Genomic DNA, 55,925 nt, shown 5'->3' with positions numbered 1-55,925 from the left:
AGTTCCAGGATCAGCCGTTCCAGCACGAGCCGCCCCGCCGGTGTCGCCGTGAGCCGCGTGCCGTTCCGGACGAGCAACCCTTCGGCGGCGAGTGCGTCGATGCGGGTCTCGTCGAGCGGCTCGCCGGCGAAATCTTCAAAGCGGGACACATCCATGCCCTCGGCCAGCCGCAAGGCCATCAACAGATACTCTTCGGCCGCTTCACGCGCGCTGAGCGGCTCGTCGCTGACAAGGCCGTGCCCGCGCGCCTCGACTTGCCCGAGCCAGTCTTCGGGGAGCCGCAACGTGGAGAGCGCCCGTTTCGTGCCGTCCGCCGTGATGCGCGCATGGGCGCCCGCGCCGACGCCTGCATAGTCGTGCCCGCGCCAATAGACGAGGTTGTGACGGGATTCGGCCCCCGGCACGGCGTGATTGCTAACCTCGTAGGCGGGCAGCCCCGCCGCTTCGCAAAGCTCCTGGGTCGCCAGATACATCGCCCGCGCCGTCTCGCCCTCGGGCACGTGCAAACGACCCGCCTCGTGCAGCGCGGCGAACGGCGTCCCGTCCTCGATGGTCAGTTGATAAAGCGAGAGATGATCGGCGGCGAAGGTCAGCGCGCGCGACAGTTCCTCCCGCCAAGCATCGAGAGACTGCCCTTCGCGCGCATAGATGAGATCGAACGAGATCCGGTCGAAACATTCCCGCGCCAGTGCGAAGGCGGCGAGCGCCTCCTCGGCCGTGTGCATGCGGCCGAGAGACTTCAGACTGGCATCGTCCAGCGCCTGGACGCCCAGCGACAACCGGTTGACGCCGGCGGCCGCGTAACCCCGGAAGTTCTCCGCCTCGACGCTCGTGGGATTGGCCTCGAGCGTGATCTCCGCGGCCTCGTCCAGCGTCCAGTACTTGGCGATGGCGTCCAGGATGGCGCCGGTGACGCGCGGCGCCATGAGCGAGGGCGTGCCGCCGCCGAAGAATATGCTCGTCACCGTGCGTCCCGGTGCGAGCGCAGCGAAATGCGCCAGCTCCTTGAGATAGGCGGCGAGGAAACGATCCTGATCGATGCCGCCGTGGCGGACATGGGAGTTGAAGTCGCAATAGGGGCACTTGGCCGCGCAGAACGGCCAGTGCACGTAGACGCCGAACGGCTCGCCGTATTTGGCGTCAGACTGCGTTTTCGTCGTCGGCTTTAGCATAGGTCGCCTCGATCAGCTGTTCGAAGGCGCGCATACGGTGAGACAGGTCGTTCTTGAGGGATGGATCCATCTCGCCGAACGTCTCCTTGTAGTCCTCAGGCACGAAGATGGGATCATAGCCGAAGCCCCGCTCCCCACGCGGAGGCCATTGGATATGCCCGAAGACCTTACCCGTGAAAACGGCTTCTTCGCCGTTGGGGGCCGCGAGCGCCAGAGCGCAGGTGAAGTTGGCGTGGCTGAAGGCACCGCCGGTGGCTTCCAACGCCTCGTGCACCTTCCGCATGGCAAGCGCGAAATCCTTGTTCGGGCCGCCCCATCGCGCCGAGTGAATACCGGGATCGCCGCCGAGCGCGTCGACTTCGAGCCCGGAATCGTCTGCCAGCGCTATCATGCCGGACCCGCGTGCCGCCGCATGGGCCTTGAGCAGCGCGTTGGCCTCGAACGTGTCGCCGGTCTCCTCCGGCTCCGGCAGACCGAGACTGCCCGCCGAGATGCACGTGATGCCGAGCGGTTCGAACAGCTCGCCGAGCTCGCGCACCTTGCCCTCGTTGTGGCTGGCGACCACGATTTTTGAGCCGGGATGGAGGACGCCGGGACTGAGCACATTTGCCTCCTCAGGCAATCGTCATCTTCTGGAGTTCGACGAGGTCGGCGATGCCGGCGCGCGCAAGGCCCATCAGCGCATCGAACTGTTCTTGGCTGAACGGTTCGGTCTCGGCCGTTCCCTGCACCTCGACGATTCCGCCTTTGCCGGTGATGACGAAGTTCGCGTCCGCATCGGCTTCGGAGTCCTCGGCGTAGTCGAGATCGAGCACGGGTTCGCCGCCATAGAGGCCGCAGGAGACGGCCGCCACGTGATCGCGCAGGACGCCGCTCTTGATCATGCTGCGCGCCTCCATCCAGGCGAGCGCGTCATGGAGCGCGACCCAGGCCCCCGTGATGGAGGCAGTGCGCGTGCCGCCGTCGGCCTGCAGCACATCGCAGTCGACCACGATCTGCTTGTCCGGCATCCCGGCCAGATTGGTCACCGCCCGCAAGGAGCGACCGATCAGCCGCTGAATTTCCTGGGTCCGCCCGGACTGCTTGCCGGCGGCCGCCTCGCGGCGGGTGCGGTCGTGAGTAGAGCGCGGCAGCATGCCGTACTCGGCCGTGACCCAGCCTCGCCCGGACCCCTTGAGCCACGGGGGAACCGATTCGGCGACCGAGGCGGTGCATAAGACATGAGTCTCGCCGAAACGGACGAGGCAGGAGCCCTCGGCGTGGCGCGAGGCCGCGCGTTCGAGGCTCACGGGGCGCAACGTGTCGGGTGCGCGTTTGGACGGGCGAATGATGGCAGCTCTCCTCGGAAATAGCGGTGAGGCCGCGCACCCTAGAGGACGCGGTGAGGCGCGGGAAGCCCTTTCCCCCACTGTCCTCCCCAACTGTCATGGGGCGCGCCCTTGTGCGCCCGACGGTGAGAAGCTAGGACGCTTTGATGGCCTGGTGCGACGAAATTTTGGGGTTCTGCGACCCCTCGGGCGCCGCGCTCGATCCCGTGCCCGCCTACTACGAGGTCGCCGCGCGGATCGACGCGATGCCCATGACCGACTGGGTCCGTGCCTGGCGTGAGGTCTGCACGACGAAGTTCCGGGATCGAACACCCGGCGTCTATGCGTTCTTCACCCATTTCGACCGCCTGTCGCACGACGACCCCGAGCAGGGAGTCGCGTTCATCGAGGCGGCGCTGCAACACGAGCCGGACGAGGAGGTGCTCAATCTGATCGCCAAGGGCAAGCCGCTCGGTCAGCTTCTTGTCTTCCGCGCCTCGGTGGCGACGCCTCTCCTGCAAGAGCTTGCGCTGCGGCAGCCGCGTCTGCGGTGGCTGATGGGCCGCCAGGCGGCGTCCATAAGGAACGGCAAGGTGGACGATCCGGATTTGGCGCGGCGTCTCCTGCCGATCTGCGACGAGCCCGCCTATCGCGCCTGGGAAGAGGCAGCGTATCCCAAGTCCGAGCCGGTCGCGTTCGAGGCGCTGCCGCTCCCGGAACTTGCCACGAAATGGGTAGAGATCATGTCGCGCTCCAATATCGAGATCGAGCGCGACCATCAGTGGTACGACCTCTACGATTACCAGCACACCCTGACCGGAAGCGAGCCGTTGAAGGCCTTGGCCTTGGTGAAAGCCATTCTCGAGATCGAAGACAACCCGAACCTGCTCGGCATCCTTTCCGCCGGGATGCTGGAGGACCTGATACCCTATGACGACGGCCCGGTCGTCGATGCGGTGGTGGCCGAGGCCGCGGACAATCCGGAGTTCCAGGATCTGTTGTGCGGCGTGTGGTTCGATCAGTTGAGCGCGCAGGTGGTCGCGCGACTCAAATGGGCATGCGGTCAGAGACGGCCATGAAGACAGACGCGGAAACAGGCACGATGATCGGCGGTACGAAAGAGCCGTTCCGCGCGCCCGAAGGCGTCACGCCGATGATGGCGCAGTACCTCGAAATCAAAGCCGCCAACGCCGACAGCCTCCTCTTCTATCGCATGGGCGATTTCTACGAGATGTTCTTCGAGGACGCCTCGGTTGCCTCGCGCGCGCTCGGGATCGCGCTCACCAAGCGCGGCAAACACCTCGGCGAGGACATTCCCATGTGCGGCGTACCCGTCCATGCCGCCGATGACTATCTGCAGAAGCTCATCGCGCTGGGTCACCGCGTCGCCGTGTGCGAGCAAACCGAAGACCCGGCCGAGGCCAAGAAGCGGGGCGCGAAGGCGGTCGTCCGCCGCGACGTCGTGCGCCTGGTGACGCCCGGAACGCTGACCGAGGAGTCGCTGCTGGATGCGCGCGCCCACAACTTCCTCACGGCCCTGTTCCGCGAGCCGCAAGGCGACGGCGCCGAGCCGCGTCTGGCGCTCGCCTCGATCGATATCTCGACGGGCGAGTTGATCGCGGCGACCTGCAAACTCACGGACATACCGGGCGAGCTGGCGCGCATCCGCCCCGGTGAGGTCCTCGTCGGCGAGGATCTCGCGAGCGATGCCGACATCCGTGCGCGCATCGATGAAGCCGGGGCTGCGCTCACGCCCTGCCCGCGCGCCCATTTCGATTCGGCTCGCGGCGAGCGCGCGCTGAAAGAGCGTCTCGGCGTAGCGACGCTCGACGCGTTCGGCGATTTCTCGCGGGCGGAACTCGCGGCGCTTGCCGGTCTCCTCACCTATGTGGAGCTCACCCAGGTCGGCCGCATGCCGCTCTTGCGTCCGCCGCGCCGGGAATCGGCGGACCGGCTGCTGCTGATCGATGCGGCGACGCGCACCAATCTCGAACTCGTCCGGTCGAACCAAGGGACGCGGGCGGGCAGTCTTCTGGCGGCGATCGACCGGACCGTCACGGCGGCCGGCGCGCGCGAACTGGCCAGCCGCATCTCCAGCCCCCTCACGGACGTTGCCCTGGTCAACGCCCGGCTCGACGCCGTGGGCTATCTCGCCGACGAGCCGCGCCTGCGTCAGGACCTGCGGGATGCCTTGAAAGCCGCGCCGGACCTCGCCCGTTCGCTTTCACGCCTCGCGTTCGGCCGCGGTACGCCGCGCGATCTCGGCGCTGTGGGCGCTGCAATCGGGGCGGCGCACGCGCTCGCGGCCCGGCTCCTCAGCGCCGGCGACGCGCTGGGCCTGCCGCGCGAACTGATGGGGATCGCCGAACGCCTGGCGCAAGCGCCGGCGGACGTGGCGACGTCGTTGTCTGCCGCCCTTGCCGAAGAGTTGCCCGTCAATGCGCGGGATGGAGGCTTCGTGCAGCCCGGATACGATGCCGGTCTCGATGAGCTGCGCGCCTTGCGCGATGGCAGCCGCAAAGTCATCGCCGGCTTGCAGGCGACGTATGCCGAGGCCACCGGCATCAAGTCGCTCAAGGTCCGGCACAACAACGTGCTCGGCTATTTCGTCGAGGTTACCGCGCTCCATGCGCCGACGCTCACGGCGCCGCCGCATGCGGAAACCTTCATTCACCGCCAGACCATGGCGAACGCGGTGCGATTCTCGACGACCGAACTCTCGGATCTTGAGTCCAAGATCACATCCGCCGCCGACCGGGCGCTGGCGCTGGAACTCGAGATCTTCGCCAAGCTCACGGCCGAGGTCATGGCCGCGGAGCGGCAACTGTCGGCGGCCAGCGCCGCGCTGGCCGAACTCGATCACTATGCGGGGCTCGCGGAGCTCGCGGTCGAATTGCGCTATGTGCGCCCCCGCGTTGACGACAGCGCCGTGTTTGCGATCGAGGAGGGCCGTCACCCGATGGTGGAGCAGACCTTGCGGCGCGAGCAGGCCGGCGACTTCATCGGCAACGATTGCCGGCTATGCGGCGGTGAGGGCGACCGCAACGAGGCTCCGAGTGCGCTCGTGGTCACAGGCCCCAACATGGGCGGCAAATCGACGTTTCTGCGCCAGAACGCACTGATCGTGGTGTTGGCGCAAGCGGGCGCATTCGTACCGGCGAAGTCCGCCCATATCGGCCTTGTCGACAGGCTCTTCAGCCGCGTCGGCGCCGCGGATGATCTTGCGCGCGGTCGCTCCACTTTCATGGTCGAAATGGTCGAGACCGCCGCGATTCTGAACCAGGCGACGCCCCGGTCCTTCGTGGTGCTCGACGAAATCGGACGCGGCACGGCGACCTTCGACGGGTTGTCGATTGCGTGGGCCGCGCTCGAATATCTTCATGAGGTCAACAAGTCGCGCGTGCTGTTCGCGACCCACTATCACGAACTGACGGCGCTTGCGGACAGGCTCCCGCATGCCGCCAACGCGACCGTCGAGGTCAAGGAATGGCGTGAGGAGATCGTCTTCCTGTACCGGGTGAAAATGGGTGCCGCCGACCGGTCCTATGGTATCCATGTGGCCAAGCTGGCGGGGCTGCCAGCGCCGGTATTGAAGCGCGCGGGCGCGGTCCTCGCCGAGCTGGAAAAGGCCGACGGCCGTCCCAAACCCACCGATCTTGCCGGCGATCTGCCGCTGTTTCAGGCGGCCGCGGCGCAAGAAGCGGCTTCGTCGCCGTCCAGGCTGGAAGAGGCGCTGCGGGGCTTCAATCCGGACGCCATGACGCCGAAAGAGGCCATCGAGGCGCTGTATCGCCTGCGGGCGCTGTTGGAAGACGATGCCTAGCGTGGTTATGCTAAAGTCTGCCTCTATGGACCAAGCCGTTATCAAAAGATCTCCTTATTTCGATTTCGACCTGTTGCGCGAAGAAGCAGATGCCGTAGCGCGCAAGCATGCCGGCCAAGACATGCAGATGCGTGCGGCGCTGGTCGAGTTCCTCAAGCCACGGGTGGAAGAGGCCCGCGCATTGGCGAAGGCCCAGCTGGACGACGACGGGGACGGCCGCGCCTGCGCCGCGGGCCTGTCCGCCTTTCAGGACGAGTTGATCCGGCTGGCTTACGACTTCACCACGCGCCACGTCTACCGGGCCGAAAACCCGTCCAAGTCGGAGCGCATGGCCGTGGTCGCACAAGGCGGTTACGGGCGTGGCCTGCTCGCGCCGGGGTCCGACATCGACCTGCTGTTCCTGCTCCCCTACAAGCAGACCGCCTGGGGTGAGAGCGTCGCGGAATACATTCTGTATCTGCTGTGGGACCTCGGCTTCACGGTGGGACATGCAGCGCGCACGATCAGCCAATGTGTGCGGCTCAGCATGGCCGATATGACGATCCGCACGGCGCTGCTCGATGCGCGATTGATCCTCGGCGACGAGAAGCTCTTCGCCGAGTTTCTGCACCGCTATCGCCGCGAAGTGCTCGATGTGGATGCGCGCGCGTTCGTCGAGGCGAAGCTCGCCGAGCAGCACGCGCGCCATTCGCGCTCGGGTGCGTCCCGTTACCTCGTCGAACCGAACATCAAGGAAGGTACGGGCGGCCTGCGCGATCTGCACACGCTGCATTGGCTGGCCAAGCACATTTATCCCGATCAGGCCGAGGAGGAGTTCGTCGAGGCCGGCGTTTTCACGCATGCCGAATATGCCAGCTTTCGCCGCTGCGAGTTCTTTCTGTGGACGGTCCGCTGTCACCTGCACTTTCTGACGGACCGGGAAGAAGACCGGCTGAGCTTCGATCTGCAGCGCGCGATGGCCGAAAGGCTCGGCTATCGGGATCACGCGGGCCTCAGTGGTGTCGAGCGCTTCATGAAGCACTACTTTATGATCGCGCTGGAGGTGGGCCAGTTAACGCGCATCGTGTGTACGGCGCTCGAGCTCAAACAGCTGAAGTCGGTCCCCTCGCTCGATGCGCTCCTGGCGCCGTTCGATTGGCGCCGCCGCGCCAAGCTGCGTCGGACGTCCGACTTCCGAATCGACAACGGCCGGATCTCCGCGGTCGCCAAGGACGCCTTCAAGACCGACCCGGTGAACTTCATCCGGCTCTTCGTAGTGGCGGACGAGAGCCAGGCCGCGCTGTCGCCCGAAGTGCTGCGCCAGATCCGCGCGAACTTTCGTTACATCGACGAAGACCTGCGCCAGGACCCGACCGCCAACAAGTTGTTCCTGAAGCTGCTGACATCGGCCCGCGATCCGGAAGTCGCCTTGCGCAAGATGACCGAAGCCGGCGTGCTCGGCCGCTTTCTGCCCGAGTGGGGGCGGGTCGTGTCGATGATGCAGTTCAACATGTATCACCACTTCACGGTCAACGAGCATCTGGTCCGTACGGTCGGCTATCTCGATGCCATCGAGCGTGGAAAACTGGCCGCAGAGCACCCGCTCGCGAGTGAGATCATCAAGACCATCGATAACCGCCGCGCGCTCTATGTTGCGGCGCTGCTCCACGACGTGGCCAAAGGGCGCGACGAGGACCATTCCATCGCCGGGGCGCGCATAGCCCGCGAATTGTGCCCGCGCTTGGGGTTAACGCCATCGGAGACCGAGACGGTGTCCTGGCTCGTCGAGCAGCACCTCACCATGAGCCTGTTCGCACAGAGCCGCGACCTCAACGATCCGAAGACGATCAGCGATTTCGTCGCGATCGTGCAGAGCCGGGAGCGGCTCAAACTGCTTCTTATTCTGACGGTTTGCGACATCTGCGCCGTCGGGCCCGGGACCTGGACGGGCTGGAAAGGGCAGCTCTTGCGGACACTCTATTACGAGGTTGAGCCGATCCTCGGCGGGGGGCACACGGAGCTTACGCGGTCGCAGCGGCTGCAGCGGACGCAAGGAGCTTTGCGCGAGAGACTCGCCGACTGGCCTCGAGAGGAGCTGGACCGCTTCGTCGACCGGCACTATCCGGCCTACTGGCTCCGGACCGATCTCGACGTCATCGTGGAGCACGCCGAACTCATGCGCTCGGCGGAGCAGCAGAACAGCGTGATTGCGACGCACATTGCGACGGATGCGTTCCGCGGGGTCACGCAGCTTACCCTGCTTGCGCCGAACCATCCCTGGCTGCTTGCCATGGTGGCCGGTGCTTGTACGGGCGCCGGCGCCAACATCGCCGATGCGCAGATCTCGACGACGCGCGACGGCATGGCCCTCGACACCATCCATCTCCAGCGCGAGTTCGATCACGCCGAGGACGAGGAGCGGCGCGCCCGGAAGATCGCGAACTCCATCGAGCGCATGCTCATGGGCGAAACCGACGTGGTCGATGTCATCAAGGCGAAGGTGCTGAGCACCTCGCGCCTGTCCGCCTTCTCCGTCGAGCCGCAAGTGATTATCGACAACACGCTGTCCGATGCGCTGACGGTGATCGAGATCAACGGGCTCGACCGTCCCGGCCTGCTGTACGAGATCACGCGCGAAATATCGAACCTCAATCTCGACATTGCGTCGGCGCATATCGCGACCTTCGGCGAGAAGGCCGTGGACGTGTTTTATGTGACGGACCTGACCGGCAAGAAGATCAGGAGTTCGAGCCGCGAGTCCCTCATCCGCGAGCGCCTGACCCGCGTGCTTGTAGAAACCCAAGAGCCGGAGCTGGAGGTATTGTGACCCCTGGCCCCGATTACTCCTAAGTCCCGCGTGCAGATGGCGCAGCATCCATGACGCTCTATCGCGGGTTCGCAACCGTCGGCGGCATGACCGTCATCAGCCGCCTGCTCGGTTTCGTGCGGGATATTCTGATCGCCGCCGTTCTCGGCGCCTCGGCCATCTCGGATGCGTTCTTCGTCGCGCTGCGCGTGCCGAACATGTTCCGCCGCATTTTTGCCGAGGGCGCCTTCAACGCGGCCTTCATTCCGCTCTACACGAAGAAGCTCCATGAGGCCGGGAAAGAGGCCGCCAAGGACTACGCCGCCAAGGCGCTGGCCGGGCTGACGGCCGTTTTGGTCTTGGTCGTGCTCTTGGCGGAGATCGCTGCACCTTGGCTCGTCCTGCTTCTCGCACCCGGCTTTGCGGAGGATCCGGACAAGTTCCGCCTAACCGTTCTGCTGGTGCGGATCGCGATGCCGTACCTTCTCTTCATGTCCTGGGTCGCGCTGTACACGGGCCTACTCAATACGCTTGGCAAGTTCGCCGCCGCCGCTTTCGCGCCGAGCATCTTGAACTTCGTCCTGATCTCCGTGCTGCTCGGCCTCATCGCGACGGGATATGGTCAAGATACGGTCGCGGGCGTCGCGCTTGCTTGGGGTGTGGCCGTCTCGGGCCTGCTGCAGGTCGCCATAGTCGTCTTCGCCGCCTTCCGCACGGGGTTGCGGCTGAAGCTCGAGCGGCCGCAATGGTCCGACGACATGAAGCGGCTCGTGCACCTCGCCATCCCCGGCATCATTGCCGGCGGCATGGCGCAGATCTCGATTGTGATTGCAACCATCGTGGCCAGTCTCGAAGGCCGTGTCGTGTCGTGGCTGTATTACGCGGATCGCATCTTCCAACTGCCGCTCGGTCTTATCGGGGTCGCGGTCGGCGTCGTGCTGCTCCCGGATCTCAGCCACAAGCTGCGGTCGGGTGATCATGACGCCGTTGTGGACAGCGAGAACAGGGCGCTGGAGTTTTCGCTGCTGCTGACGGTGCCGGCGGCCGTTGCCATGTTCGTGTGCGCCGAGCCCATCATCCGCGTGCTGTTCGAGCGCGGCGCCTTCACCGCGACCGATGCCCAAGCGTCGGCGGGGATGCTGGCGATGCTGTCGCTGGGGCTGCCGGCCTATGTGATCGTAAAGGCCCTGCAGCCGAGCTTCTTCGCTCGCGAGAACACCAAGACGCCGATGATCTATTCGGGGATCGCCATGACGCTGGGGGCCGTGCTCTCCGTCGTGCTGTTCTACGTGCTCGGGCCATCCGGTATCCCACTCGCCACGAGCCTGTCGGGCTGGATCAACGTGGTTTTGCTCGCCGGGGCCTTGAGGAAACGGGGCGAGTTCATTCTGGACCAGCGCTTTCGCTCGGCTTTTCTCGGCATCGTCCTTGCCAGTACCGCCATGGGGCTTGGCCTGTGGTGGGCGGCCTCCGCGCTCCAGCCCTATTTCGATCCGGGTTACGGACTCCTTCTGCAGATTGTTGCCCTGACCGCGCTCATCGCTTTTGGGCTCGCGCTCTATTTCGCCATCGGCACGCTCACGGGCGCCGTGAAGCCCCGGACCTTCGTCAAGGACCTCCTAGGGCGCTGAATTAGACCAAGGAACGGCCTCTCCCCCTGTTGCGCCGCGGCTATGTTGCAGTGCAATATATCCGCGCAATCACTTGGGGGAACTCGAATGGCAGGTCGTCCGCGCCGCAGCGTGCTCTATATGCCCGGCTCCAACGCCAGGGCCCTGGAAAAAGCCAAGACGATCCCGGCCGATGCGCTGATCTTCGATCTGGAAGACGCCGTCGCGCCCGACGACAAGGTCATGGCCCGGGAGCAGGTCTGCGCCGCCGTTGCCGATGGCGGCTATGGCGGCCGCGAGGTCGTGATCCGCGTGAATGCGCTCGAGACTCCCTGGGGCGCGGCGGACATCATGGCTGCCTGCGTGGCCGCGCCGGACGCCATCCTCATCCCGAAAGTCATCCACTCCGGCGACATCATCTCCGCCGCGAAGCTGCTGCAAAGCGTGCATGCGCCCAAGAAGGTGCGGCTCTGGGCCATGATGGAAACGCCCATGGCGATCCTCAACGCCCGCACCATTGCCGCCAGAGCCGTCTACGACGACAACCGGCTCGACTGCCTCGTGATGGGCACCAACGACCTCATCAAGGAGAGCCGCGCCCGCGCGCTGCATGACCGCTTCGCCGTGGTGCCCTGGCTCGCCATGACCCTCGCTGCTGCGCGCGCCTACCGGCTCGACATCATCGACGGCGTCTACAACGACTTCCGCGACATGGAAGGGTTCCGCGACGAGTGCGAGAAGGGCCGCATTCTCGGTATGGACGGCAAAACGCTGATCCACCCGACGCAAGTCGGCCCGTGCAACGAGATCTTCTCGCCGAGCACCGAAGAGGTCGAATGGTCGCGCAAGGTCATCGACGCGTTCGGCCGGCCGGAGAACGAGAAGAAAGGCGTCATCGTGGTTGAAGGCCACATGGTCGAACGGCTGCATTTCTCCATGGCCCAACGCGTGGTGGAAATCGCCGATCAGATCAGAGAGTTGGAAGCGTCACTCGGCTAGCCGGGCCGGTCAGTACGGACAAGACAGGCCTCCTGAGCAGAGCGGTCTTGCGTGCGCGCCTGCCCCACGCCATAACCCGGCGTGGTTTAGGGCGAGAATATGCAAGACACACCGACACATAAGACGCGCATCTTTTCCGGGGTGCAGCCGACCGGCAATCTCCATCTCGGCAACTATCTCGGCGCGATCAAACGCTTCGTGGAGATGCAGGCGGACTACGAGTGCCTGTACTGCGTGGTGGACCTGCACGCCATCACCGTGTTCCAGGACCCGGACGAACTGACCCACAACACGCGCGAGGTCACGGCCGCTTATATCGCCGCTGGGATCGACCCGAAGCAGAGCACGATCTTCAATCAGAGCCAGGTTTCGGGCCATGCCGAACTTGCCTGGATCCTGAACTGCGTCGCCCGGATCGGCTGGCTCAACCGCATGACCCAATTCAAGGAGAAGGCGGGCAAGGATCGCGAGAAGGCCTCCGCCGGGCTCTATATCTATCCCAACCTGATGGCGGCCGACGTGCTGCTCTATCACGCGACCCATGTCCCGGTGGGCGAGGACCAGAAGCAGCATATCGAGCTCGCCCGCGACATCGCTCAGAAGTTCAACAACGACTTCGCCGAGACGATTGCGCGCGCCGGCTATCCCGGCGGCTTCTTCCCGCTGCCCGAGCCCGTCATCGCGGGCGCGGCCACGCGCGTGATGAGCTTCCGCGACGGCACCAAGAAGATGTCGAAGTCCGATCCGTCCGATCTCAGCCGGATCAACATGACCGACGATCAGGACACGATCGCCAAGAAGATCAGGAAGGCGAAGACCGATCCCGAGCCGCTGCCGTCCGAGGTGGCCGGCCTCAAAGAGCGCCCCGAGGCCGACAATCTCGTCGGCATCTACGCGGCGCTGGCCGGGACGGACAAGGGCGCCGTGCTCACGGACTTTGGCGGCGGGGAGTTCTCGGCCTTCAAGAAGGCGCTGGTGGAACTGGCGACGGACAAGCTCACGCCCATCGGCGATGAGATGCGCCGGCTGCTGTCAGACCCGGTGGAGATCGATCGCATTCTCGCCGACGGCGCGGCCCGCGCGCACAGCGTGGCCGATCCCATCCTGGCCAAGACCAAGGACATCATCGGCTTCATTAGAAGTTAGGCTTCGTCGGGAGCTAGGCTTCGACGCCGGTTCCGATGGGGCAGGTGACACCCGTGCCGCCGAGGCCGCAATAGCCGGCCGGGTTCTTGGCCAGATATTGCTGGTGGTAGGCTTCCGCAAAATAGAAGGTCGGCGCAGGGGCGATCTCGGTCGTGATGGCGCCCTTGCCGTTTGCCTTCAGCGCCGTCTCGTACATCGCCTTCGAGTTCTTCGCGGCTTCGGCCTGGTCGTCCGAGAACGTGTAGATGGCCGAGCGGTATTGGGTGCCCACGTCGTTGCCCTGGCGCATGCCTTGCGTCGGGTCGTGGCTCTCCCAAAAGACCTTAAGCAGGTCTTCGTAGCTGATCTCGTTGGGGTCGAACACCACGAACACCGCCTCCGTATGGCCGGTCCGTCCGGTGCACACTTCGTCATAGGTGGGGTTGGGCGTCGGCCCGCCGGCATAGCCCACGGCCGTGACGAGCACGCCGGGCAACTGCCAGAACTTCCGCTCCGCGCCCCAGAAACAGCCGAGGCCGAACAGCGCCATCTGCGCGCCTTGCGGGTAAGGACCCTTCAGGGGCGCGCCGTTGACGAAATGAGTCTGCGCCGTCGGGATCTCATGATCGCGGCCGGTCATGGCCTCCGCGGCGCTGGGGATCGACAGGGACTTTCTCATGAACCCAAACATGGTGACTCCCCTGGCGGAATTCAGCGCGGGCGGCGATCAACCTTGCGCGAGCGTCAGTTGATGAAAACCTCGACCTCTTTGCGCTTCTGCCCCAGCCAATAGAGGAAGACGCCGAGGATGCCGAACACGACCCAGGTCGGCGCGGCGAGGATCGACAGCAGGATCGGGTCCCACAGCCAGTCGCCCACGGTGTTGATCACCCACTGACGGAAACCGTCGAGCATTTCCGGGAAGAGCTGGCGCCATTGCTCGCCGAGCGGCGTGACCGCCCAGGCCCCGCCGCCCGCCAGGCTCTTCGTAGCGTCGACGACGGCCGCGACCATGGCCAGCAACAGTAGCCAGATACCGAGTGTTCGTAGGACAAAGCGCATGGGCGGAAAATCGCTCCGATAGCGTTAACGCATTTCCGCTTTGATACGCGATCCGCCTTTCCGGTTCAAATGGCAGGTCAAGCGTCTGCGAATTCGTTGCCGAAAGGCCCATTCGCTCGCTTGAACGGGAAACGCGCTTCGCTATAGTGCGGCGCTTCGCGAAGCGCCCTGATGGAGAGATGGCCGAGTGGTCGAAGGCGCACGCCTGGAACGCGTGTAGGCGGGTAACCGTCTCGAGGGTTCGAATCCCTCTCTCTCCGCCATGTGCCGCACGATCCCCTGACCACCCGGTCCGGTCGAGCCGGCCATTTCTGGAGCGGCCGGCCATGGGTCTCCATGACCGGCTATCCCACGATCAACTTGCCTGGGCCAAAGCCACCGCATCGTCCCCAGCCGCGTAACGCAATTCGCCGGTCGTATCGTTCACGGCCCGCCACACGGCCTCGGCCACGTCACTTTCCTTCGTCGTCATCGCCGGGCGCGCATAGGCTTCAAAGATCGGGGCGGCGAAACCGGCATAGGCTTCGGGGATGAGAGCGGTCACGTCGATGTCCGTGTTCGCGGCAAAGCGCGTGGTGGGCGCGTAGCCGGGCTCGACCAATCGGACCCGCACACCGAACGCGCCGAGTTCGTGGCTCAACGAGCCGGTGAAGCCCTCGATGGCCTGCTTGCTGGCCGTGTAGGCCGCTGCCAACGGCATCGGGGCCAAGGTGACGCTCGAGGTGACGTTCACGATCGCGCCGGAGCGCCGGGCGCGCATCTGCGGGATCACCTCCTGGGTCATGGCCATCGTGCCGAACGTGTTCGTCTCGAAGACCTTTCGGATATGCGCCATCGGCGTCGCCTCGAAGGCCCCGACAACGCCGATGCCGGCATTGTTGACCAGCACGTCGATCGGCCCGGCCGCGGCAACGGCCTCCGCGATGCTTTCGGCGTCGGTGACGTCCAGCGGCAGAATGCGGATGCGGTCGGCCGCGGAAAAGAGGTCGTTTCGCGGGCGCCTCATGGTGGCGACCACGTTCCAGCCTTGCCTGTGGAAGTGCCGCGCGGTCTCCAGTCCGTAGCCGGACGAGCAACCCGTGATGAGAATAGTGTTCATGCCGATCTCCTGTGTTCGCTGTTGACGAGACGGAGATATCGCGCATGATCAGGACTATCATCGATGAATGATCCGAATTTAATTTGAGATAGTCCGAAATGACTGATCCGTTTTCCTCCGACCCGTTGGCCCAGGTGATCCGGCTTCTGCGCCCCCGGGCCGTTTTTTCGAAGGGAATCAGCGGCGCCGGTCGCTGGGCCGTGCGCTACACCGAATTCGGCCAGCCGGGCTTCTGTGCTGTGACGGAGGGGCGATGCCGTCTCGCCGTCGACGGCGAGGCACCCGTGGTGCTCGAAGAGGGTGACTTCGTGCTGCTGCCGGCAACGCCGGCTTTCACCATGTCGGGCTTGGAGCTGGCGGCGCCAAAGCTCATCGACCCGCACCAGCCGCCGGCGGCGGATGGAGAGATTCGCTACGGCCGGCAGGATGGGCCGCCCGATGTGCGGCAGTTCGGCGGGTACTTCGCCTTCGAGTCGCCGGACGCGGCGCTGCTCGTGTCACTGCTGCCGCGGATGATCCATATCCGGGGCGTCCCAAGGTTGGCGCAGCTGGTTCGCCTCGTCGGGGAAGAAGCGGCAAGAGACGACCTGGGCCGCGACCTCGTCCTCGCCCGCTTGGTCGAGATCCTGCTGATCGAGGCCCTGCGGTCCGTCCCCGGTGATGCCGCGCAGCCGGGCCTGCTGCGCGGGCTGGCGGATGCCCGGATCGCGGCTGCCTTGCGGCCGATGCACGGCGACGCGGAGCGGCCTTGGACGGTCAAGGACCTCGCGCGCGCGGCCGGGATGTCCCGGTCGGCCTTCTTCGTGCGGTTTACCCGCACGGTCGGGGTCAGGCCGATGGAGTATCTGCTGCAATGGCGGATGGCCGTTGCCAAGGATCTGCTGCGGAACGGAGGCATCGCACTGGACGAAGTGGCGCGGCAAGTGGGATACGGCTCGGCGAGCACGTTCAGCACCGCCTTCAGCCGTCACGCCGGAATACCGCCCGGCCGGTTCATGCGAACCGCCGGCGCCGCGGACGCGGCTCACGCCCGGCCCATATGAGACCAGGCAGGAGTGATTCCGGGCATCGAGCGCGGCCGACTCCCCCAGTCGTGGCGGCAATCCGACAATCCGGACGTTTCCCGGCCGACAGAGCACCTGTCCGAGGCCTCCACGCCGGGATGCAAGGCTCCATAACATACTGATTTAGAATAAATTATCACGCACCAGAGAAGTCGGTGCGGAAATTGCTTCTCCCTGTCCGAGACGCGGGATCGCGAGCCGATGGCCCCGCCACGCGCAGAAGGATTGGACGGAAGGAGAGCAGGCCCCATGACGGACATGACGGAACTGGCGAAGCGCAAGCTGCCGCTCAACCTGGCGATCGTGCATGTCGACCCGGACGGGTTCCTCGCCACCTATCGGCGCTGGCTGGAGATCACGGCCTTCATTTCCGCCTTGCGGATCGGCGAGGCGGAGGTGCCCGAAGACGGGATCACCCCGGCGCTCACCGAGGCCGAACTCGCCAACGGCGCCGTGCACAGAATAGGCAACGACACCGTCATGGCCTTCTGCGCGACCGCCGCTATGAAAGGCGACGGTGCGGCCGTCGACAAGATCGAAGCCGGTCTGAAAGAGGACATGGGGGATGAGTTTCCCGGCAGTTTTGCCTTGAGACATTTTCGCGATCCGATCGCGGCGCCGGTCACGCTGGAAGATTTCGTCGGTGCGTCCGGCAAGAAACTGCTCGAGGGCGAGATCCCGCCACCGCCGAAGCGGGCTTCCGAGTGCTGGGAGACCGGCCTGCGTTTTCTCGAGCTGGCCCGTGGGTCGAACTTCAAGAACGAGATCATGTATCCGCTCGCCCTGTGGACGCGCGACCTGTGGACCTGGGCCTCCACCGACGGCCTGTCCTTTCTCGCTCATATCGAGGACAGCCAGCCGATCCTGACCGATGCGCTGAAAGAAGAGCGCAACGACGAGCCCTTTATCGCTAACATGCTGCAGCTCGGGGCGCCCGCCGTCGAGATCGAGCTGGACGAAGACGTTGAAGGCATGTTGCGCTCGCTCGCGCGGCGCTAAAGGAGACAGGACTACATGAGCGGTTATCAGCGTATCGGGATCGCGGAGGCGCAAGCCATCGCCGCGCGCGAGGGCACGGCGCTACTGGATGTGCGCGATCCGCGTGCCTTCGCACAAGGTCATGTAGATGGCGCGCGCAATGTCGGCGAGAAGGAGCTCCCCAATCTCGTGGAGGAGCTCTCCAAATCAGCACCGCTCGTGATCTATTGCTATCACGGCAATTCGAGCCAGTTCTATGCGCGCATCTTCGCCGCGCACGGATTTGCCGATGTCTATAGCGTCGACGGCGGCTACGAGGCTTGGCGCGGCCCTAACGCAGCCGCGCCCTCAGCCCCTTAAGCCGCGCGGCGGCGGGGCGGCCTGCGGCGCTTGCTCCGCGCCGGTTTGGCCGCGCCAAATCCCTGTTTCTGGCCACCACGCTTGTGCTGGTTCGGCCGGCGAGCCGGCTTGCCGTCGCGCCCCCCGGTCGGCAGCTCGCCGCTCGCAACAGGGATGTCGAACTTCATCAGCCGCTGGATTTGGCGCAAAAGGCCCGCTTCGTCCGGAGCGCAGAGGGCGATGGCTTCGCCTTCGCGGCCCGCGCGCGCTGTCCGTCCGATACGGTGCACATAGCTGTCGGGCACTTCGGGCAGGTCGTAGTTGATGACATAGGCCACGCCCTTGATGTCGATGCCGCGCGAGGCGACGTCTGTCGCCACGAGCACCGTCACGCGGCCCTCACGGAACGCCTTGATCGCGCGGTCGCGCTGGCCTTGCGTCTTGTTGCCGTGAATCGAGGCCGCGTTGTAGCCGTCGGCGATCAGGCTCTTCGAGAGTTTCTCGGCACCGTGCTTGGTGCGTGCGAAGACGAGCGTTGTCGCATCGAGATCGCTGGAAAGAATGTCGCGCAGCTTAGCGGGCTTCTCCGACTTCTCGAGGAAGTGCACCGACTGGGTGATCTTGTCGGCGACCTTGCCGGGCGGTGCGACCTGCACGCGCTTCGGATCGTTCAAGTACGCGCGGCTCAGCTCTTCCATCTGCTTCGGCATCGTGGCCGAGAACAGCATGGTTTGACGGGGCGTTCCCAGCCGGGGCGCGATCTTCCGCAGCGCGTGGATGAAACCCATGTCGAGCATCTGATCGGCCTCGTCCAGGACGAGCTGACGCACGGTGCTGAGATCGACCGCCCGGCGGTCCATCAGGTCGATCAGACGACCGGGCGTCGCCACGAGAATGTCGGTGCCGCGGCCGAGCATCTTGATCTGGTTGTAGAGGGACGCGCCGCCGACCACGGTCGCCACGTGCAGTTTCGTTTTCGCCGTAAGAACGCGAAGACTGTCGGCGATCTGGTTCACGAGCTCGCGCGTCGGCGCGAGGACGAGCGCCTTCGCGGTCTTCGGTGCGGGCCGTCCCGGCTCGGCGAGCAGGTGCTCGATCAGCGGCAGGCCGAAAGCGAGCGTCTTGCCCGTCCCCGTCTGGGCGAGGCCGAGAATGTCGTGGCCATCGAGGGCCAACGGGATCGCCTGGTTCTGAATAGGCGTGGGTTTGGAAAATCCGGCGCGGGAAAGCGCCTCGTTCAAAGCCGGCGCGAGGCCGAGCATTTCAAAGTCTAACAAATCGAATCCTTTTACTGCCGCGCCAAAGCCCCAACGGCCGCGCGGACGTGTTGCATGGCCGCGCGGGAGCGCGACATACGAGGGTGCTGCAAAACCTCGGCGCATGTAGGCATCGTGCCCAAGCGCGGCTTTGCATGAAGAACCCTGCGTGATGGGGAACTTGAAAGAGGAGTCCGTGCTGCTGAGCCCGGCATTTCGGGCGCGGCTGATTCACGCGGCAGCGCAGCGGTGCCCCTGACGTGGGGCACAGCGGCCTGATTGTCAAGCGCCTCGTCTCCGACGGCGACTTCGTGACGCGTTGGCGTCAACACGTAACGTTTGCTTTGTTCGGCGCAACGAAGCGCCGGTCGTGCGAGCGCTCCTGGACGTTGGCTGTGCGGTGCAGTACCCATCGCTGCGGGGAATCAACAACACCATCGAGATTGACCGCCGGACCTACGGCGGCGCGGGGGACACAATGCTGACTGAGGGTGCGCTGTTTACGTTCGTCGCGGGGCTGTTCGCGATCATGAACCCGGTCGGCAATGTTGCCGTGTTCGCCAGTCTCACCGAGGGATCATCCAAAGACGATATCCGCTATTCGGCCTGGACGTGTGCCATCGCCTGTATCGTGACGCTGCTGATCGTGACCTGGGGCGGTAACTACGTCTTGGACTTCTTTGGCATCAGTGTCGATGCCCTCCGCGCGGCCGGCGGCATCATCGTTCTCCTGATCGGCCTGAACATGCTCGCGAACAACGATCAGCATCGCCACACCGCTGCCGAGACGGAGGATGCCAAGACCCGGCCCGAGATCGGCGTCGTGCCCATGGCCATCCCGATTGTCGCCGGTCCCGGCACGATCGCTACCGTACTGGTCGCGGCCCAAGACCGGACGTGGATGGGCCGGATCGAGATCTCGGTTGTCGTCCTGGTCATGTGCATTGCGGTCGGACTTCTTTTCAGCATGGCCAAGCCCATTGCCGACCGGATGGGCGTCGCCGGCATGGCCGTCGTGACGCGGCTCATGGGCATGATCCTCGCGACGATCGCGATCACGATGCTGGCTCTCGGCTTCAAGGGATTGTGGCCCGGACTGGCCTGACGCGCCTGTCCTATCAACGCCTCCGGTGCCCGAGCCTTTCGCCCCCGTCAGGACTCAAACCTGGCTCATACGGTTCCACGCATCGAGCCCGGCTACCTTGTAGGCCTCGGCAAGGGTCGGGTAGTTGAAGGTGTTCTCGACGAAGAAATCGACCGTGCCTTTGAGGTTGATCACGGCCTGGCCGATATGGATCAGCTCGGTCGCGCCCTCGCCGATGATGTGCGCGCCGAGAAGCCTGCGGGAGTCCAGCGCGAAGATCAGCTTCAGGAAGCCGTTGTCCACGCCCATGATGTGGCCGCGCGATGTCTCGCGGAACCGCGCCACGCCGCACTCATAGGGCGTACCGCTGGTCCGCACTTCTTCCTCCGATTGCCCCACGGTGGAGATCTCCGGCACCGCGTAGATGCCGTACGGAAACGCTTCGGGCGGCGGAGGGGCGGGCATACCGAACGCGTGGCAGGCGGCGAGACGCCCTTGCTCCATCGACGTCGAGGCGAGGCTCGGAAATCCGATCACGTCGCCCGCGGCATAGATGTTGGGAACGGCGCTCTGAAACGTCTCCGGGTCGACTTTCAGCCGGCCGCGCTTGTCGGGTTCGAGCCCGATGGCCTCGAGGTTCAAGCTCTCCACGTTGCCGGCACGGCCGGCGGCGAACAGCACGAACTCCGACGACACCTTGCGCCCATCGTTCAACGAGATCGAAACGCGATGATCGGATTGAGTGATGTCCTTCACCGCCGCCCCGAGGCGGACGATCATGCCCCGGTCGCGCATCTGATGGATGAAATCCTCGACCACCTCCTTGTCGAGAAAGTCGAGAATGGAGTCGCGCCCCTCGATGAGGGTGACGGGAACGTCGAGCGCCGAAAAGATGGTTGCGTATTCGACGCCGATCACGCCGCCGCCGATCACGGTGAGCGAGCGGGGCAGATGCTCGATCTCCAGGATGTCGTCGCTGTCGTAAATGCGCTTGCCGTCGAACGGAACATGGCCGGGACGAAAGGGACGCGTGCCGACGGCGATCACGGCCTTGTCGAAACCGACGGTCCAGGTTTCGTCGGACTCGGTGGTCAACTCGACCTCGTTGGGACCGATGAAGCGTGCACTGGCGAGAGCGAAGTCGACCATGTTCCGCATGAACTGGTGTTCCAGCACCTCGACCTCGTGATCGAGAGTCTTGTAGAGACGCTCGGTGAGGTCGACGGCGCTGATGTCCTGCTTCACCCGATAGGAGCGCCCGTAGAATCCGCGCTCACGCCAGCCGCTCAGGTTCAGGACGGTTTCACGCAAGGTCTTCGACGGGATCGTGCCGGTGTGGACGGAAACGCCGCCGAGCCGCCGCCCCCGATCGACGACCATCACCGACTTTCCGAATTTCGCCGATTGCACGGCTGCGCGCCGGCCCGCAGGGCCGCTGCCGATCACCAACATATCCACCTTGTCCATGTTCCCCCCTTTATGGATCCCCTTGGGCGCAAAGCGCAGTGCTGGCACATGCAAGTTTCGTACAAGTGACGGGGGCGCGAGAAACCGCAGAACCCTTTGACTTCTCCGGAAGAGTTCGCGCGCAAGGGCCGCGCGCGGGGCGGTTTTGCTTGCAAAAACGGCACCCGTCGCCTATTTGCCCAGGGTCGGATCGGCCGGGGGGCGCTTCTCACATTTGGCGTTCGGGAACCGGATTTCCTTGGGTGATTCCGGCACGGCTAGGGGCTGTACGACGATCCCGCATGTCTTCGTGCGGCGCGTCTCTTGTGGGGCTTTGAGCAGCCGGGATTTTAGCGGCAGCCGCGAGCGAGGCGTTGCGGCGGCGCGGGCAACGGGCCGACGGCGCCAGCGAGGCTATGCTTCGAGATGCACCGTGCATGCGGCGCGGGGCGGCTAACTAAGTAAGGGTGTGTTCCTGATCTTCCGGCGCACGAACAGCTACGACCGTGAACATCAACGTCGCCCCATCCGTCAATATCAACTCCATCCTGCGAGATTGGGTCGAGCGGCAACCCGCCCGCCGGTTGTTCGCCTTTGTCGACTCCCGGGGCGAGACGCTCGAGGACTATGACTATGCGGGGTTCGCGGCGCGCGTGGAGACGCTCGCCGCGCGCCTTGCCGAAACAGATGGGTTGCAGCCCGGCGACCGGGTCGTTCTGGCCTATCAGCCCGGCATCGAATTGGTCGCGGCGCTCTTTGCCTGTTCGAAGGTGGGGCTTATCCCCATTCCGACACCGCCCGTCAGCGCCTTCGACTTCGTTGCCTGGGTCGGACGGGTCGATCACATCGTCGCGGACAGCGGCGCAGCCCTGTGGCTTGCCTGCGGTCGGACGCGCGAGTTTTTCGCCGAAGGCCGCCAGCGCTACACCGACCCGATGCCGCGTGCGGCTGCTGACCGGCTTGACGCATTGCGGGTCATCGAGACTACGGCGATTGAGACGGATCCGGATGCAGCGGCGCCGGACAAGCCCCACCCGATCGCCTTTCTGCAATACACGTCGGGCTCGACCAGCAATCCAAAAGGCGTGTGCGTGTCGCATCAGAACCTGATCGCGAACTGCGGTGCAGCGGTTCCTCGGCATGGCGAGGTTGCCGTGACCTGGCTGCCCCAGCATCACGACATGGGACTGATAGGCTATTACATCTATGCGGTGCTGTCGGGCAGTACGACTTGGGGTTTGTCGCCGCGCTCCTTCATGCAGAACCCGTCCATCTGGCTGGAACTGCTGACGCGCCACAAGGCAACGGCGACCTCCGTCCCCAATTTCGCGCTCGAACTGTGCCTCAACGAGCGCCACGTGCCCCCAGCCAAGCTCGACCAATACGATCTGTCGACGCTTCGCACATTCATGGTCGCGGCCGAGCCCGTCTCGCCGGAAACCTTCGAAGCCTTCCGGCGGAAGTTCGCGCGCTGCGGCCTCAAGGACGAGGCCTTTTTCGTGGCCTATGGCCTTGCGGAGTTCACGCTCGCCGTATCCAGCCGCGGACGGCGGTCCGTCTCCGTGGATCGGCGCCGTCTCGCGCAAGGGCAGGCATCGCTCGTGACCGAGACGACGGGCGTAAGCCATGCGCTGCCTCTCATGAGCTGCGGGCACGCGCTGGGCGACACCGATATCCGGATCGTCGATCCCGACACGGGCATCGAGGTGCCTGGCGGCCGGACCGGCGAAATCTGGTGCGCCGGCGCCGGGCGCGCCATGGGGTATTGGCAGAAGCCGGAAGACAACCGCGAAATCTTCGATGCGCGTCTGGTCGATGCGGCCGGCGTCGACAAGCCGTTTCTGCGCACCGGCGATATCGGTTTCACGCAGGATGGCGAACTTTTCGTCTGCGGCCGCCTCAAGGACATGATCATCATCCGGGGGCAGAACATCTACCCCGAAGACATCGAGGCGCTTGCGCTGCAGGTCTATCCGGAATTGCGCCGCAACGGCGTCGTGGCGTTCTCGTCCGGCGACGGCAATGAGATGGACATTACGCTCGTGGCGGAAATAGCCCGCGGCAACGAGATGCCCGACGAGGTCGAGATCGTCCGGGTGATCCGCGAAGGGCTGCAGGTCCCCGTCGCGCGCGTCGTGTTCGTGCCGCCGCGCTCGGTGGCCCGCACGAGCTCGGGCAAGGTGCGCCGCGCCCGCACGCGCGAGCTTCTGGAAACGGGGCAAATGCCGATCCTTGTCGACACGCGCCATGCCTTGGCTGCAGTGCGGACGGACGGCAAATCCGATGTTTATGAGTTGGAGCTTCTGAAGGACCGCTACGGCATCACCGGCGAAGAGGACTACACCCTCTTCGACGCCGGCATCGACTCGCTCGATCTCGTCGTGTTCCTGAATTGGATCAAAGACTCGCTCGTCGACCGCAACGCGCCGGAACTCGCAGAGCGCGTCAATCCGCGCCTTCTGTCGTCGATCTCCATCCGCGATCTGTTTGCGCTCGTCCGCCAGTTCGTGACCGCTCCGGCCGCCGCGACGCGGGCCATGGCCGAGTTCTTCACGTCAGCCTATGAGGCACGGGTCGCCGCCGAGAAAGAGAAGATGCTGGCCGATCGCAGCTACAAGGCGGTCGACCGCCGCGTCGCCACTCCTGCCGGTCAGAAGATCGGCACGCTGCTCACGGGCGGCACCGGTTTTCTCGGCCCGTTCCTGATCGATGCGCTTCTCGAGCAATCGGACGAGGACCTGCACGTTCTCGTGCGCGGGCGTAGCCAGGAGCAGGCCCGTGCGCGGCTGGACAAGGCCTTTCTCGAGAACATCGTCGATCCCGAAAGCCGCAAGGCTTACGAGGAGCGGGTTCACGTGGTCCTTGGGGATCTGGAGGCGCCGCGTCTCGGGCTCGACGATGCGGCCTGGTCTCGCCTCGCCGATGGCGTGGACACGATCTACCACAACGGCGCGCTGGTGAATTACCTGCTCACCTACGACCACATGCGGGCTGCGAACGTCGTCGGCACGTCCGAGGTGCTGGACCTGTGCTTCACCGGCCGCGACAAGGTGCTCAACTACATCTCGACCACCTTCATCTTCGGCTGGGCGGTCAAGGATTTCCTTTACGAGAGCGACAACAATGACGGCATGGACCGTCTCGACTTCGGCTACAGCCAGACTAAATGGGCCGCCGAACAGAAGGTCTTCGCCGCCATGCGGCAGGGGCTCAAGGCACGTGTCTTCCGGCCTTCGCTCGTCACCCCGGCGCTGAACGGCAATGGCGGCAATCTCGACATCGCACTGCGTCTGCTGAGCTTCATCGTGAAGCACGGGCTCGGGGTGACGGCAGGCAATCAGGTGAGCTTCATGCCCGCGGACATCTCCGCCGGCAACATGATTGCCATCGCGCGCCAGGGAGAGACCTTAGGCCAGACATTCCATGTCGTCCGTGACGAACACGAGACCATGCCGATGATCACCGACATCATCGCGCAGCGCCTCGGCACGTGTTTCGAGATGTACGACCTCAAGAGTTTCGTGCCCCAGGTCATCCGGCGCTGCACGCGGGCGGACCCGCTCTATCCGCTGCTCGACTTTCTTGTCGGCTCCGTGGACAATATCTCGCGCATGGAATTCAAGCGCTACGAGAGCAGCAACTATCAGCTCGCCCGCGACCGGGCCTTGACCACTCATGCCGACCCGCCGTTGGACGTGGTCGTCGACGGCATCTTGCGCTTCCTGAAGGTCCGGAACCTGGTCTAGGGCGCTTCGGCGTCCCGCACCGATGGCCGAGGCTTGTCCGTTACACGTGTGTCGTCCGCCCCGACTATGCTGATGAAAATATCAGGACAGCGAAATGATCGGGGGCACTTCATGGACACGGCCTTTATCAATCCATTCCACTTTGCCTCCGCGACGGCTGTTCTTGTGTCCGTTGTCGTCACGGTCGTCGTTCCGTTCGCATTGGACCTCGCGTTTCGCAACGCCGCTGCTTAGAAACCCGCGCAGCCGAACGCAGGCGCGTTAGGCAGCTCAGGCCTTTCGTTTGAAAGGCGATCCGTCGGGTGTGGTCAGCCGAACTCCCGTCGCATCGCGATGCAGGACCGCATCATGGTCTGGATAGTGAACCACTTCCTCTGAGGCCCTGGTGCCGACGATGAGGATTATCGCGGGATCAGCGGAGCGATTCTCGAGGCAATGCGCGATCGGGGTCCCGGCGCTCCAGCCCGCGGCATCGCCTGCGTTGAGTACGGTCTCGGAGTCTTCGACGAGCACGAGTTGTCCGAAAATCACGTAGATGAATTCGTCCTCGTTCTCGTGCCAATGCCGCACGGACGACCGCGAACCCGGCGCCAACCGCTCCATGCGGACGCCGAATTGGCTGAGACCGGCAGCATCGCCGAGCACGATCTCAGCATACGGGCCATGATCCTCGCCGGTGATCGCGTTGATGCCGCCCGGTTTTTCGGCCCATTCGGGAATGTCGATCTTTGGCATGGACGTTGAGGTAAGCGAGTCGGGGCAGCCGCGCAACGCCGCCCGGAAAGTGCGATTGTCCGATCATCTGGCGCCGCGCCACGATGCTGACACGGGCGAGCGGGAAGACTAGCGTGGAACCCGTCCAGAGGATGGAGGAGCGCCATGATTACCCTTTACACGTTCGGCCCGGCTTTCGGCCTTCCCGACATGAGCCCGTTCGTCACCAAGGCCGAGATGCTGCTCAAACTCGCCGGTCTCGACTACCGCACGGACCCAAACGGCTTCAACAAGGCGCCGAAGGGCAAGCTCCCGTATATCGACGACGACGGGGAGGTGATAGCCGACTCGACGTTCATCAGGCGTCACATCGAACGAAAATACGGCATCGATTTCGACAAGGGCCTGGATGCGGAACAGCGCGCGACCGCATGGGCCTTCGAGCGCATGTTCGAAGATCATGCCTATTGGACCTTCCTGCATGCGCGCTGGGTGGATCAAGGCAATTTCGATCGCGGACCGCGGGTCTATTTCGAGCGCATGCCGATGCCCATGCGGCTCATCGTGCCACGCATTGCGCGCCGCCAGCTCAAGGCGCAGATCATGGGGCAAGGTATTGGACGGCACTCCGATGCGGAGATCGTCGAACTGGGGACGCGCTCGCTGGATGCGGCCGCGGCGTTTCTCGGTCAAAAGACCTACATGATGGGCGAGGAACTGAGCGGTCTCGATGCCACGGCTTTCGCATTTCTCGCTGGCGCGCTCTGCCCCATTTTCGAGACGCCGCTGCGAACCGCGGCCGAGCGTCACGACAATATCAAAGCCTATGTCGGCCGCATCACCGAACGCTTCTATCCGGACTATGGCGAACTGCTCCAATGGACGGCATAGCGTCGGCATAGAAGTCCGTCCGCATTCAGAGTGTCGCGCAGTCGAGGCTTCGATGAGCGCGTGATCGTGCAGATCCGCTGTCACAAGAGTTGAACGTTGCTGCCCTAGGCTCCCCTGGCGATCGAGCCATGGGGGGCAGTCATGGATCAGGCCGTTATTGCGGAGAAGGTCAAGGACGGAGACGCGCGTACCGTCCAGGACTACATCGACGAGACGCCATTCTGGGCCGACGGAACGTCCGTGCCCGACGGGCCCATGAGCGGCATGCAGTGGCGGATCTGGTGGCTGTCCATTGCCGGCAAGTTCTTCGAAGGTCTGGTCGTCTTCATGACCGGCGTCGCGCTCCCGCTGCTCGCCAAGGACTGGGATCTGACGGCGGCCCAACACGGCATGGTCGGTGCGGCGACGCTGTTCGGCATTCTCGTCGGTGCAAGCGCGCTCGGCGCCCTGTCCGATTATTTCGGACGCAAACCGATGTTCGTCTTTGAGATCGGCCTCTTCACGCTCTTTCTCGCGCTGATCGTTGTGTCGCCAGGCTTCGTCTGGTTCATCGTCTGCCTGTTCGGTCTCGGTCTTGCGCTCGGCTGCGACTATCCGACGGCTCATGTGATGATCTCCGAGAGCACGCCATCGCGCATCCGCGGACGGCTAGTGCTCGGCGCCTTTGGGTTCCAGGCGGCGGGGGCCCTCGCCGGCACGGCGGTTGGCTATTTCGCCTTGAGCCTCGACCCGGACGTCGGCGCGTGGCGCTGGATGTACGGCGCCGCGCTCATCCCGGCTCTGCTCGTTCTCATCGGCCGCTTCTACGTCACCGAGAGCCCCCATTGGCTTGCGGAGATGGGACAGGATCAAAAAGCCGAGCACGAGCTCAATCGGCTGCTGCAGCGGCATCCGCCCTATCCGCCCCGGTTCAACCTTCCGGCCGCAAAGGCCGAGGCAGCCGCAAAGAAGGAATCCGGCTATAGCGCGCTGTTCAAGAAGAAGAACCGCCGTGCACTCGTGCTGGCATCGGTGCCGTGGTTCCTTCAGGACCTCGGCACTTACGGTATCGGCATTTTTACGCCGACCATCCTCGCCGCCTCCTTGGGACACAAACGCGAGCATGCGCAGAACGTCGCTGATCTGGTGCACAACGATCTTCTCGCCGCCAAGGGCGCGGCCATGATCGACGTCCTGCTTCTGTTGGGTATCGCCATCGCCGTGCTGCTGTCCGACAAAGTCGGACGGATCAAGCTTCAGGTAGTCGGCTTTGTCGGCTGTGCCGCCGGTCTCTTCATCGCGGCGCAGTCGGCGCTGTTCTCCAACGATGATCCCTTGAAGCTCGTCCTGATCTTCGCCGGCTTCATGCTGTTCAACTTCATGACCAATCTCGGGCCGAACGCCCAGACCTATCTGATCGCGGGCGAAGTCTTCCCGACCAAGGTCAGAGCGAAGGGCGCGGGGCTGGCCGCGTCCTTCGCCAAGATCGGCGCCTGTACCACGGCCTTTCTCTTCCCGATCCTGCTCGCCGATATCGGCACACAGGCGCTTCTCTACATTCTCGTCGGAACTTCGCTGCTCGGCGCGCTCGTCACCTGGCTGTTCCGGATCGAGACCAAGGGCGTGAAGCTCGACACCGTCGGTGTCGAGCTGAGGTAGGCCCTCGCTAGAAATAGTCCGGGATGAAGGTCTGATCCTCGAGCGGCGGCCGCACGTAGTCGCCGCCCTTGGGCCGCGGCGGCAGCGACGGCGGCGTCGGGGTCAGATCGCCGTACTCGATCTGGCTGAGCAGATGCGTGATGCAATTTAGCCGGGCGAGCTTCTTCACGTCGGCCTTCACCACATACCAGGGCGCCTGCTTGATATCGGTATGCGCGAACATGTTGTCCTTGGCGCGCGAGTACTCGACCCAGCGCGAGCGCGACTCCACGTCCATCGGGCTGAGCTTCCAGCTCCGGGTCCGGTCGGTCATGCGCTTTTGGAAACGCCGCTCCTGTTCCGCATCGCTGACGGAGAACCAGTATTTGATGAGAATGATGCCAGAACGCACCAGCATGCGCTCAAATTCCGGGCAACTCCGCAGGAACTCCTGATACTCGGTATCGGAGCAGAAACCCATGACGCGCTCGACGCCGGCGCGGTTGTACCAGCTGCGGTCGAACAGGACCATTTCGCCGGCCGCCGGCAGATGCGGCACGTAGCGCTGGAAGTACCAGGAGGATTTTTCGCGTTCCGTCGGCGTGCCGAGCGCCACGACACGGCAGAGGCGCGGGTTGAGGCTTTCCGTTATCCGCTTGATAACGCCGCCTTTTCCGGCTGCATCGCGGCCCTCGAAGATCACGACCACGCGGAGCTTCTCAGCCTTGATCCACTCTTGCATCTTCACCAGCTCGACCTGGAGCTTGGCGAGTTCCTTTTCGTAGAGGTCGTTCTTGATTTTCCGGGTTTTCGCTTTCACGTCCCCGACCGCGAGGTCGGCGGCAGCGAGTTCTTCATCGGACAAGTGCTTGGCCAGCTTGCCGTTTTTCTTCGGCTTCTTGTCCTTCTTCGACTTCTTCTCCTCGTTCAGGATCGCATCCATGGCTATTCCCTCTCGTTCCTGGCTCTGACGTCCTGCCAACGCGGACCTTGCAGGGCCTCAAGTCTTGCCGGGTGCGTCGCGGACGGCGATTGCCGCCGTCGGCGCGGCGCGTAAAGGGATTAGCGGTGCAACAAAAGTGCCATAATGTGTCTGAGCACGCGTATTGCGTGCTACTCGGCGTCGTCGTCAGTCTCCTCCGGACAGTCCGGGCCGAGATACTTCCCGTCGATATTCACGCCCATGCGGCGGATGGCGCCGATCGGCGGATCGAAGGTGGTCTTCATCGTGCCGTGGTAGCGCGTCTCGAAGTCTCCGGTGAAGGTGGAGCTGATGATCTGTTTGCCGTCCTTGTTGCTGCACTCGACGGTGACGATGATTCCCTCGTTGAGCGGGGTGAGTTCCGGCTCCGTGCAGTCCGACCCTTCGGGCCGGATGATGTCGTCGTTTTCACCGACACAGACCTTGCGGGTCGTCATGCCGGACACGGGCGCCACGGTTGTGATCTCCCAGAGACCGGCCTTGCGCTGCGGTGCCGCGACGTCGGCAGCGGCAGCGAGCGAACAGGCGGCCGTGCCCAAAGCGGCTGCGAGAATGAACTGACGTACCGGGAATTCCATGGGTGACCTCCGTACCGGGGTGCTTGTTGTGTCTGATATGCGTGTGGTCGCAGACATCGGGGCGTCCGCCAACGCGCGGAGCGTGGGCCTGTGCCCAAAAATGCAGGTGCGATGATCCCGGAAATCCTAGGGAAGAACTTCCCGTCTGCGGATTGCGACCGCCCTCGGACTCCGGGCTTGCACTGAGGGGGCCGTTTGCCCCACTCCTGCGGGCGGACTTGGACTGGAACGAATCGGATGACGACTGAGACGAAGATCGCGACGGCGCCGGCGCCTGCCTCAAACGGCCCCGCGCAGAAAATGGCCGTGACCGTGCTTGCGGCGATCAGCATGTGCCACATGCTGAACGACATCATTCAGTCGTTGATCCTGGCGATCTACCCGATGCTGAAGACGTCGCTCGCGCTCGACTTCGCGCAGATCGGCTTCATCACCTTCACGTTTCAGGCAACCGCGTCGGTGCTCCAGCCCTTTGTCGGCTACATCACCGACCGCTACCCCACGCCCTATTCGCTCGTGGCCGGCATGGGCTCGTCCCTCGCGGGACTGCTCCTGATCGCCTACGCGACCACCTACACCACCGTCCTGGTCGCCGCCGCGCTGATCGGCATGGGCTCGTCGGTGTTTCACCCCGAGTCCTCGCGCGTCGCGCGGCTGGCTTCCGGCGGTAAGCACGGCACCGCCCAGGCCGTGTTCCAGGTCGGCGGTAATTTCGGCACGGCGCTGGGACCGCTGCTCGCGGCCTTCATCGTGCTGCCCTACGGACAAGGCTCCATTGCCTGGTTCTCGGTGGTGGCGTTGGTGGGCATGGTGATCCTGGGCGGCGTCGGCGCCTGGTACGGCAAGGCGCTCAAGATCCGGCCGATCTCCCATCCCGAAGAGCGTGAGGCGATCGCGGCGCTTGGCCGGCGCAAGGTGGCCAAGGCGATCGTGATCCTGATTACGCTCACCTTCTCGAAGCACTTCTATCTGGCGTCGATCGCGAGCTTCTACATCTTCTACCTGGTGCACACGTTTGACCTGTCGGTGCAGTCCGCCCAGCTCTACCTGTTCCTGTTCCTGGGGGCGGTCGCGGCGGGCACGGTCATCGGCGGTCCCATTGGCGACCGCATCGGACGGCGCCGCGTGATCTGGTGGTCCATTCTCGGTGTGTTGCCCTTCACCTTGGCGCTGCCCCATGTGGGCCTGTTCGCGACGGCCGTCCTGAGCGTGATCATCGGCTTGATCCTCGCCTCGGCGCATCCCGCGATCATCGTCTATGCCCAGAGCCTGTTGCCGGGACGGGTGGGCATGGTCGCCGGGCTATTTTTCGGCCTGGCTTTTGGGATCGCTGGCATTGGCGCGGCGCTTCTCGGTCGCTTGGCCGACGCGACGAGCATCACGTTCGTCTACAACGTCTGCGCGTTTCTGCCCGCCATCGGGCTGCTCGCGGCATTCTTGCCAGAAATGTCGAGCCCGTCCCAAGAGGCGGCGCAGGAGAAGCGGCCGCGTGCCGCCGGTTCACCCCAAACTTGACAAGTTAATGACACCCTCCGGTGTCACATCTTGGTCAATTGTTCAGCGCACGTCTTTGTTTTGTCTTGGCCGGCTGATCCGAGACCGCCGGATTAACGTTAATGAGACGTTGCTTTGTTGCGTGACACCGCAGGGGTCCGGAAGTGCGAGACTCTGCAGGCGGTTAACGGTAAAATGCTGAGTGTTGGCGCCGATGCTGAGGCTGAGTTCGGCGCCCTGTTTACGAGTTCTGCGTAACGTACCGGGCGGCGGTCGGCGAGGTCAGTTGTGGCCCGCAGGAACCCCTTGCCCGGATTTCAGTTGTATTGAGGTTCAGTGATTTCTGGGGGTAAGAGATGCGTGATATTCGCGGGGACCTACAAGACCGCGCTGGCTTCCTAGAGGAGCAGATCGGCGCGGCACAAGCGCAATTCGAAAAGAGGATGGAGCTGTTCACGCGCGAGCATGAGTCGAAGATCGCCGATCTTCAGGCCGAGCTCGAAGCGGTCAGCATGCTCATGGAGCGCGAATACCGGCGCATCATGAGCGCGCCGGACGTGGCGGAGGAGCGCCGTCAGACGCAGCCCCAGCCGGCGCCCGAACAGGCTCCGGTCGCGTCCGCGCCTGAAGCGTATGACGAGTCCGACTACGTGGACGAGGAATCTGAGTACCTTCCCGAGGACGAACCTTATCGCAGGCCTGCGGTCGCCGAGGCCGAACCGGCCCGGCGCGAGCCCGAGCCGCGCTATGCGCCGCGCCCGGCAGCCCGCGCCGAGGACGACCACCGGCAGCCCGCTACAGCGGAAGCCCAGCCGCAGCGGCCGATTCCCATGGAGCGGCCGGCAGCGGAACGGCGTCCGGTCGAGACGGCGCCGTATCGGCCTGCCGCCCGCGCACCCGAGCCGCGTCAGGAAGCGCCGCGTCAAGAGGCTCCCCGTCAGGAGACCGTCCGTCAGGAAGCAGCGCGGCAAGAATCGTCGCGCCGTGAGGAGCAGCCCCGGCAGTACGAGCCGGTGCAGCAAGATCGCGGCCCGGCGCAGCGCCAGCCCCTTGCGGACTTCCTGATCCGCAAGCTTGGCGAAGTCGGCAACATGAGCTTGGACGATTTGTGCGGTGTCGCCATCCACGAGGGGTACTTCGCCGAAGGCGACAACCCGGACCGGACGGTGCACATGACGCTCATGAACGTCGTCAAGGCGGGCTTCATCCGGCAGATGCCGAATGGAACCTTCGCTCCGGCTTCCGTCATGGACACGATCAGGCTGCGGCGCGCGATCTAGCGCCGCCGTCTCATTCGGTGGGCCGTCCGCGCAACAGCTCGACGACGTCGCTTCGGATCTTGTCTTCCGTATAGCGCGCCAGTTCCTTGCGATCGGCAAAGTCGTCAAGCGGCACGGGCGGTCCAATCCGAATGTTGGCTTCGAGGGGCCCTAGCCCCAACAGCCGCCAAGCGTGGCTGGCCATGTCCATGTCGCCGTACCAGGCGACTTGCGGACGGCCGCGCCGGCCGAGCGGCAACCCATAAGCTTTGGTATAGGCAAGCGCCAGCGTCTGAACGGAGACGTCGGACTCCGTCGTGTCGCTTGCGGGCGGCTTCACCGCCGCGAACAGCGCCGAGCGGAAGGGCAGCACCCCATTGCCGTCGCTCGATGTGCCCTCGGCGAAGAACACCACATGGTCGCCCGCCTCGAGCCGGTCGAGAATTTCGTTTGCCTTCGTGCTTGTCTGCGTGCGCCGCTCGCGGTCAACGAAGACCGAGCGCTGCAGCTTCGCCAGCCATTTCACGAAGGGCCAGGTCGAGACTTCCTGCTTGGCCACGAACGAGACCGGCGCCACGGCGGACAACACGGTGATGTCGAGCCAGGACACGTGGTTCGAGACGACGAGCACGCCGTTCCGGCGCGCAAGCTCACCATCCACATTGATGCGGACGCCGACGATCCTGCAGACTTGACGGTGATACCAATGCGGGAAGGTGCGGGCGAACCGAGATCGTGACCGGACGAACAGGTGCTGCAGGGGCATCAAGGGCAGGGTGAAGGCGAAGAAAGTCGCCAGCACCAGGAATGCGCGCACGTTTTTCATCGGTCAGGAGCGAAGCGGGCGAGTATCGGCGGCGGACGAGAAGTTCAAAGCATCAATAGCAGGTTCGATTCCCATACCGCGTGATGCAGATCCCGCGCAAGGCGGGGTTTTCGGCGCGGACCCGCAGCGGTTCGACCCTGCACTCCGTCCGGACATCGCCCCCGCCGAAATTGAACGTATCGCAGACCTCGCGGCGTCCGGTCTGGACGAGAGTGATGTTCATTTGCGACGGGAAGGCCACTTTCACAGGGGCCGCAGCGGGCGCCTGCTCGGCGGTGGCAGGACTTGGCGCTGTTGCCTGGGTTGGGGTTGTTGTCGCTTGCGGCGTGGGCGGGCCTTCCGCGTCGAGCGAGATCGCGTGCTCCGCAAAGGCGAGCGAGGTCAGCAGCATCAGCGCCGTCGCCAAGAAAACGCGCAAACCCATAACGCACCCCTTCATCCCGTTAACCTTTCGTTAACGTTGTCCCGGGGCGGGCCGGAAGTCAAACCTCGCGCGCGGGGAACAGGCGACGCCTAAGTCTCGTTCTTGTCGTTCTGAGGTTTGAGCGGCTTACCGAAGAGCTCGAGACGGTGGCCGATCAGCTTGAACCCCAGCTCAGCCGCGACGCGTTCCTGCAAGCGTTCAATGTCTTCGTTGGTGAACTCGATGACGTCGCCCGTGGTCACGTCGATGAGGTGATCGTGGTGCTCGTGGTCACCCGGTTCGTAGCGCGCGCGGCCATCGCCGAAATCGTGGCGCTCCACGATGCCCTCATCTTCAAGAAGTCTCACGGTGCGATACACGGTCGACAGGGAAATGCGCGGATCGCGCTCCGCCACGCGCCGATAGACTTCCTCGGCATCGGGGTGGTCGTCCGCCTCGGACAGAATCTGCGCGATGATGCGCCGCTGGCCGGTCATCCGGAGGCCCCGCTCGGCGCAAAGGCGCTCCAACCTGCTCTCACGCCTGGGCTGCTTTGGCATGGCTCTCGTCGGGCGCGACGTGGTCGGCGCTCGGCCGATGATCGGCGCCGGCACGGCTCGGGTTGTTCGCGACATCGCGCATCATCGGGTCGTGGGTCCTAAAGGGCAAGAACGAAGATCAGGACTGAAGGTCGAGGCGCAGCACGGCGGCATCGCCGCCGTCCTCGTAGTAGCCCGGGCGCCGCCCGACTGCCTCGGCTCCCAGCTGCCGGTAAAGCGCGAGCGCGGTTGCATTGGTCTCGTCCACTTCCAAAAAGAGAGCCCGGATTCCGCTCGACTTGAGGGCCTCGGCCGCGTGCCGCAAAAGCGCCCGGCCCACGCCGCGTTTCCTCAAGTCGGCCACAACGCCGATCGTGAGCAACTCCGCCTCGTCGCCTGCCGCGCGTGCGATGAGGAACCCGGCCGGCTGGGCGTCCTCCGCGCCAACCGTCGCCAGAAGGCACAGCGTTGAGGGGCCTGCGATGAACTGGGCCATGGCCGCTTCGTCCCAGGCGCGCTGCTGGTGAGACTGTTCGCCTGTAGCGAAGCAGGATTGGTGGAGAGCGGCGAAGAGCGCGGCGTCGAACGGTGTTGTCCGCCGGATTCGGACGCCCGCCGCGTCTTCGTGCCTTGTCACGGCCGCCGCTCCAGAGCCGTGTTCTGAGGCTTTGCATCCGGAGGCCTCAAATACAGCGGCCGCAGGACCGGAATGCGTTCATCGCTCTCGGCGGCGAGCTCGGCCAGCGTCATCGCGCCGGGTTGGAGGTCAGGCCGGGTAGGCGCCAGTTCCTGGTTCCTTGCCGCAGCCGCTTCGGTCAACAGGCCCGCCCCGCTTCCAACAGCGACGGCAACGCCGGCGGGCAGACGGGCTGCGGCGTCCTCGGGCGTGAGAAGCGCGGGACCGTCGAGCCGCGATCCATCGGGCGCGAAGAGGCCGAAATAGAGCATGCCCCGCCGCGCATCGACGGCGATCGCGAACGGCCTTTCCGGGACAAGGCCCTCCCGAAGGGCCCGCCGCGCCATCACCGTGAGACTGTCTGTGCCGAAAAGGGTGGCCCGGCAGGTCAGGGCCAGCCCGCGTGCAGCCGCAATGGCAATGCGCACGCCCGTGAAGCTGCCGGGCCCTTGCGTGGCGGCAATCGTGTCGAGGTCACCTGGTGCGAGGCTCGCTTCAGCCAGGACCGCCTCGACCATCGGCATCAGCGCTTCCGCGTGGCCGCGCAGCATCTCGGTCTCGCGCAGGACTTCGAGCTGCGCGGAAGGGCCGGTCCGCAGCACGGCAGCCGAGCAGACTCCCATGCTCGTATCGAGCGCTAAGATATTCATGAGGTGGTCTTAGAGGATGCGGGCGACTTGGTCGAAGTCGAATCGCGGCGACCGGGGACGCAGCGCCGAGCTGTCGCCATAACCGAGATTGCATAGAAAGTTCGATTTGACGTTCGTGCCGTCGAAAAACGCGGCGTCGACGCCGGCCGGGTCGAAGCCCGACATGGGTCCGCAGTCGAGCCCGAGGGCCCGCGCGGCCATGATGAGATAGGCACCCTGCAGCGTCCCGTTGCGGAAGGCGGTCTCGGCGATCTTTTCGGGCTTGCCGGTAAACCAGCTCTTCGCGTCCGTATGCGGAAACAGCTCGGGCAGGTGTTCGTGAAAGTCGAGATCGTGGCCGATGATCGCGCAGACCGGTGCCTGCATGGTCTTCTCCCGATTGCCTTCCGACAGAAACGGCTTCAGCCGTTCCTTGGCTTCGGGCGACTTCACGAAAACGAATCGTGCGGGGCTGCAATTGGCGCTAGTCGGTCCCAGCAGCACTAGCGACACGAGTTCGCGCAGCAAGGCGTTAGGCACATCCCGATCCTGCCAGGCATTGTGCGTTCGCGCGTCGTGAAATAGCTGTGCGAAGGAGCCGTCTGGGAGGCGGTCCGTCAAATCGGGCGGACTTCCTGCACTTCCGGAATGAAGTGCCGCAGCAGGTTCTCGATGCCGTGCCGCAGCGTCGCCGTGGAACTCGGGCAGCCGGAGCAGGCGCCGCGCATGTGCAGATAGACCACGCCGTCACGATAGCCCTGGAACGTAATGTCGCCGCCATCCTGGGCCACGGCGGGCCGGACCCGCGTATCGAGCAGTTCCTTGATGGTCTTGACCGTGTCCTCGTCCTCGGGCTCGAAGAACTCTTCGCCGCCCGGCTGGATCTCGTCCGCCTCGTCCACGGTGACTTCGCCGGACAGGTAGTGCTCCATGATCGCGCCGAGGATGGCGGGTTTCAGGTGCGGCCACTCGCCGTCGCTCTTGGTCACGCTGATGAAGTCGGAGCCGAGGAACACGCTGGAGATGCCGTCGATCTCGAACAGCCGCGAGGCAAGCGGTGACGCTTCGCCCTCGTCGCCGGCGCGGAACTCGAGCGCGTCGTGATCACCAAGGACGGTTCGTCCAGGGAGAAATTTCAGGGTCGCCGGATTTGGCGTCGCCTCGGTCTGGATGAACATGACGGACCCTCTTCTGAGTCGAATCTCAATAGCTTAGAATTATTCTATACTTGTGACTCCAAGACCTCAAAGTCAAGGCGGCACCAGCCTAGATTTGCCTGTCTTGAGAGGCCGCAGCGCCCTCAAGCGAGCGCAAGAATTTCCTCCGCCGAAAGATGCCCCGGAACGACGGTAATCGGCGTCGGAAACACGCCTGCCAGTCGTCCGCCCGCGAGGCTCGAAACCAGCGGACCGGGGCCGGACGGATCTTTCGAAGCGCCGAGGACCAGCACGCCGATATCGGGATCCTCTTCGATGAGTTTGGTGATCTCCTCGTCCTTGGAGCCTTCGCGCACGATCTCCTCGGGCTCCAGGTCTTCGAACCCTAGAGCTTTGAGTTTACGTCCAAAAAGGCGAAAGACGGCCTTCGCCTTGTTCAGACCCTCCTCGCGCGCGATTTCCTCCACGCCGAGCCAGTGCATGGCGCCGTCCTCGGGTTCGATGACGTAGAGGAGCGCGAGCTTGCCCTTGGTGCGTTCCGCGCGGCTTGCGGCAAAGGCAAGCGCGCTCTCGCATTCCGGGGTCTCGTCGACGACGACCAGGAATTTGCGCTTGTGACCCTTGAGGTAGATCTGGCGCTTCTGGCGGCGTCGCGCCTGTGTGGACTTCTTGTCGTCTGTTTTTTCGCTCATTGCGCCGCAGGGTACCCGTTCGTGGACTCGGCGCGCATGCTGCCACCTCCGGATGGGCGCAACAAGCCAGTTCTGTGCCTGTCGCCGCCGCGCTCAGGCCAGGTCGATGGCATAGCGTTTGAGGTCTTCGAGCTCCACGAGCTCGAGCGTGGCCTCGTGCGTCGCGGCAAGGACGACCCGTGGCGCCTTACCGGCCTCGAACGCCTCGAGCCAGCGGGCCGCGCACAGGCACCAACGGTCCCCCGGCTTCAAGCCCGGAAAGCCGAAATCCGGCACGGGCGTGGAAAGATCGTTCCCACACGCCTTGGAAAACGTGAGGAACGCCTCGGTCACCTCGACACAGACCGTATGCAGCCCGGCATCCTCGGGGCCGGTGTGGCAGCAGCCCGTCCGGTAGAACCCCGTGAGCGGCCGGTCCGAACACGGCCTGAGGGGATCGCCGAAGACGTTCTTTTGACCTTCGAAGGGATTTGAGCGCCGCTGCAACATGGCCGGGAGTGTGCCCGAAAGAAGCGATGCACGCAAAGACGGCGCATCGCCGCGACGCTGCGGGTCAACGTATGGGATTGCGCTCGGGCACCTGCATCGAGACTTTCTTGGGCTTCGTCCCCAGGAACGCGGCGAGTTCCTCCTTGGTGAGGACCGGCACGCCGGGACCTGCGTCCTTGCTGGTCGCGGCCTCGACGGCGATCTCAGGTAGCTCGTCACCCACTTTAAGCGGCTCCACGCCGCCAGATGTCAGGACGGTCTGACAGTCTTTCGGAAGATCCCCGAGTTTACCGCGTTTCTTCCGGTCGGAAACGCTGGGCCGGCGCCGGATCGGGTCCAAGGGGCTGAAGCCGTGGTCGGTTTGCCACTTGGCCGAGATCTTCAGCTTCTTGTCCCAATACACGAAGGCTTTGTCGTCGCAGCCGATGTCACCTGACACCGGTGATTGGCTGTCGCACCCGGACATTCCCGGCGGACAGTTCAGGCGGACATGAAAATGGTAGTGGTGATTCCACCAGGGGCGGACCTTCGCGAGCCACGCCTTGTTCTTGCCGGCCACATCCGCCCGCGCGCAAAGCGCTTTCTTGATCGCGGGATGGACGAAGATGCGCCCGACCTGCGGGTAGGACGCCGCACGCCGGATGAGCTTTATCTGCAAATCGGTGAAGACTTCGGGATCGACGGTGAAGGGGTCCTTCAGCATCGAGACGGCCGTCATCTCCTCACGCTCGTCTTCCGTCAGCACACGGTCTGGCATGGGCGTCAGCCAAATGTCCGCGTCGAGACCGATCTGATGGCTGGTGTGACCGGTGAGCATGGGGCCGCCGCGGGGCTGAGAGAGGTCCCCGACCAGCAGCCCGGGCCACCCGTCAAGGGCATGCGCGTCGCTGGCGAGCCGTTCCATATAGTCGATGAGCTGCGGCGCTCCCCAGTTGCGGTTCCGCGATACGCGCATCACCTGCCAGTCCGGACCGTTGATGGGCAGCGAGATGCCGCCGGACAGACAGCCCTTGGTGTAGCCGCCGATCGCCCGCGCGGCGAGCGGGGCCGGGTCCGCGACCGATCCGAACAGATCGTTGGCCGGAGCGAGCTTCGCCGGGGGAATATTCTTAGGCGGATCGGGCCGGCGCAGGGGAAGCTCCATGGGGACATCCGCCTGGGCCGCCACGTCTTCGCCCTCGTCGTCGGGGCTGCCGTCCGCCGGTTGCGCCTCGTTGAGCGTGTTGTCTTGCTGGGGCGTATCCGCGCCGGGCGGCGCGACGTGCTGAGGCCGCACGGCCGCCTGCGGCGAGGCTACCTCTGCCGCGGCGATGCCGGTCATCAGGAACAAAAGTGGTAGGCCGATGATCAGCCTACGCATTGTCCTCCAGCCACATGACATGTGCCCCGCTAACTGACGACGTTGAAAGCGAAAGCTTAACACAAACAAGACCAATAGTAGCAGCCTCTTAAGGGTGTTGAATCGGTATGGCTTCGGGCGCGGACGGCTCGCACGGGACATTCAGGAGATGTTCAGCCGATAGAGATAGACTGAGGCCCTCGACTGGTCCGAAGTCGGAGATTTGAGGGCCCACGCGCGTCCGCGCCGCCGATCCTGAGTGTGAGTTGAGCCACGGAGGAGACACAACAAATGCGACGCTTCTTGGTCCTGATCGCGATACTGGGCGCAGCCGCATGCCTGCCGGCCGCGGCATTTGCCGGCGTCGTGGCGCAGATCAATCTCTCGAGCCAGCGGATGCACGTTTATGTCAACGGCAAGCCTGCCTATACGTGGAAAGTCTCGACCGCGCGGCCGGGCTACCGGACGCCGACTGGGACGTACAAGCCGTACAGTCTCGTCAGGTACCATCGGTCGACGATCTACAACGGCTCGCCGATGCCCTACTCGATCTTCTTCAAGGGCGGCTATGCGATCCACGGCTCGTATGAGACGAAGCATTTGGGCCGGCCCGCGTCGCATGGCTGTGTGCGGCTGCACCCGTCCAACGCCGCGCGTCTTTACGCTCTCGTGCAGCGGTACGGCAAGAGCAACACCACCATTCGCATTACCCGTTAGGGGTGCCGGGTCGGACGTTCGTCGCACGCCGGTCACGGCGTGAATTTTGTGCGAACGGCTTGACCGGGACCGGTCCCCGCGGGACGCTTCAGAGAAAATCAGAAAGACTGGGATTGGAGAAACGCATGTGTGATTGCCCCGAACACGCAACGCTGTCGCGCCGTGCGCTTGTCGCCGGCGCCGGTGCTTTTGTTGTGGCCGGTATGGTGCCGCGCGTTGGTGCGCACGCGGAGGACAAGGCGCCGCCACCCAATGCGATTCCTCCCGCCGAGGCACTGGAGCGCCTGAAGGCGGGCAACGCCCGCTACAAGGCCGATGGGGGCAAGGACAGGGACTTCTCGGTAGAGCGCGCCGCGCGCGTCCAAGCCCAGCACCCCATCGCCGGCATTCTCTCCTGCGCCGACAGCCGCGTGCCGCCTGAGATCATCTTCGATCAGGGGCCGGGCGATCTGTTCGTGTCGCGCGACGCCGGCAACGTTGTCAGCAATTACGGACTGGCGAGTTTTGAGTTCGCCGTGACGAGCCTCGGCATCCCGCTGATCTTCGTTCTGGGGCATAGCGGGTGCGGCGCGGTGCTGACCGCGCTCAGCGCCTCCATGCAGCGTAAGGAACTGCCGGGCCATCTGCCCGAGCTGGTCAAGGCGATCCAGCCTGCGGTCATCACGGCACACGGCAAGCATCCCGGCGACTACCTGGCGGCATCGATCGAGGAGAACGTGCGCCTCGGCATGACGCGGCTGAAGACGCAGTCCGAAATCATCGGCGAGGCCGTCGCGGCCGGGAAAGTGAAGATCGCCGGCGGGGTCTACGACCTCGAGACGGGCACCGTGAATCTGGTCTAACGGAGAACACCATGGAAGACGTGCTCGAGCGTTGGCGGTCGGAGAAGACGGCGGCCTATCTGTCCAGCGCCGTCGCGGCCAACGAGCCCGACCCCAGGCGCGCCAAACTGTTCCGCAAGATGGCCGAGGCGGCTGAGGCGCAGGCCGCGATCCTCGCCAAGGACCTCAAGCAGGTTCCGGGTTTCACGCCGTCAATGCGCTCACGCATCATGGTCTTTCTATTGGGCATCCTGCCGCCGCGCGCCATGCGCAACGTCTTGTCCGCACACAAGGTGCGGGGCATCTCCGTCTATCGTGGCAGGGCCGAGGAGCCGAAGGGCGAGAAGACAGACGGCAGCGGCCATCCCTGGCCCACCTCCGTCGACGATATCGGACGTCAGCACAAGAACTACACCAGCGGCACGCTGCGCGCGGGCGTGTTCGGCGTGAACGATGGGCTCGTGTCCAATACGTGCCTCGTCATGGGTGTGGCAGGCGCAGGCGTTGGGCCGAGCGAGATTCTGCTGACCGGCATCGCCGGGCTGCTGGCGGGCGCGTTCTCGATGGGCGCGGGCGAGTTCATCTCCATGTTGTCGCAACGGGAAATGTTCGAGCATCAAATCGCGCAAGAGAAGGACGAGCTTGAGCGTTATCCCGACCAGGAAGCCGAAGAACTCGCGCTCATCTACGAAGCGCGCGGCATTCCCCTCAACGAAGCGCGCGACATGGCCAAGCATCTGATCGCGAATCCGGAACAGGCGCTGGATGCGCTCACCCGCGAAGAACTGGGCCTCAATCCGGAAGAGCTTGGCTCGCCTATGGGCGCGGCCGTCTCGTCCTTTCTTACGTTCAGTGTCGGCGCGTGCGTGCCGCTCATTCCCTACCTCCTCGGCTACGAGAAGGAAGGCATCGTCATCGCTGCGATCCTGGCAGGGATCGCGCTGTTCGGTGTGGGATCGGCGCTCAGCCTCTTCTCGGGCAAGAACGCGTTTATCGGTGGCGCGCGCATGCTCGTCGTTGGTTCGGTCGCGGCAGCGGCAACCTACTTCATCGGATCGCTTCTCGGGGCGAATGTCGCCTGATCCGGCCCCGATTTCCACCCATGCGTCCCTTCTCCATCGCGGAAACACGCGGTAAAATCAGCCCTATCTCGACTTCGTTTGCATAAAAATCGTTTCGGGAGCTGGGTATGACGAAACATCTGGTACTTGCGGCCGCTGCCATTGCGGCTTTCTCCGCGTCGGACGCCTTCGCCGCCGACGCCGATCACGGAAAACAGCTATATGCGACCTGCGCGGCCTGCCACGGGCCGACCGGGGCCGGCAACGAGGCGCTCGGCGCGCCGCCGATAGCCGGCATGCCGGCCTGGTATACGGTCCGGCAGCTGAACAACTTCAAGACGGGTGTGCGTGGCGCCAACCCCAAGGACACGCATGGCCAGCAGATGGCCCCCATGGCCAAGATGCTGGGCACGGATGACGATGTTGCCGACGTCGCGGCCTATATCGAGACCCTCAAATAGGACGCGAGAGAGCGGCGGTATCTGAGAACAGGTTCCGGCGCCTGACCTGACGTGTCTGAAATCTCGAGACGGGGCCGCGTATCGCGGTCCCGTCTTTATCCGTCGAGGTGTCTTCTCATTGAGCGCGCCGTCGGTTCGGTGCGACGGGCTCGGCAAAGCTTTTACGAAAATTCGAGTGGGTTTCGCCGGTCCTCGATAACCTTCTGTGGAAGTTGCGAGGCCGCTTAACGCAGCTTTCACAGCCGCAGCGCATTCTCGTGCCGAGTTTCGTCCAAGGAGATGTTCCATGATCCGACGCGCTGCAACTTACGTCTTTGCCGCTTCGCTCGCGTTAGCGACAACGCCGGCTTTTTCCTGCACGGGCATTAGCCTCAAGGCGCAAGATGGCGCCGCCATTCGTGGCCGTACTCTCGAGTTCGGTTTTCCCCTCAAGTCTAACGTTCTCGTCGTGCCGGCCGGCAACGAGTTCGCCGCTACGCTTCCCGACGGAAGCAAGGGAATGAGCTACAAGGCCAAGTACGGCTTCGCCGGCATGAACGGCATCGGGTCGACCTACCTGATCGCTGACGGTCTGAACGAGCAAGGGTTGTCGATCGGCCTGTTCTATTTTCCGGGCGACGCGAAATACGCGGAGTCGACGAAGGAGAATGCCGACAAGTCGCTCGCTCCGCAGGATTTCGGCGCCTGGGTTCTCGGCAACTTCGCGACGGTCGACGAGGTCGCGGATGCCGTCAAGGACATTGACATGGTGGACACGCCCATGCCCGGCTTCGGCAGCGCCGAGGGTCAGTCGCTCCCCGTGCACTTCTTCGTGCAGGACAAGACGGGCAAGTCCATCGCCGTGGAGCCTATCGACGGCGAACTCAAAGTCACCGAGGCTCCGCTGGGCGTCATGACCAACACGCCGCCCTACGACTGGCAGATGACCAATCTGGGGAACTACGTGAACCTGACGCCTAAGGACGTGGGCACGGAGAAGCTGGGTCCGATCACGATCAAGCAGACCGGATCGGGGTCCGGCATGCTCGGCCTGCCCGGCGACTTCACGCCGCCGTCGCGCTTCGTGCGCGCCGCGCTTTTTAGCCAGAACGCGACACCGAGTGAGACGGCGCAGGACGCCGTGTTCTCGGCGTTCCATATCCTGAACCAGTTCGACCTTCCGAAAGGCTCGATCATCTACGGCAACCCGAAGCTTCCTCCCGAGATCACCGAGTGGACTAGCGTCAACGACCTGGAAAATCTGCGGTACTACGTGCGCACGCGTCAGGATCAGGGGATTCGTATGATCGACCTGAAGACGGCCCTCGAAACAGCCAAGGGTAAGATCAGCATCATCAACGTGCAGGACTCCGAGCAAGAAGTTGAGGATGTTTCCGGCGACGGGAAGCCTGTCTCGGCCAACTAGCCGGCGGTAGACGAATGGATCGTTCAGGCCCCGGGCCCATGCCCGGGGCCTTTTTGTTGGCTCATCGGCAAATCGTTTCAATTTGAGACAATTTGAAAAGAAGTTTGCCGAAAGCGGGCCGCGGGGCGAGACAAGCCGCGTTTCGGCGCATAGGATCGGCGCGGTTGGGGAAATTGTTCAGCGCATCATCATGACGTCTTCGCTTCAGAAAGCCTTCGCCAGGGTTTGTCTCGCCGGGTCTTGTCTCGGCAGGTCTTGTTTCACCTTCGCCGTGTTCTTGTCGCTCTGCCTGATCGTCTTAGGGACCCCTGCGGCTCGGGCCCAAGACGCGCCGGACGATGCCGAGACCGCCACGGAGCAAACCGAGCCAACGAGCGAAGAAGCGGAAGAGGACGCCGAAGAGCCGAAGGCTGCATGGGACATCTCGAAACCGTGCGCGAACGTCCAGCATCCCTATCAAGCCGACGTCTGCCAGCAATCGCGTGCGGCGGACGCATCCGAGAGCACGGCACGGCTGACGCGGCTGATCATGCTGATCGGCCTGGTTGCCCTTGTGATCTTGCTCCTGATGCTGTGGCCCATCATCACCGCCGCGCTCGCGGCACGCCGGGCCGCCGAGGGCGGCGCCGCGCCGGCGCGGTTGACGCCTGCGCCGAGGACCGGCGACCACGAAGCCGAGCTGCGCGCCTATGTGGATGTGGACTCGCTCGAATTCGTCGAGACGCCGGAGGCGGACGGCATCGTCAAAGTGAAGGTCACCTTCCGCAACTCGGGTCATACGCCGGCGTTCAAGCTCGAAACCCTGGCCGAGATGGAGGTCGTCGACATTGCCGACGAAGCGGACCTGCCGGTAAAGGCCGTTCCCGATGATTCGGCGCCCGCATCGTCGCGTCCGCGTGTCGGCCGGGACGGGACCACGACACTGATCGTGCAATGCGACTCGACGCCCAAGCTAGCCGACCGCGTGACGAATGGCGAAGCGACGATCCTCGTCTGGGGTGCAGCCGGCTATTACGATGTCTTCGACCGCCGCCGCCGCACGATCTTCCAGTATTTCTGCAACGCCGAAACGTTGGACACGGGCGAGATGTTCCGGCCCATGGAGCGCGGCGACGAACTCGGCTAGGCCCTCGTTCCGAGCGGTGAATCGTCCACAGACAGCGCCCGGCTCGCCTGCGTCCTTGCTTGAGCTTTCCTGACAGGAACGGCACTCTAGGCTCTGATGCCGCGCGCTCCGCCGCGGCCGGGAGATCGCCATGACGCCCCGTTCGCCTTTGCCGGCCGGGCAGACCGCGGCAGACAGCCGTGCCAATGTTCTCCAAGGGCTTCTGATCGCGGCCATCGTGATCGGCGGCCTGTATTTCGCACAAGAAGTCCTGCTCCCCTTGGCGGTCGCGATCCTGCTGAGCTTCGTGCTCACGCCGCCGCTGCTTCTTCTCCAGCGCATCAAAGTGCCACGAATCCTGGCCGTGGTCGTCGTCGTGGCGGTGGCATTCTCGATTCTCGGCGGCCTCGGCTGGATGATCTCCCACGAGGCGACGAAGCTTGCGGGTAACCTGCCGAGCTACCGCTTTACGCTGTCGCAAAAGATCCAGATGCTGCGGGAGACCACGGCGGAGTCCCAGGTGCTCACAAAGGCGGGTGACGTACTCTCGGAGCTCGAGAGCCAGTTGGACCGGCCCACGGAGGTCGAGGGCACCAAGCCCGGTCACGTCGAGATTACCGAGGACAGCTCCGAACCGGAGCCCATCCCGGTCGAGATCCGTGTGCCCGCGCCCACGGGTCTCGATTTCTACCGATCCATAGCGGGCAAGGTTCTGCCGCCGCTCGCGACGGCAGGCATCATCCTTCTGTTCGTGGTCTTCTTTCTTCTCGAGCGCGAGGACTTGCGGGACAGGATCATCCGCCTGTTCGGCGGTACCGACCTGCAGCGCGCGACGTCGACCATGAGCGAGGCCGCGACGCGGCTCAGCGGCTACTTCCTGCGCCAGGTGCTCGTGAATGCGGCCTACGGCACGTTCATCGGCATCGCGCTGTGGGCCGTCGGCATGCCCAGTCCCGTCGCCTGGGGCATCCTTGCGATGGTGATGCGCTTCGTCCCCTACGTGGGCTCCTACATTGCCGCCGCCATCCCGGTCCTGATCGCCGCGGCCATCGATCCAGGCTGGACTCTCGTTCTCGTGGTGATCGCCCTGTTCGTGGTGGGCGAATTCACCATGGGGCAGATTGTCGAGCCGCTGGTCTATGGGCGCGGTACCGGTGTGACGCCGGTCGCCGTGATCGTCAGCCAAGTGTTCTGGACGTGGCTTTGGGGACCGGTCGGCCTCATCATCGCCACGCCCATCACGGTTTGTCTCGCGGTGCTCGGCCGCCATGTGGATGGGTTGCGCTTCTTCGACGTGCTGCTTGGGGACCAGCCCGCCTTGCTGCCATCGGAAAGCTTCTACCGGCACGTTCTGATCGGCGATTCCTCCAACGCGACCTACCAGGCCGAACTCGCGCTCAAGGACCAGAGCCTTCTCACCTATCTCGATGAGGTTGCGCTTGGCGGGCTCGGGATCGCCGAGCGGGACCTGGCGCGCGGGACTCTGAGCGAAAAGCAAACAGAGCGGATCGCGACCACGGTTTCCGAGATCCTCGAGAATCTCGACGAGTACGAACCGAAGCGTTGGTTCTCGCGGCTGCGCCGTCACCTGGAACGGGTTGGCGCCGATCCCGTCAAGAACGGCAAGCCCGCCGACGAGCCCGAGACCGAGGACGCTCAGGTGGTCGACCCGAACGACTTCGCAGCCGGGTGGACCGTCGACACACCGATCTTGTGCATTGGCGGGCGGAACGGTCTCGACAAGGCAGCGGCGCTAGCTCTCGGCCGCGCACTGGAGAAACGTGGCATGAAGGCCGAGGTGCGCGGACCCGGCGCGCTCGCCGCCGGCGCGATCGAGGCCCTGACCGAGACGCCCGCGAAACTCGTGTGCCTGTCCTATCTCGGCTTCGGCGGAGGGCCAGTCGAGATTCGCTACGTGGTGCGGCGCCTGCGCCGCATCTTGCCCGATGGAACGTTGATCCTGGTCGCCTACTGGGAGCGGGAGGATGAGGACGAGGACGCCGAGTCCCGGCGCAAGCTCCTCGACGTGGTGCATGCGGATGCCTATGCATCAACGCTGCATGAAGCGGTCGGGATTTGCGAGGACGCCGCGATGGGAAGGCCGCTCACCCCGTCCGATGACACCGTGCAGAGCCAGAACGCGTCCCCGGCTACGGCGACCTAGGCCGGCGTTTCGGCGGCGGGTCGCGGGTCCCGGAATCCCAGCGCCATCAGACCGCCGAGGGCGAGCGCGACAGCAATAAACAGGAGCGCTGCCGAAAAGCTTCCCGTCGCCTCCTTCAGCAAACCGACGATATAGGGTCCGGCGAAACCGGCGGCGTTCCCCATGGAGTTGACGAGGGCGATGCCAGCCGCCGCACCGGCCCCCGTCAGGAGCGCCGTCGGAAGCGCCCAGAACGGTCCGAAAGCCGCATAGAAGCCGAGCGTGGCAATCGTCAACGCGACCATGGTGGGGACGAGCGGACCCGAATAGGCCGACCACGCGAAGGACGCGGCGGCCAGGAAGAGCGGCAGGGCGATGTGCCAGCGCCGCTCGCCCGTGCGGTCCGAATGCCGGCCCCAAACCACCATGGCGACGGCGGCGAACAGGTAGGGGATCGCGGTTAGAAAACCGACGGCGAGCGAGTCCAGTCCGAAACCGCTGATAACCTGCGGCATCCAGAAGCCGATGCCGTAAAGGCCGGTGACCATGAGGAAGTAGAGGCAGCCCAGCGCCAGCACGCGCGGGCGCGTCAACGCCGTGCGCAGGTCCGCGTAGCCCACCGCCTCCGTCTCCTTCGCTTCGCGGGCCAGTGCGCCCGACAGCGCGGTTTTCTCATCGAGAGTCAGCCATGCCGCCTCGGACGGCCGGTCGGTGAGAACCTTCAACGAGAGGATGCCAAGAATGATCGCCGGCAAGCCTTCGATCACGAACAGCCATTGCCAGCCCTTGAACCCGAGAAAGCCGTGCATTTCGAGCAAAGCGCCCGAGATCGGGCCGCCGACTACGGTCGCGAGCGGCACCGAGGCCATGAACAGCGCGACGATGCGGGCGCGCTCGGCCGCCGGGAACCAGTACGTCAGATATAGAATGATGCCCGGGAAGAAGCCCGCTTCGGCGATGCCGAGCAGCGCGCGGGTCACGTAGAAACTAGTCTCCGAGTGAACGAACGCCATGGCGCAGGCGACAATGCCCCACGAGATCATGATGCGCGCGATCCAAATCCGGGCGCCGAAACGCCGGAGTGCGAGATTGCTCGGAATCTCGAAGGCGATGTAGCCGAGAAAGAAGATCCCGGCGCCGAAGCCGTAGACCGCCGGCGAGAACCCGAGATCCTCGTTCATGTGCAGGGCGGCGAAGCCCACATTGACCCGGTCGAGAAAATTCACCGTATACGCAAGGCACAGGAACGGAATCAGCCGGAACGTCGCTTTGCGGATCGCGGACACAAGGGCTTCGTCTGTATGACGCTTCATCGAGGTTCCGCTTGGCGTATGCTGCTGTGAAGAACAGGAGTGATTCGACCGACACCCTAGAGGAGGGCCCGACCCATGGCTATTCCAGTGGATGCAGCTGCTGCGGCGCTTCGCGAAGCGATGCGCGAGACCGTAAAGCGTTACTCCCTTTGGTACCTGATTCAGGGCGTGTTGCTCGTCGTCGCGGGCGTGCTCGCGATCATTTCACCCGTCTTCGCGTCCGTCGCGATCGTGTCCCTGTTGGGATGGGTGCTGATCATCAGCGGGGTGCTGCAGGCGGTCGGCTTGATCGGCGCTACCAACGTCCCGCATTTCTGGCTGCAACTGATCTCGGCCGTGCTCGCGGTCCTGATCGGCGTGCTGCTGCTCCGCTCGCCCGAAAGCGGGCTTCTCGTGATGACGATGCTGCTGATCGTCTACTTCATGGTCGAAGGCATCGCGAAGGTGATCTTCGCCCTGACGATCCGCCCGTTCCCCAATTGGGGATGGGTGCTGGCAAGCGGTGTCGTCGGCATCGTCCTCGCCTTCATCCTTTGGGCGAACATGCCGCTCACGGCCAGTTGGGTCCTGGGATTGATGCTCGGCATACTGCTCGTCAGCGAAGGCGCCGCGCTCACCTATCTCGCGTGGCAGGTGCACAAGGCGCCTGCGGTCAAGGACGCCTAGGGCGCGCTGCTCTCTTTCAGGAAGCGGTTGTAGATGTAGCCCTCCTTTGCCGTTTTCGGGTCCGCGACTCGGATCCAATTCCCCTCGCGGCCGACCACGCGGAATTTGGCGCCCCTCGGGGCAACCTTGTCGGTTCCGGCGGTCGAGGAGGGCCCCTTGCGAATGTTCACGGGGCTGGCGACCTCCATCCACTCTTCCTGAGCCGACTGGCCGGTGGCCGCGCGCATGAGCATGGTCAAGGGCCCCGGTTTCGGCTCTTCCTCGGACGCCAGCAATTGCGGCCTGACCGAGCTCGCCCGGGCGGCGCTGTTGCTGGCAAGTCGCTGCCGCTCCGCAACGTCGTCGGCAACCTGCGGCTTCCGCGTTCCCACAAGAGGGTTCTTGATGGGCGCGGAGACGACAAGTGCGGGGCTGGCCGCCGCCATGACCTCCGTCTGCTTGGGAGTTGGCGGCTCTTGGCCCCAGTGTTCGGTCAGAGCCTGGAGCGTCGTCTCCCGATCGGCAATGCCGAGGCCCGCGGCCCGCGCATACCATTTGGCGGCTTCCGTTCTGTCGGGCTTGATGCCCTGGACGCCCAGGCGCGCGATGATCTTCGGATCGTAGGTGGCGCCCACCGCGATGGCGGCCTCGCCGCTGCCGGCTTCCGCCGCCCGGCGGTAATAGGCCCGCGCGCCGGCGAGGTAGCCCACGTCGATCATCTTCTGCCCGTGCGCCATCAAGCCTTCGACGCGATCGGACTCCCCGGCCCGCACGGCGAACCCAGACGAAAGTGGGGGAGCCACATCAGGCCGGGCCGCCGTACGGACCTTGCCGTCTCCGTCCGGCGCGAGGGCCGGGTCGGAGAAGCGAGGCGGAAGAACGTCGATCGATAGCGCCGCGGATGTGCGCGGCGCGGAGTCCGTTTGCGTGACGAGGCCCGCATCGTGGAACGCGCGATCCAGGTCGAGATCGCCGAGACCCCCGAGCCACATCATCCCGCCGGCCAAGGCCGCAACAGAGGCAAGGCCGATGGCAGCTGTCCGCACAAAGCGCCGGGGCTTGGTGTCCGGACGGTTTGACGAGGGTTCAACGGGCGCCAGCCGGGTGGGATCGGCGGCAGAGGCGCGTTGCCGGACGCTATCAGGTGCGAAACGCCGGGCGAGGGAGGACGCGGTCTGGTCCGTATTGGCTGCCGCCAGTCTATAGCCGAAGGACGAAGCGGCATTGAGTTCCTCTGCGAGCCGCATGACCTCGTCCGGAATGTCGTTTTGTCTCAGTGCTGGCTGTGCCACGGGGACCTCCCTGTAAACGTGCCGGTGGCGGTTGACACTTGTTCAGTTCGATTGTTGGGCCTTGCTCCAGGCCTTGAAGGCGCGGAACAGCTTTTCCTGGTCCGCATCGGAAACAGAGTCCGGGGCTACCACGTCGCCGGTCTGAGTCAGGAACGCCTTGAAGCTCTCTCGCTCTTGCGCATCCGCTACGGCCGTCGAGCGCGCCGCGTCGATCCAGGCTTGCGCTTGCGGTGCGCGCTGCCAGCCTTCGAGCGTCGCGGCGAAATTTACGTCCCGCCATTTGGCGTGGTTCGGCGGCTGCAGGAGTGTGTCGAACCTCGAGAAGAAGCGGTCGACGAAGAGAGCGAGTTGCGCTTGGCGGTCCGCATCGGCCTTGTCGCCGAGTGCGACGAGCACGGCGCAGATGCCGACCGTATCGACCCGCGCGCCGCTCTCGATCAGGGCCGGGTAGTCGCCATGGGTCAGGACGGCGGGATAGGTGTCGTCCTCGAGACCTTGAGGATAGGGAACCGGCAGAAGTTTGAGGCTCGCGTCCGCCCCGATCTGGGCCAGGCCGGCGATGGGCGTCGTTCCGATGAGGATCGTGGCATCGATCTCGCCCGACTTCAGCTTTGCCACCGCATCGGCCTCGTCGAGGTGAGCCGCCTCGACCTCGAGCCCGAGCGCGTCGAACAGGATCTGCGCCGCAATCTCCGTGGCGCTTCCTTCGGGGCCGACGTTCACCGTCTTGCCGTTCAGGTCCTCCACCGTCGCGATGTCCGCTCCAGCCAGAAGGTGCAGGTCTTCGTTGAAGAGCTTCGCCACATAGACGAGGCGCTCCTTGATCGGCCCGAGCTCGCCGGACTGGGCATAGTGATTGAGAACCGTCGAATGGGTCACGCCCATGTCGACACTGCCAAGGCTGAGAACGTCGCGGAGGGTTTGCGCCGGGCCCTGTCCGATCATGGGAACGGCCCTGAGGGACACGTCGCCGCTGCTCGAGTCCGCCCTGTTGATCATAGCCGCGATATCGCGGGCGACGACCGCGGTCCCGTCAAACGTGGTGCCGGACATGATCGTCACGGTGCCGGCGTTCAGCGGGCTCCCGTCATTGCCGGCGCCGCTTTCGGCGCTGTTCGCGACCCCGTAGGGGAGCAGCAGACACAGTCCGGCCAGTCCAATGGCCAAAGCGATCCGCATGATAAATCCCTCATTCAAACGTCCCCCGCGCCGAATGGGAAGTGATCGATTCGCATCTGTCAAGTAAACATGATTCTAAATCGAGATAAAATCACATAAGCGCCATGATTGTGTTCGGAAACGGCTAACTTAGACTGCAATAAGGCAGAAAATATACAGTATAGACAAAGAAAATACGGCCACAGAATGTAAGTGTTCTGCGTTCTTTATCTGGACATCAATGCAAGGCACGCGAAGTCGCGCCCGGAGCGCGGGGTGCCGCATCAATAACGCGAGGCTAGCGATTTGGTTTCGTCGGAAGAGAGGTGCGCCTAGTCGGCGTCCATCTTGAGGGCGGCGATGAAGGCTTCCTGAGGGATGTCCACCTTGCCGAAACTGCGCATCTTCTTCTTACCGGCCTTCTGTTTCTCGAGCAGTTTGCGCTTCCGGGTGATGTCGCCGCCATAGCATTTCGCGGTCACGTCCTTGCGCAGGGCGCTGATGGTCTCGCGCGCGATGACCTTGCCGCCGATGGCGGCCTGGATCGGGATCTTGAACATGTGCCGCGGGATCAGATCCTTCAGCTTGTCGACCATGGCGCGCCCACGCGCCTCGGCACGGCCCCGATGCACGATCACCGACAGCGCATCCACGGGTTCGGCATTCACGAGCATGGACATCTTAACGAGGTCTCCCTGCTCGTAGCCGGTGATGTGATAGTCGAAGGACGCATAGCCGCGCGTCACCGACTTCAGCCGGTCGTAAAAGTCGAACACCACTTCGTTGAGCGGCAGGTCGTAGACGATCATCGCGCGGGCGCCCGCATAGGTGAGCGTCTTCTGCCGCCCGCGCCGGTCCTCGCACAGCTTTAGCACGGCCCCCAGATGCTCGTCCGGCACGAGGATGCTGGCCTCGATCCAGGGCTCCTCGATATGCTCGATCTTCTGGGGCTCGGGCATGTCGGCCGGGTTATGCAACTCGATCATCGTGCCGTCGGTGAGGAACACGTGATAGACGACCGACGGTGCCGTCGCGATGAGATCGATATCGAACTCGCGCTCCAGCCGCTCGCGGATGATCTCGAGATGCAGGAGGCCGAGAAAGCCGCAGCGGAAGCCGAAGCCGAGCGCGGCGGATGTCTCCATCTCGTACTCGAAGCTCGCATCGTTCAGCCGCAGCTTGCCGACGGCCTCGCGCAAATCCTCGAAGTCTCCCGAGTCGACCGGGAACAGTCCGCAGAACACGACGGGCTGCGCCGGCTGGAAGCCCGCCAGCGGCTTCGCGGTAGGCTTCTTCTCGTCCGTCACCGTGTCGCCGACACGGGTGTCGGCCACCTCTTTGATCGCGGCGGTGAAGAAACCGATCTCGCCGGGGCCGAGCTTGTCGCGCATCTCCTGCTTGGGGCGAAAGATGCCGCAACGGTCGACCTGATAGCCTGCGCCGGTCGACATCAGCCGGATACGTTGGCCTTTCCGCAGCGTGCCGTCGATGACGCGGATAAGCACGACGACGCCGAGATAGGCGTCGTACCAGCTGTCCACGAGCATGGCCTTGAGCGGGGCGTCCACATCCCCTTCCGGCGGCGGCAGGCGTGTCACGATCGCCTCGAGCACGTCTTCGACGCCGAGACCGGTCTTGGCCGAGATCTCGACCGCGTCGGACGCGTCCAGCCCGATCACGTCCTCGATCTGGGTGCGGACCCGCTCCGGCTCCGCGGCCGGCAGATCGATCTTGTTCAGGACGGGGACGATCTCGTGATCGTTGTCCAGCGCCTGATAGACATTGGCGAGGGTCTGCGCTTCGACGCCTTGGGTCGCATCCACGACGAGGAGAGAGCCTTCGCACGCGGCGAGCGATCGGTTCACCTCGTAGGCGAAGTCCACGTGGCCCGGCGTGTCGATCAGGTTCAGTTCGTAGAGCTTCCCGTCCTTGGCCCGATAGTCCAGGCGCACGGTCTGAGCCTTGATGGTGATGCCGCGCTCGCGCTCGATATCCATGGAGTCGAGCACTTGCTCCTTCATCTCCCGCGCCGTGAGGCCGCCGCAAAGCTGGATTAGCCGGTCGGCCAGGGTCGATTTGCCATGGTCGATATGGGCGATGATCGAGAAGTTTCGGATATGGGAAAGGGGCGTCGGCGCACTCATGGACGGCTACGTAGGGGAGCAAACGGCTTTAGGTCAAGCTGGGAGTGAGGTGCGTCTCGCCGCTTGTTAATTTTGGCGAAACCATGTGCGCGACTGCCGTAATTTTGCAGTTGTCCGCGCGTAGAAATTCGCCGATTGGAATGCTCTTCCGATCGCGGGGGATTCGGATGATTCGCAAAGAGACCGAAGCCTCGCATCCAACCCCTGGTCTCGAATCCAGAGACTGCCTTTAAGGATTGAATCCATGCACAAGAATGTCCTTCTCGCCACTGCTGCGGCTGCTCTGATTGCCGGCGCCACGCTTGCGTCGCCGGCCCAGGCCGCAAAGACCTGCCAGGAAGTGGCGAAGGTCAAGGCCACCAGCATGATGGAGCGGGTCAAGATCAAGCGCGAGTGCAAGAAGTCGATGAAGTCGGCCAAGGCCGACGGCGGCCGGTTCTCGAAGCTGAACTTCCTGAAGGACCGCTCGTAAGCGCGCACATCGACCTTCGGTCGATTGACATCAGAAATGCAAGAAAGGGGCTCATTTGGGCCCCTTTCTTTTTGCCTGTTGGGCCGAGGTGCCGTGTCAAATCCCTTTCAATTGGAGGAGACTAGCGATGAAGAAACTTGTTTTGTGTTCGATGGCCGCCGCGATGATCGCCGGTGGCGCAACGCTCGTTGCAGCCCCGGCTCCGGCCAGCGCCGGTCCCAGTTGCGGCGACCGCGCGAAGTTGATGTATCCGTACGACAAGTGGTCGCGCAAAGCCTACAAGCAGGCTTGTAAGGATCGCCGCGACGCCTGGCAGGACCGCCGCAAGGCCTGGAAGAAGGCCCGCAAGCGCGGCGTCTGGATCGGCTACTAGCCGAAGTCCTGAGTAGACACGCGAATGGGGCGCCGTGCATCCGCACGCGCCCCATTTTCGTTTCAGCCGTATCTGCTCTGCGTCGGATCAGCTGTGCTTGTCGCCCCATATCTCCGATAGGCGCTGGGCGCGGCCGCAGCCCCATTTGTAGTACTTGTAACTCACCGGATTTTTGGTGTGGTAATCCTGGTGGTACTCCTCGGCCGCGGTGAATGTCGTGGTCGGGCGGATCTCGGTCTCAACCTTCTTGCCGAACTGCTCCGCAATTTCCTTCTTTGTCTTCTCGGCGAGCTCCTTTTCAGCATCGTCCGAAACGAACACGACCGTGTGGTAGGCCGGCCCCTTGTCGCAGAACTGCCCTTCCGCATCGAACGGATCGATATTGTGCCAGTAATTGTCGAGGAGCTCCGCGTAGGTCACTTTCGCCGGATCGTAGGTGACCTTGAGTGCCTCCACGTGGGTCTTGTGGTTGGCGTAGGTGGGGTTCTTCAGGGTGCCGCCCGCATAGCCGGAGACCGTTTCGGTCACGCCGTCGACCTTGTCGAACGCATCCTCCACGCACCAGAAGCAGCCGCCGGCGAAGATGGCAGTCTTGGTCCCGGCCGCGTCCTCCGCCATCGCAGTTTGGCCATGCATGGCGAGCACGAACAGCGCCATGAAGGCGGCCGTCAGGCTGGCGAATATCCATCGCGCGATCATTGAACGTCTCCACATTGTTGTCTGTCTGGAACGATAAGGAGTCGCGGAGGTGGGCGGTAGGGACACTCGCGGTTGTGTGATTGGAAGTGAAGCGGGCGCATTTCTGCGGCCATAACGTGTTGGAAGTCCTGCCGGAGCCGAGGTATTGAGAGGCATGCAGCAGCCTGAAACGCTATCCCTGGACCGCGCGGCCATGCGGCCCGCCTACGACGTGGTCGTGGTCGGATCCGGCTATGGAGGCGGCATCGCCGCGTCGAGGCTCGCGCGCGCGGGCCAGCGCGTCTGTGTCCTGGAGCGGGGCCGGGAGGTGCCGGTCGGCGGGTTCCCCTCGCGCATGCCCGAGCTGCGGCGCGAGCTTCAGGTCCACAGCGGCAACAAACGCTCCGGGTCCGGAACGGGTCTTTACGACGTTCGCTTGGGCTCGGATATCAACGTCGTGGTCGGGTGCGGCCTTGGCGGCGGTTCACTGATCAACGCCGGCGTCGCCCTGCGGCCCGATGCGCGCGTATTTGCCGATCATGCCTGGCCGGATGCAATCCGCGACGATGGGCTGCTCGATCTGGGCTTTGCCCGGGCCGCGGACATGCTGCGGCCGACGCGCTATGCGGGCGCGCCGGAACTCACCAAGTATCGCGCGCTGGAAGCGGCCAGCGGCGTTTTCGGCAAGGCGCCGGTCACGGCGCCCATCACGGTCAGCTTCGACGACGTGGTGAACCCTGCCGGCCTTGAGCAGCGCGCCTGTACACTCTGCGGCGATTGCTGCTCGGGCTGCAATGTGGGTGCGAAGAACTCCGTCGCCGTCACCTATCTCGCCGACGCCAAAATGCATGGCGCCGAGATCTTCACCGAACTTTCCGTCAGCCATGTCGAGAAGCTGAGCGGCGGCTGGCGCGTGCACTTCCGCCCCACGGCCGACGGCGGCGAGGCGGCTACGGT

Annotated in this window: 53 protein-coding genes and 1 tRNA gene (2 of these 54 running past the window's edge); 28 read left to right on the top strand and 26 right to left on the bottom strand. The window is 64.3% G+C overall.

The annotated features are described in order from the left end of the window. The 3 genes in view from hemW to rph are tightly spaced (each overlapping or abutting the next) and all read right to left on the bottom strand, a layout consistent with a single transcriptional unit that may run on beyond the window. A protein-coding gene (hemW, locus tag DCY11_RS07130) for a radical SAM family heme chaperone HemW (RefSeq protein WP_108682232.1) crosses the window boundary here: on the bottom strand, positions 1-1,172 show its 5' portion. It extends 10 nt beyond the left edge of the window; 1,172 of the gene's 1,182 nt are visible here — the first part of the coding sequence; its start codon is at positions 1,170-1,172; the stop codon falls past the left edge of the window. Continuing rightward, positions 1,141-1,794, bottom strand: a complete 654-nt coding sequence (gene rdgB, locus DCY11_RS07125) for an RdgB/HAM1 family non-canonical purine NTP pyrophosphatase (RefSeq protein ID WP_245409485.1) — start codon at positions 1,792-1,794, stop codon at positions 1,141-1,143. The genes hemW and rdgB overlap by 32 nt, the downstream gene beginning before the upstream one ends. Beyond that, the gene (rph, locus tag DCY11_RS07120) at positions 1,787-2,500 is read right to left on the bottom strand and encodes a ribonuclease PH (protein WP_108683726.1); all 714 of its coding nucleotides are present in this window, start codon (positions 2,498-2,500) and stop codon (positions 1,787-1,789) included. Before rph ends, rdgB begins: the two co-directional genes overlap by 8 nt. 146 nt (positions 2,501-2,646) lie before the next feature. Between rph and DCY11_RS07115 the strand changes: the two genes are divergently transcribed. The 6 genes from DCY11_RS07115 (at position 2,647) to trpS (ending at position 12,842) form a co-directional block, all read left to right on the top strand. Next, complete coding sequence (locus DCY11_RS07115) at positions 2,647-3,558, top strand: DUF6869 domain-containing protein (protein ID WP_108682228.1); 912 nt, start codon at positions 2,647-2,649, stop codon at positions 3,556-3,558. 23 nt (positions 3,559-3,581) lie between these two features. Further along, positions 3,582-6,302, top strand: a complete 2,721-nt coding sequence (gene mutS, locus DCY11_RS07110; protein ID WP_245409506.1) for a DNA mismatch repair protein MutS — start codon at positions 3,582-3,584, stop codon at positions 6,300-6,302. A gap of 25 nt (positions 6,303-6,327) precedes the next feature. Further along, positions 6,328-9,108: a [protein-PII] uridylyltransferase gene (locus DCY11_RS07105; RefSeq protein ID WP_108682226.1), complete on the top strand. Its 2,781-nt coding sequence runs from the start codon at positions 6,328-6,330 to the stop codon at positions 9,106-9,108. Positions 9,109-9,158: 50 nt separating this feature from the next. After that, positions 9,159-10,718 (top strand): murein biosynthesis integral membrane protein MurJ, encoded by a 1,560-nt coding sequence (gene murJ, locus DCY11_RS07100; RefSeq protein ID WP_108682224.1) that lies wholly within the window; start codon positions 9,159-9,161, stop codon positions 10,716-10,718. An 87-nt stretch (positions 10,719-10,805) separates the two neighbouring features. Beyond that, positions 10,806-11,696 (top strand): CoA ester lyase, encoded by an 891-nt coding sequence (locus DCY11_RS07095; protein ID WP_208430516.1) that lies wholly within the window; start codon positions 10,806-10,808, stop codon positions 11,694-11,696. A gap of 99 nt (positions 11,697-11,795) precedes the next feature. Next, a complete protein-coding gene (trpS, locus tag DCY11_RS07090) occupies positions 11,796-12,842 on the top strand; it encodes a tryptophan--tRNA ligase (RefSeq protein ID WP_108682220.1) in 1,047 nt (348 codons plus the stop codon). A gap of 13 nt (positions 12,843-12,855) precedes the next feature. Here trpS and msrA (DCY11_RS07085) read toward each other — a convergent pair whose 3' ends face one another. Then, a complete protein-coding gene (gene msrA / locus DCY11_RS07085; RefSeq protein ID WP_108682218.1) occupies positions 12,856-13,512 on the bottom strand; it encodes a peptide-methionine (S)-S-oxide reductase MsrA in 657 nt (218 codons plus the stop codon). Positions 13,513-13,565: 53 nt separating this feature from the next. After that, entirely contained in the window at positions 13,566-13,883 is a 318-nt protein-coding gene (locus DCY11_RS07080; protein ID WP_045364111.1) for a hypothetical protein, read from the bottom strand. 173 nt (positions 13,884-14,056) lie between these two features. Here DCY11_RS07080 and DCY11_RS07075 point away from each other — a divergent pair. Next, positions 14,057-14,146, top strand: a tRNA-Ser gene (locus DCY11_RS07075). 92 nt (positions 14,147-14,238) lie between these two features. On the opposite strand, the gene DCY11_RS07070 is transcribed toward DCY11_RS07075, so the two are convergent. Continuing rightward, entirely contained in the window at positions 14,239-14,982 is a 744-nt protein-coding gene (locus DCY11_RS07070) for an SDR family oxidoreductase (RefSeq protein ID WP_108682216.1), read from the bottom strand. Positions 14,983-15,080: 98 nt separating this feature from the next. Between DCY11_RS07070 and DCY11_RS07065 the strand changes: the two genes are divergently transcribed. The 3 genes from DCY11_RS07065 to DCY11_RS07055 all read left to right on the top strand — a co-directional run bounded on the left by DCY11_RS07065 (position 15,081) and on the right by DCY11_RS07055 (position 17,384). Continuing rightward, positions 15,081-16,025: an AraC family transcriptional regulator gene (locus tag DCY11_RS07065; protein WP_108682214.1), complete on the top strand. Its 945-nt coding sequence runs from the start codon at positions 15,081-15,083 to the stop codon at positions 16,023-16,025. Positions 16,026-16,295: 270 nt separating this feature from the next. Then, on the top strand, positions 16,296-17,045 hold the full coding sequence (locus DCY11_RS07060) for a hypothetical protein (RefSeq protein WP_108682212.1): 750 nt from the start codon (positions 16,296-16,298) through the stop codon (positions 17,043-17,045). A gap of 15 nt (positions 17,046-17,060) precedes the next feature. Then, positions 17,061-17,384 (top strand): rhodanese-like domain-containing protein, encoded by a 324-nt coding sequence (locus DCY11_RS07055; protein WP_108682210.1) that lies wholly within the window; start codon positions 17,061-17,063, stop codon positions 17,382-17,384. On the opposite strand, the gene DCY11_RS07050 is transcribed toward DCY11_RS07055, so the two are convergent. Beyond that, positions 17,381-18,640 (bottom strand): DEAD/DEAH box helicase, encoded by a 1,260-nt coding sequence (locus DCY11_RS07050; RefSeq protein ID WP_108682208.1) that lies wholly within the window; start codon positions 18,638-18,640, stop codon positions 17,381-17,383. The two genes, DCY11_RS07055 and DCY11_RS07050, sit on opposite strands and share 4 nt — an antisense overlap. A gap of 349 nt (positions 18,641-18,989) precedes the next feature. Here DCY11_RS07050 and DCY11_RS07045 point away from each other — a divergent pair, with 349 nt between their 5' ends. Next, the gene (locus tag DCY11_RS07045) at positions 18,990-19,724 is read left to right on the top strand and encodes a MarC family protein (protein ID WP_208430514.1); all 735 of its coding nucleotides are present in this window, start codon (positions 18,990-18,992) and stop codon (positions 19,722-19,724) included. A 54-nt stretch (positions 19,725-19,778) separates the two neighbouring features. Here the strand turns inward: DCY11_RS07045 and sthA are convergent, their stop codons facing one another. Beyond that, a complete protein-coding gene (gene sthA, locus DCY11_RS07040) occupies positions 19,779-21,170 on the bottom strand; it encodes a Si-specific NAD(P)(+) transhydrogenase (RefSeq protein WP_108682206.1) in 1,392 nt (463 codons plus the stop codon). A 485-nt stretch (positions 21,171-21,655) separates the two neighbouring features. Here sthA and DCY11_RS07035 point away from each other — a divergent pair, with 485 nt between their 5' ends. Both DCY11_RS07035 and DCY11_RS16040 read left to right on the top strand, forming a co-directional pair. After that, positions 21,656-24,895 carry an AMP-binding protein gene (locus DCY11_RS07035; protein ID WP_108682204.1) on the top strand — a complete coding sequence of 1,080 codons (3,240 nt, stop codon included), beginning with the start codon at positions 21,656-21,658 and terminating at the stop codon, positions 24,893-24,895. Positions 24,896-25,006: 111 nt separating this feature from the next. Further along, positions 25,007-25,129 (top strand): hypothetical protein, encoded by a 123-nt coding sequence (locus DCY11_RS16040; protein ID WP_256385634.1) that lies wholly within the window; start codon positions 25,007-25,009, stop codon positions 25,127-25,129. Positions 25,130-25,165: 36 nt separating this feature from the next. On the opposite strand, the gene DCY11_RS07030 is transcribed toward DCY11_RS16040, so the two are convergent. Continuing rightward, positions 25,166-25,630: a cupin domain-containing protein gene (locus DCY11_RS07030; protein ID WP_108682202.1), complete on the bottom strand. Its 465-nt coding sequence runs from the start codon at positions 25,628-25,630 to the stop codon at positions 25,166-25,168. A gap of 144 nt (positions 25,631-25,774) precedes the next feature. On the opposite strand from DCY11_RS07030, the gene DCY11_RS07025 reads away from it, so the two are divergent. Next, complete coding sequence (locus tag DCY11_RS07025) at positions 25,775-26,500, top strand: glutathione S-transferase family protein (RefSeq protein ID WP_108682200.1); 726 nt, start codon at positions 25,775-25,777, stop codon at positions 26,498-26,500. Positions 26,501-26,641: 141 nt separating this feature from the next. Beyond that, the gene (locus DCY11_RS07020; RefSeq protein ID WP_108682198.1) at positions 26,642-28,138 is read left to right on the top strand and encodes an MFS transporter; all 1,497 of its coding nucleotides are present in this window, start codon (positions 26,642-26,644) and stop codon (positions 28,136-28,138) included. 7 nt (positions 28,139-28,145) lie between these two features. Here DCY11_RS07020 and ppk2 read toward each other — a convergent pair whose 3' ends face one another. Together ppk2 and DCY11_RS07010 are read right to left on the bottom strand one after the other, a co-directional pair. After that, entirely contained in the window at positions 28,146-29,060 is a 915-nt protein-coding gene (ppk2, locus tag DCY11_RS07015; RefSeq protein ID WP_108682196.1) for a polyphosphate kinase 2, read from the bottom strand. A 170-nt stretch (positions 29,061-29,230) separates the two neighbouring features. Next, the gene (locus DCY11_RS07010) at positions 29,231-29,677 is read right to left on the bottom strand and encodes a DUF3617 family protein (RefSeq protein WP_159079860.1); all 447 of its coding nucleotides are present in this window, start codon (positions 29,675-29,677) and stop codon (positions 29,231-29,233) included. Positions 29,678-29,914: 237 nt separating this feature from the next. Here DCY11_RS07010 and DCY11_RS07005 point away from each other — a divergent pair, with 237 nt between their 5' ends. After that, the gene (locus DCY11_RS07005) at positions 29,915-31,192 is read left to right on the top strand and encodes an MFS transporter (RefSeq protein ID WP_069443884.1); all 1,278 of its coding nucleotides are present in this window, start codon (positions 29,915-29,917) and stop codon (positions 31,190-31,192) included. 335 nt (positions 31,193-31,527) lie between these two features. Continuing rightward, entirely contained in the window at positions 31,528-32,451 is a 924-nt protein-coding gene (locus DCY11_RS07000) for a hypothetical protein (protein ID WP_108682192.1), read from the top strand. Positions 32,452-32,461: 10 nt separating this feature from the next. Here the strand turns inward: DCY11_RS07000 and DCY11_RS06995 are convergent, their stop codons facing one another. The 10 genes from DCY11_RS06995 to mepA form a co-directional block, all read right to left on the bottom strand. Further along, complete coding sequence (locus tag DCY11_RS06995) at positions 32,462-33,256, bottom strand: 1-acyl-sn-glycerol-3-phosphate acyltransferase (protein ID WP_108682190.1); 795 nt, start codon at positions 33,254-33,256, stop codon at positions 32,462-32,464. Positions 33,257-33,308: 52 nt separating this feature from the next. After that, positions 33,309-33,680, bottom strand: coding sequence for a hypothetical protein (locus DCY11_RS06990; protein WP_108682188.1), 372 nt, complete (start codon positions 33,678-33,680; stop codon positions 33,309-33,311). 89 nt (positions 33,681-33,769) lie between these two features. Then, positions 33,770-34,156 carry a transcriptional repressor gene (locus DCY11_RS06985; protein WP_245409484.1) on the bottom strand — a complete coding sequence of 129 codons (387 nt, stop codon included), beginning with the start codon at positions 34,154-34,156 and terminating at the stop codon, positions 33,770-33,772. A 181-nt stretch (positions 34,157-34,337) separates the two neighbouring features. Beyond that, positions 34,338-34,835 carry a GNAT family N-acetyltransferase gene (locus DCY11_RS06980; protein WP_108682184.1) on the bottom strand — a complete coding sequence of 166 codons (498 nt, stop codon included), beginning with the start codon at positions 34,833-34,835 and terminating at the stop codon, positions 34,338-34,340. Further along, entirely contained in the window at positions 34,832-35,524 is a 693-nt protein-coding gene (gene tsaB / locus DCY11_RS06975; protein WP_108682182.1) for a tRNA (adenosine(37)-N6)-threonylcarbamoyltransferase complex dimerization subunit type 1 TsaB, read from the bottom strand. The genes DCY11_RS06980 and tsaB overlap by 4 nt, the downstream gene beginning before the upstream one ends. A gap of 9 nt (positions 35,525-35,533) precedes the next feature. Then, positions 35,534-36,124 (bottom strand): malonic semialdehyde reductase, encoded by a 591-nt coding sequence (locus DCY11_RS06970; RefSeq protein WP_108682180.1) that lies wholly within the window; start codon positions 36,122-36,124, stop codon positions 35,534-35,536. Continuing rightward, positions 36,121-36,681, bottom strand: a complete 561-nt coding sequence (locus DCY11_RS06965) for a NifU family protein (protein ID WP_069443877.1) — start codon at positions 36,679-36,681, stop codon at positions 36,121-36,123. Before DCY11_RS06965 ends, DCY11_RS06970 begins: the two co-directional genes overlap by 4 nt. Before the next feature lie 122 nt (positions 36,682-36,803). Beyond that, positions 36,804-37,352 (bottom strand): universal stress protein, encoded by a 549-nt coding sequence (locus DCY11_RS06960; RefSeq protein ID WP_108682178.1) that lies wholly within the window; start codon positions 37,350-37,352, stop codon positions 36,804-36,806. Between the two features lie 93 nt (positions 37,353-37,445). Next, positions 37,446-37,841: a DUF2237 family protein gene (locus DCY11_RS06955; protein WP_069443875.1), complete on the bottom strand. Its 396-nt coding sequence runs from the start codon at positions 37,839-37,841 to the stop codon at positions 37,446-37,448. 64 nt (positions 37,842-37,905) lie between these two features. After that, positions 37,906-39,201: a penicillin-insensitive murein endopeptidase gene (mepA, locus tag DCY11_RS06950; RefSeq protein ID WP_245409483.1), complete on the bottom strand. Its 1,296-nt coding sequence runs from the start codon at positions 39,199-39,201 to the stop codon at positions 37,906-37,908. Between the two features lie 270 nt (positions 39,202-39,471). On the opposite strand from mepA, the gene DCY11_RS06945 reads away from it, so the two are divergent. From DCY11_RS06945 to DCY11_RS06915, 7 genes are all read left to right on the top strand, one after another. Continuing rightward, complete coding sequence (locus DCY11_RS06945; protein WP_108682176.1) at positions 39,472-39,897, top strand: L,D-transpeptidase; 426 nt, start codon at positions 39,472-39,474, stop codon at positions 39,895-39,897. Between the two features lie 125 nt (positions 39,898-40,022). Next, complete coding sequence (locus DCY11_RS06940; protein ID WP_108682174.1) at positions 40,023-40,739, top strand: carbonic anhydrase; 717 nt, start codon at positions 40,023-40,025, stop codon at positions 40,737-40,739. A gap of 11 nt (positions 40,740-40,750) precedes the next feature. Next, positions 40,751-41,800 (top strand): VIT1/CCC1 transporter family protein, encoded by a 1,050-nt coding sequence (locus DCY11_RS06935; protein ID WP_108682172.1) that lies wholly within the window; start codon positions 40,751-40,753, stop codon positions 41,798-41,800. A gap of 107 nt (positions 41,801-41,907) precedes the next feature. Beyond that, positions 41,908-42,240, top strand: coding sequence for a c-type cytochrome (locus tag DCY11_RS06930; RefSeq protein WP_108682170.1), 333 nt, complete (start codon positions 41,908-41,910; stop codon positions 42,238-42,240). Between the two features lie 286 nt (positions 42,241-42,526). Then, positions 42,527-43,645, top strand: a complete 1,119-nt coding sequence (locus tag DCY11_RS06925; protein ID WP_108682169.1) for a linear amide C-N hydrolase — start codon at positions 42,527-42,529, stop codon at positions 43,643-43,645. 190 nt (positions 43,646-43,835) lie between these two features. After that, the gene (locus DCY11_RS15885) at positions 43,836-44,771 is read left to right on the top strand and encodes a hypothetical protein (RefSeq protein WP_245409482.1); all 936 of its coding nucleotides are present in this window, start codon (positions 43,836-43,838) and stop codon (positions 44,769-44,771) included. A gap of 130 nt (positions 44,772-44,901) precedes the next feature. Next, on the top strand, positions 44,902-46,914 hold the full coding sequence (locus DCY11_RS06915; RefSeq protein WP_108682167.1) for an AI-2E family transporter: 2,013 nt from the start codon (positions 44,902-44,904) through the stop codon (positions 46,912-46,914). On the opposite strand, the gene DCY11_RS06910 is transcribed toward DCY11_RS06915, so the two are convergent. Continuing rightward, on the bottom strand, positions 46,911-48,206 hold the full coding sequence (locus tag DCY11_RS06910) for an MFS transporter (protein ID WP_108682165.1): 1,296 nt from the start codon (positions 48,204-48,206) through the stop codon (positions 46,911-46,913). The genes DCY11_RS06915 and DCY11_RS06910 overlap by 4 nt on opposite strands. 75 nt (positions 48,207-48,281) lie before the next feature. Between DCY11_RS06910 and DCY11_RS06905 the strand changes: the two genes are divergently transcribed. Further along, on the top strand, positions 48,282-48,872 hold the full coding sequence (locus DCY11_RS06905) for an HdeD family acid-resistance protein (protein ID WP_108682163.1): 591 nt from the start codon (positions 48,282-48,284) through the stop codon (positions 48,870-48,872). On the opposite strand, the gene DCY11_RS06900 is transcribed toward DCY11_RS06905, so the two are convergent. The 3 genes from DCY11_RS06900 to lepA all read right to left on the bottom strand — a co-directional run bounded on the left by DCY11_RS06900 (position 48,869) and on the right by lepA (position 53,445). Next, positions 48,869-50,143, bottom strand: coding sequence for an SH3 domain-containing protein (locus DCY11_RS06900; protein ID WP_159079859.1), 1,275 nt, complete (start codon positions 50,141-50,143; stop codon positions 48,869-48,871). The genes DCY11_RS06905 and DCY11_RS06900 overlap by 4 nt on opposite strands. A gap of 42 nt (positions 50,144-50,185) precedes the next feature. Next, a complete protein-coding gene (locus tag DCY11_RS06895) occupies positions 50,186-51,322 on the bottom strand; it encodes a TAXI family TRAP transporter solute-binding subunit (RefSeq protein WP_108682159.1) in 1,137 nt (378 codons plus the stop codon). 311 nt (positions 51,323-51,633) lie between these two features. Continuing rightward, positions 51,634-53,445, bottom strand: a complete 1,812-nt coding sequence (gene lepA / locus DCY11_RS06890; protein WP_108682157.1) for a translation elongation factor 4 — start codon at positions 53,443-53,445, stop codon at positions 51,634-51,636. A gap of 244 nt (positions 53,446-53,689) precedes the next feature. On the opposite strand from lepA, the gene DCY11_RS06885 reads away from it, so the two are divergent. Together DCY11_RS06885 and DCY11_RS06880 are read left to right on the top strand one after the other, a co-directional pair. Further along, positions 53,690-53,917 (top strand): hypothetical protein, encoded by a 228-nt coding sequence (locus DCY11_RS06885; RefSeq protein ID WP_069443860.1) that lies wholly within the window; start codon positions 53,690-53,692, stop codon positions 53,915-53,917. A 127-nt stretch (positions 53,918-54,044) separates the two neighbouring features. Continuing rightward, complete coding sequence (locus tag DCY11_RS06880) at positions 54,045-54,290, top strand: hypothetical protein (protein ID WP_108682155.1); 246 nt, start codon at positions 54,045-54,047, stop codon at positions 54,288-54,290. Positions 54,291-54,377: 87 nt separating this feature from the next. Here the strand turns inward: DCY11_RS06880 and msrA (DCY11_RS06875) are convergent, their stop codons facing one another. Beyond that, positions 54,378-54,989 (bottom strand): peptide-methionine (S)-S-oxide reductase MsrA, encoded by a 612-nt coding sequence (msrA, locus tag DCY11_RS06875; protein ID WP_108682153.1) that lies wholly within the window; start codon positions 54,987-54,989, stop codon positions 54,378-54,380. A gap of 154 nt (positions 54,990-55,143) precedes the next feature. Between msrA (DCY11_RS06875) and DCY11_RS06870 the strand changes: the two genes are divergently transcribed. Further along, a protein-coding gene (locus DCY11_RS06870) for a GMC family oxidoreductase N-terminal domain-containing protein (protein ID WP_108682151.1) crosses the window boundary here: on the top strand, positions 55,144-55,925 show its 5' portion. The gene runs 883 nt beyond the window's last position; 782 of the gene's 1,665 nt are visible here — the first part of the coding sequence; it begins with the start codon at positions 55,144-55,146; its stop codon lies off the right edge, out of view.

The sequence above is a fragment of the Methyloceanibacter sp. wino2 genome (assembly GCF_003071365.1).
Taxonomy (GTDB): Bacteria; Pseudomonadota; Alphaproteobacteria; order Rhizobiales; family Methyloligellaceae; genus Methyloceanibacter.
Note: the sequence above shows the minus strand (reverse complement) of the source record. Positions and strands in the feature narration are given on the sequence as shown.

What these genes read in the sequence shown, in the direction of transcription:
- DCY11_RS07115 (WP_108682228.1), top strand. Translation starts at nt 2,647, where the DNA reads ATGGCCTGGTGCGACGAAATTTTGGGGTTCTGCGACCCCTCGGGCGCC.
- mutS (WP_245409506.1), top strand. Translation starts at nt 3,582, where the DNA reads ATGATCGGCGGTACGAAAGAGCCGTTCCGCGCGCCCGAAGGCGTCACG.
- DCY11_RS07105 (WP_108682226.1), top strand. Translation starts at nt 6,328, where the DNA reads ATGGACCAAGCCGTTATCAAAAGATCTCCTTATTTCGATTTCGACCTG.
- murJ (WP_108682224.1), top strand. Translation starts at nt 9,159, where the DNA reads ATGACGCTCTATCGCGGGTTCGCAACCGTCGGCGGCATGACCGTCATC.
- DCY11_RS07095 (WP_208430516.1), top strand. Translation starts at nt 10,806, where the DNA reads ATGGCAGGTCGTCCGCGCCGCAGCGTGCTCTATATGCCCGGCTCCAAC.
- trpS (WP_108682220.1), top strand. Translation starts at nt 11,796, where the DNA reads ATGCAAGACACACCGACACATAAGACGCGCATCTTTTCCGGGGTGCAG.
- msrA (WP_108682218.1), bottom strand. Translation starts at nt 13,512, where the DNA reads ATGTTTGGGTTCATGAGAAAGTCCCTGTCGATCCCCAGCGCCGCGGAG.
- DCY11_RS07080 (WP_045364111.1), bottom strand. Translation starts at nt 13,883, where the DNA reads ATGCGCTTTGTCCTACGAACACTCGGTATCTGGCTACTGTTGCTGGCC.
- DCY11_RS07070 (WP_108682216.1), bottom strand. Translation starts at nt 14,982, where the DNA reads ATGAACACTATTCTCATCACGGGTTGCTCGTCCGGCTACGGACTGGAG.
- DCY11_RS07065 (WP_108682214.1), top strand. Translation starts at nt 15,081, where the DNA reads ATGACTGATCCGTTTTCCTCCGACCCGTTGGCCCAGGTGATCCGGCTT.
- DCY11_RS07060 (WP_108682212.1), top strand. Translation starts at nt 16,296, where the DNA reads ATGACGGACATGACGGAACTGGCGAAGCGCAAGCTGCCGCTCAACCTG.
- DCY11_RS07055 (WP_108682210.1), top strand. Translation starts at nt 17,061, where the DNA reads ATGAGCGGTTATCAGCGTATCGGGATCGCGGAGGCGCAAGCCATCGCC.
- sthA (WP_108682206.1), bottom strand. Translation starts at nt 21,170, where the DNA reads ATGGACAAGGTGGATATGTTGGTGATCGGCAGCGGCCCTGCGGGCCGG.
- DCY11_RS16040 (WP_256385634.1), top strand. Translation starts at nt 25,007, where the DNA reads ATGGACACGGCCTTTATCAATCCATTCCACTTTGCCTCCGCGACGGCT.
- DCY11_RS07030 (WP_108682202.1), bottom strand. Translation starts at nt 25,630, where the DNA reads ATGCCAAAGATCGACATTCCCGAATGGGCCGAAAAACCGGGCGGCATC.
- DCY11_RS07025 (WP_108682200.1), top strand. Translation starts at nt 25,775, where the DNA reads ATGATTACCCTTTACACGTTCGGCCCGGCTTTCGGCCTTCCCGACATG.
- DCY11_RS07020 (WP_108682198.1), top strand. Translation starts at nt 26,642, where the DNA reads ATGGATCAGGCCGTTATTGCGGAGAAGGTCAAGGACGGAGACGCGCGT.
- ppk2 (WP_108682196.1), bottom strand. Translation starts at nt 29,060, where the DNA reads ATGGATGCGATCCTGAACGAGGAGAAGAAGTCGAAGAAGGACAAGAAG.
- DCY11_RS07010 (WP_159079860.1), bottom strand. Translation starts at nt 29,677, where the DNA reads ATGGAATTCCCGGTACGTCAGTTCATTCTCGCAGCCGCTTTGGGCACG.
- DCY11_RS07005 (WP_069443884.1), top strand. Translation starts at nt 29,915, where the DNA reads ATGACGACTGAGACGAAGATCGCGACGGCGCCGGCGCCTGCCTCAAAC.
- DCY11_RS07000 (WP_108682192.1), top strand. Translation starts at nt 31,528, where the DNA reads ATGCGTGATATTCGCGGGGACCTACAAGACCGCGCTGGCTTCCTAGAG.
- DCY11_RS06995 (WP_108682190.1), bottom strand. Translation starts at nt 33,256, where the DNA reads ATGAAAAACGTGCGCGCATTCCTGGTGCTGGCGACTTTCTTCGCCTTC.
- DCY11_RS06990 (WP_108682188.1), bottom strand. Translation starts at nt 33,680, where the DNA reads ATGGGTTTGCGCGTTTTCTTGGCGACGGCGCTGATGCTGCTGACCTCG.
- DCY11_RS06985 (WP_245409484.1), bottom strand. Translation starts at nt 34,156, where the DNA reads ATGACCGGCCAGCGGCGCATCATCGCGCAGATTCTGTCCGAGGCGGAC.
- tsaB (WP_108682182.1), bottom strand. Translation starts at nt 35,524, where the DNA reads ATGAATATCTTAGCGCTCGATACGAGCATGGGAGTCTGCTCGGCTGCC.
- DCY11_RS06965 (WP_069443877.1), bottom strand. Translation starts at nt 36,681, where the DNA reads ATGTTCATCCAGACCGAGGCGACGCCAAATCCGGCGACCCTGAAATTT.
- DCY11_RS06960 (WP_108682178.1), bottom strand. Translation starts at nt 37,352, where the DNA reads ATGAGCGAAAAAACAGACGACAAGAAGTCCACACAGGCGCGACGCCGC.
- DCY11_RS06955 (WP_069443875.1), bottom strand. Translation starts at nt 37,841, where the DNA reads ATGTTGCAGCGGCGCTCAAATCCCTTCGAAGGTCAAAAGAACGTCTTC.
- mepA (WP_245409483.1), bottom strand. Translation starts at nt 39,201, where the DNA reads ATGCGTAGGCTGATCATCGGCCTACCACTTTTGTTCCTGATGACCGGC.
- DCY11_RS06945 (WP_108682176.1), top strand. Translation starts at nt 39,472, where the DNA reads ATGCGACGCTTCTTGGTCCTGATCGCGATACTGGGCGCAGCCGCATGC.
- DCY11_RS06940 (WP_108682174.1), top strand. Translation starts at nt 40,023, where the DNA reads ATGTGTGATTGCCCCGAACACGCAACGCTGTCGCGCCGTGCGCTTGTC.
- DCY11_RS06935 (WP_108682172.1), top strand. Translation starts at nt 40,751, where the DNA reads ATGGAAGACGTGCTCGAGCGTTGGCGGTCGGAGAAGACGGCGGCCTAT.
- DCY11_RS06930 (WP_108682170.1), top strand. Translation starts at nt 41,908, where the DNA reads ATGACGAAACATCTGGTACTTGCGGCCGCTGCCATTGCGGCTTTCTCC.
- DCY11_RS06925 (WP_108682169.1), top strand. Translation starts at nt 42,527, where the DNA reads ATGATCCGACGCGCTGCAACTTACGTCTTTGCCGCTTCGCTCGCGTTA.
- DCY11_RS15885 (WP_245409482.1), top strand. Translation starts at nt 43,836, where the DNA reads ATGACGTCTTCGCTTCAGAAAGCCTTCGCCAGGGTTTGTCTCGCCGGG.
- DCY11_RS06915 (WP_108682167.1), top strand. Translation starts at nt 44,902, where the DNA reads ATGACGCCCCGTTCGCCTTTGCCGGCCGGGCAGACCGCGGCAGACAGC.
- DCY11_RS06910 (WP_108682165.1), bottom strand. Translation starts at nt 48,206, where the DNA reads ATGAAGCGTCATACAGACGAAGCCCTTGTGTCCGCGATCCGCAAAGCG.
- DCY11_RS06905 (WP_108682163.1), top strand. Translation starts at nt 48,282, where the DNA reads ATGGCTATTCCAGTGGATGCAGCTGCTGCGGCGCTTCGCGAAGCGATG.
- DCY11_RS06895 (WP_108682159.1), bottom strand. Translation starts at nt 51,322, where the DNA reads ATGCGGATCGCTTTGGCCATTGGACTGGCCGGACTGTGTCTGCTGCTC.
- lepA (WP_108682157.1), bottom strand. Translation starts at nt 53,445, where the DNA reads ATGAGTGCGCCGACGCCCCTTTCCCATATCCGAAACTTCTCGATCATC.
- DCY11_RS06885 (WP_069443860.1), top strand. Translation starts at nt 53,690, where the DNA reads ATGCACAAGAATGTCCTTCTCGCCACTGCTGCGGCTGCTCTGATTGCC.
- DCY11_RS06880 (WP_108682155.1), top strand. Translation starts at nt 54,045, where the DNA reads ATGAAGAAACTTGTTTTGTGTTCGATGGCCGCCGCGATGATCGCCGGT.
- msrA (WP_108682153.1), bottom strand. Translation starts at nt 54,989, where the DNA reads ATGATCGCGCGATGGATATTCGCCAGCCTGACGGCCGCCTTCATGGCG.